The following is a 57184-nucleotide window of genomic DNA, read 5'->3' on the forward strand; positions in this document are numbered from 1 at the left end:
GCACAAGTGCTGCTGACCCACGCCGATCTGCGTGATCGTGAACGCTATTTAAGTATTCGCGACACCCTGTCGACGCTGCTCGACCACGGTATTCTGCCGATTGTGAACGAAAACGATACCGTCACCACCGACAAGCTGAAAGTCGGCGACAACGACAATCTGTCAGCCATGGTTGCGGCGGCGGTCGATGCCCGCAGCTTAGTTATCTGCTCTGATATTGATGGCTTATTTGATAGCAATCCGCATCTGAATGCTGATGCCAAGCTGATCCCTGAAGTGACCCAAATCGATGCCAGTATTTATGCCATGGCTGGCGGTAGCCACAGTGATGTGGGCACCGGCGGGATGATCACTAAGATACAGGCGGCCGAAAAAGCAGTATCCCACGGCATCGATACCTACATAGTCAACGGCTTTAAAGAAGCCAGTTTTAACGAGCTGCTGCGCGGTAAAAACCCCGGCACCCTGTTCCGTGGCTCTGCCAGCCCAATGTTAGAACGGCTGCATTGGTTTACCCACACAGTACGCGCCGAAGGCGAAGTCGTGGTGGCTTCCGAAGATGCGGTTCGCAGCGCTGAAGATTGCGTCAACATCAGTAGCAGTGAAGTGCTCGAAGTAAAAGGCACCTTTGCCGAAGGTGACACCATTGTGCTGTGCAGCGACGATGGCAAACGTCTGGCCAAAGCCCGCAGTAACTACAGCAGCCGTTTATTGAAATTTATCGCCAAGCAGGACGATTCGAAGCTGATCGACAGCTTTACTCACGACCGCGGCTTAGTTGCGGCGCAAGATATCGCTCTGCTGTCCCCCGATGCTCAACCGCTGGAGGAAAAATCATGAGTTTAATTACCGAATTAGCTAAAAATGCTCACAGTGCTGCCCGTACGTTAGCCGCGCTCGATACTGAGCAGAAAAACCAAGTTTTGATGGCAATGAGTGCCGCACTGCGGGCCAATATCGACAGTATTCTCACTACCAACGCAATCGATTTACAGCAAGCCCGCGATGCAGGTTTAGCTGCAGCGATGATTGACCGCCTCACCCTCACGCCAGAGCGTATTGAGGCAATGGCGCAAGGGATTGATACCATTGTGGAACTGGACGATCCTGTCGGTAAGCGCCGCGAATTATGTGTCCGCCCCAACGGCATCAAGGTCAGTAAGTTAAGCGTACCGCTTGGGGTAGTGTGTATGATTTATGAAGCTCGCCCCAACGTCACCGCTGATGCAGGTGCGCTCTGTTTTAAAGCTGGCAATGCGGTGATCCTGCGTGGGGGTAAGGAAGCGCTCGGCAGTAGCTTGGCAATTGCTGAAGTACTGCAAAATGTATTGCAGCTGTTCAATCTGCCCAAGGCGCTAATCACTGTGGTGCCCGACCCTGATCGCGCATTAATGCTGGAACTGCTGCAACAACGTGACTACATAGATCTGGTGATTCCCCGCGGCGGAGAAGGCTTGATTAATTTTGTCAGCGACAACAGCAAAATTCCTGTCATTCAGCACTTTAAAGGGGTTTGTCATCTGTATGTGGATAAAGCTGCGGATGTCGAAAAAGCGTTATACCTGCTGCTGAACGGCAAAACCCAACGCACCGGCGTATGTAATGCACTGGAAGGCTTATTGGTGCATAAAGATATCGCCAGCACTTGGTTGCCGATTGCTGCGCAAGCCTTGGCCGATAAAGGTGTGCAGATCAATGCTGACCAACGCAGTGCGGCCTACTTTGACAATGCCAATCTGCTCGCTGACGACCAATTCGGCCAAGAGTATCTGCGCCTTGAAATTGCAGTCAAAATGGTGGATTCACTGGATGATGCCATGGCGCATATTGCTCAGTTTGGCAGTCACCATACCGAAGTGATCTGCACTGAAGATATTCAAGCCGCCACGCGCTTTCAGCGTGAAGTTGATGCCTCCGTGGTGATGGCCAATGCCTCTTCTCGTTTTAGCGATGGCGGCGAACTCGGCCTTGGAGCAGAGATTGGCATCGCCACCACCAAACTGCATGCCTATGGCCCGATGGGACTTGAATCGTTGACCACAGAGAAATATCTGGTGAACGGCCACGGCCAAGTGCGTAACTAACCCGCGCTGGCTTACCTATTGCTGCGGCATTCGGGCTAACCGTTTGCTGCAGCGAACCCAGTGTTGTGATCCTTGCGCGATCTGCCGCATGGTAAATTAGCGCAAACACGGTAGAATATGCGCCATTCATTCTGTGAAAGGCCGCTACTGTGACGCTGCTTGCTCTGCATACTTGTTGCGCTGCTCCCTCTGCGAACCTCGTTGCTGCCTGCTCACATTTGCCAGCTTCGCATTTATACCAAAACTCCCATAGCGACCGCTGGCTAACTCTCAACCCTACAAAGTCTGAGGAATACTCGTCATGAGTCTTGCTGATTCCGTTCTGGCAGTGAACAACGATCTGCCAATCCGCACCGACAAACCTGTGCACAGCGGTAAAGTCCGCAGCGTTTACTGGCTCACCGAAGCCGACAGCGCCCGTTTGATTGCCGAGCGCGGTTATGATGTGCCTGCCGATACGCCGCTGGCCATCATGGTGATCAGCGACCGTATTTCGGCTTTTGACTGCATCTTCCACGGTGAAGAAGGCTTGCAAGGCATCCCAGGTAAAGGCGCTGCGCTGAACGCCATCAGCAACCATTGGTTCCAACTGTTTAAAGACAATGGTCTAGCCGATAGCCATATTCTCGAGATCCCACATCCGTTTGTATGGATTGTGCAAAAAGCGCGTCCAATCAAAGTGGAAGCGATTATCCGCTCTTATATCACCGGTTCAATGTGGCGTGCTTACGCCAAGGGCGAACGTGAATTCTGTGGCATCACCCTGCCAGAAGGTTTGCAGAAAGATCAAAAGCTGCCTGAGCTGCTGATCACCCCATCTACCAAGGGTATTTTGACAGGTATTCCGGGTGTACCTGAGCAAGATGATGTCAACATCAGCCGTGCCGATTTAGAAGCCAACTGGCAAGCATTTGGCTTTGAAAAGCCAGAAGATATCGACCTGTACGAGAAGCTGCTGAAAGAAGGCTTTGGCGTGATTTCCAAAGCGCTGGCAGATATTGACCAAGTGTTTGTGGATACCAAATTTGAGTTTGGTTATGTCACCGATCGCAACGGTAACTCTAAGCTGATTTACATGGATGAAGTGGGCACACCGGATTCATCCCGTATTTGGGACGGCGCCGCCTATCGTGAAGGCAAGATCGTGGAGAATTCAAAAGAAGGCTTCCGTCAGTTCCTGCTGAACTTCTTCCCTGAGCCAGATATCATGCTAGATAAAAACCGCATGCCTGAGCGTGAAGCGTTAGCGCGTGATACCGCACTGCCACTGAGCGCGATGATGGACGTATCAAAGACCTATACCGGCGTGGCCGAGAAAGTCACTGGCCGTAAGATTGAGCTGTCGGCCAATCCTAAAGCGGAAATCGTCGATATCCTCAAAAACCAATATGGGTTAGTGGATTAAGCGTTAGCGCTACAAAATACTCATCAATGAAAGGCACTGACAGGTGCCTTTGTTATATCTGCCTCGGCACAACTGCCGTTATCCAACTGGGTAAATTCAGGGGTCAACATTAACCACGCCCTAGGCGGTGTACCGAGGCGATAATACGCAGCGCTCAGGGTGCCACTGGCGGGCATATAGGGCAGCGGTAGCCGCTCAAGATCGGAAAATACCGTCGCGGCTTGGGTCATCTGTTGCATCACACTGCAGCCTTGATCGACGGTGCGACTTTTGAGGCTGATAATCCGTTGCCGTTTATCAAAAATCACCTCGATTGCGCCTTCATCCATGATGAAGTTGGCATTAGCGACACCGCATAACGCATATTGGAGCGGCTTAGAGATGACTAACTGCCCCGCGGCTTGCGCTTCTTGCAGTGTCATATCCAGATGTAATGGCCCCATGCCGATTTGCTCATCCAACTGCCACAACAACTCGATTCGGCTGCAGTTTGGCACTTCGGCGGTGCTGGTTGGCGTATTAGTCGGTGAAGCGGCGGCGGGGATGGTATCAGGCGTGAGAGGTGCGAGATCACCTTGGAGGTTAGCAGCCTGCGGCTGAGTGCTATGGGCAGCGCCAATCATTAACAGTGCAAACAGCGGCAACGCCGCCAGCCAATGACTTTTCATCCAACCTCCGAAAACAAAACGGGCAGTACTTAATGATACTGCCCGTTTTACTATTTCGCCGCCAATCTCTTTACATTCAGTCACTCAGCGTGCTGTTTTGAGGTAATTAGCCGGCGCGAGAGGCGATTAAAGCGCTTTCATCCAGGCACTTTCTGGCAACAGATACAGCCCATTTTCATGGATCGCACCCTCACCCACAATGTGGCCAATACCTGAAGCCATCACTGCTAAGGTCACATCAAACGCATTCAAGCTATCACCATACCCAGCGGTGAGGTTAAACATAGAACCATCAGCTAACAGGTACAGGGTTTTGTCGCCCAATTGGTAAGCATCCACGTATGGCATTGGCAAGCTATGGCTGGCGTTAGCTTTTAAGTAAGGCACATCAATCTCTTGCGACACATGACCAACGTTAAGAATAAACGCGCCATCTTTCATGTTATCCAGATGCTGCGCACTCAACACGCCGTATGCGCCGGTAGCCGTGGCAATCACGTCCGCATGTTTTACCGCTTCAGCCAAATCGACCACAGGCCAGCCATCATATTTGGCTTGCAATGCACGGGCAGGGTTTAGCTCGGCAATTTCCACTTGGCCGCCATAAGCTTTGGCCGATGCCGCAACCCCTTGGCCCACTAAACCATAGCCAATCACGATCACTTTTTTCTCGTGCAGGGTCAGGTGAGTAGTTTGGAAGAAGGTGTGCCATGCGGTCAGCCCCACCATATGACGGTTATGCAACCCCTCTTTAACTGGCAGATCGTCCCAGTTAAAGATCGGATAACGAGGCTCAACGCCGCCCAAACGGTTGATACCTGAGCCAGTCGCTTCCAAGCCGGCAATGATGTTCGGCCCAGTTTCACTCTGATGTAAACGGGTGGTCAAATCCGCGCCCATTTCGCACAGATGGGTAGGATTCCACGCCAACGCTTTATCGAAGGAGTCAGACCAATCCGCATCGCTCATATCACGCCATGCGTGCGCTTTAGCGCCCTTTTCCACCAAATAAGCCACCACATCATCTTGCACAGTTGTTGGGTTGCAGGTGGTTAAAAACACCTCGGCGCCTTTATCAAGTATGCCAGCCACCAGCGGTGCCATTTTTAAATCGAGGTGCATATTGCAGGCAAGTTTAATGCCGGTGAGATCTGGCAGCGCAGCAACTGCAGCGCGAGTACGTGGCATATGCAGAGTGGCCCAAGCCAACTCAGCGGCGAAATCTTGATACATAGATCAGGCTCCAACAACTTTAAAGGCGGCTATTCTACCGATTTTAGATAGCAAGTTAAGCGCAGAATCGCCTTGGCAACTATTGAAACCCGATCCCATTAGCCCATTGTCACAAATCCGGCTTGCTGGCGAATACGGCCTAACCATTTTTGAATTGCAGGATAAGCTGATAGCGAAAATCCGCCTTCCTCTGCCACATGAGTATAGGCAAACAAGCTGATGTCGGCGGTGGTCAACTGCTCCCCTACTAAATAAGGAGTTTGACTGAGTTGTTGCTCCATCACCTGCAAGGCTTTATTGCCGCCGGCTTGCTTAGCTTGGTACTCAGCGCGGCGCTCCTCTGGCAATCCCAGATACTTGGCAATAAACCGAGCGACCGCGACATAGGGCTCATGACTGTATTGCTCGAAGAACTGCCACTGCTGAACTTTGGCCAATTCAAAGCGATCCAGCGGTAACAGCGCAGTGCCTGCCGCAAGATAATTAATGATGGCATTGGACTCAGACAGGGTTTGGCCGCTCGGTAACACCAACAAAGGGATTTTGCCATTAGGGTTTTTCGCTAAGAAATCTGCAGTACGGGTGTCTCCCGCCAGAATATCCACCTCGACCCAATCATAATCAAACCCAAGCAAGCCACAGACTAACTGGATTTTGTAACAGTTGCCTGATTGGCGATCGCCATAAATTGTCCATTGCGCCATCTCATCACTCCCACAAATACGGCGAATTACCGTTAAACGCATCATGGTGTGGTTTACGCTGCTAGGCAAGCAAATCCTAATATGAAGTCACTGAGTAATCTGTCAGCCAAAGCGCTTTCATTTTCAGCGGTTAACTCGCTAAGATGCAGCACAGAGACAATGACAACGATTAACTATTTCAACGCTAAAGGTGGTAAAGATGGAACGTGCTTTTGATGCCATGGTAGCGGGCGCCCCCTACTGCATTAACGACCCAGAATTAGTAGAAATCCGCTATCAAACCCGCGATAGAGTGGACGCTTTTAATGCCCTCAGTGCCCGCCAAGTGGCAGAGAAGACCAAGCTGATTCAGCAAATTTTTGCCGAAGTGGGCGACGATGTGCATATCGAAAAGCCGATGCGGATTGATTACGGCTGTAATACCAAACTTGGCAGCCATGTGTTTATCAATTTTAATCTGACCGTGCTTGACCCCGGCTGTGTAACCATTGGCAACCATGTGTTTATTGGGCCGAATGTCTGCTTCTATACCGCGCTGCATCCAATGGATATTGCTGAACGTGACAGCCACACCGGCACCACCTTGCCCATAACCATTGGCGATCATGTGTGGATTGCTGGCGATGTAAAAATTCTGCCAGGGGTCAGCATAGGTGATGGTGCGGTGGTTGGCGCTGGCAGTGTGGTCACCAAAGATGTGCCCGCAGGCATGTTAGCGGCGGGTAATCCAGCAAAAGTTATCCGCAAAGCGGAATAAGCTTTCGTCCGATTTTAGTTATGCAAAGGGCAAACATGATGTTTGCCCTTTTGCTGCCGCGAGCCCCAAGTTGCCACGTGCGAAACTGCACAAAGTCGTGAGCGCCTTAGTTGTGTGCTGCCGCTTCAAATACCATTTCAACCAGATAGTCAGGATCAGCTAATGCCGCTTGTACGCATACGCGACTCGGCGCACAACCTGCGGGAAACCAGTTATCCCAAATCTCATTCAATACCGCTGCATTGGCAAAATCGGTGATATAGATGGTTACTGCCAACACATGGCGCCGATCACTGCCCACCAGCGCCAGCTTTTGCTCAGCTTGCGCCATAATCGCACTCACCTGCGCGTGCATGTCGCCTAACGGTTCACACTCAGGTACCTCTACAAAACGAGCAACCCCGTTATAAACAGTCACATCTGACCAACGGGTAGTCGGGTTTATACGTTGAATTGACATCATTACTCCGAGTCGGGTGTTTTATTGCGGCTCACTATAGCAAATCTCACGCTGGGCACTGGCGCAATTTGCTGCATGCGCCACTTGGTTAAATTGTCATACAAATATCGATTACTGCTTGACCCTAGCTGCGCGCTCGGGGCAGTATGCCTGCTAGTTTTTGTTTGTGAAGGAAACCTATGGCTGCTGAACTCTTTATCTTACGCCACGGCCAAACTGTGTTTAATGCGGAACGTCGGTTACAGGGGCAATGCAACTCACCGCTGACCCCGTTAGGCGAACGCCAAGCCTACGCCATGGGGCGCGCCATCGCTCAACAGCTGGGGCACAATGTGCAAGATTGGCAAATTGTCAGCAGTCCATTAGGGCGCACCCGCCAAACCAGCGCGTTAGTGTGTCACGGTATGGGGCTTGCTGCGGCGCAAGTAAAATACGATGCGCGGGTGCAAGAGGTTGGCTTAGGCGATTGGGAACATGGCCAGATTGAACAACTGCTGCAGCAATATCCGCAATTCAAAACCCGTAACGATTGGTATTTAGATGCGCCCAACGGCGAACGTTTGCCACAAGTACAAGCACGTTTAGCACAGTGGTTAGCGGAACTAGGCGAGCAAAAAACGATTGTGGTGAGTCACGGCCTCACCGGCATGATTTTGCGAGCGATGTTGCTGCAACTCAGCTATGAACAGATCTGGCTGCAGGAGCGCCCGCAAGATGCGCTGTTTCATTATCGCAATGGCGACTTAAGCAAAATCGCTGTTGATCCAGCGGATCTTCAACCCACTATCTCTGTTGCAGGAGTGTTGGCCAATGGCTGATAAGACTGAAACAGGACTGTTCGGGATAGGATAAGCGTAACTCGTCGCCAATTTATCGCTTGTTAGGCTTATGCTACCAAGGCAATAACAATTGGCGACGTCAGTCTATTCAACTGATTTCGTGGTTCAGTAAACCCACCAAGCCCGATATCTTGCTTGTCCAAGTATCGAGATCTTGTTGCAGTTTTTGGTTCTGCTCACTCAGTTGCTGATTGTTTGCTTTCTCTTCTTCGAGTTCCATTTTCAGCAGTTCGATGTGCTCGAGTGCTGACTGAATTTTTTGTTCCAGTTGGGACAGTAATTCAAGGCTCATGGGGAGTCCTCCTGGGGTTATCACGGGGCTGCGATTCTAGCAGCCTGTGGACATCACCGATAGCGGGCAATTTTTGACTGCTGCTTTTATCACCTCGATATCCGTTAAAAACAACCACTGTTTTTTGCTAAATGGCGCGTTGTTGCACTTTGTTGCCAAAATATTGTTTGCCTGTTCTGTCAAACAGCTTAAATGCTATTGACTTTCAATCGTACGATTCCTAGTCTGCTTAGACGATAATTAGGGTTGTACACAATGGAAATCAAGTATTGTTTAAAACCTGCCGCAGAACGCCGTCAAGAGCAGTTCCGTCCGGAGGGTAATGTAGGTTTTGGCCGGTTACGTACTGACCATATGTTTTTAATGGATTATTACGATGGTGAATGGCGCGATCCACGCATTGTGCCTTACGGCCCATTCGAATTGGCACCCGGTGCAATGGCATTGCACTATGGTCAGTCCATTTTCGAAGGTGCTAAAGCCTTCATGCACGACGACGGCGAAATTTATTCATTCCGCATTAACAAAAATGCTGAGCGTTTAAATCGTTCTGCTGACATTCTTTGCATTCCCAATATTCCTGAAGCGGATCAACAGCAAGCGATTCAAGCGCTGCTGGATGTGGATCGTTTATGGTTCCCAATGCAAGATGGCGCGTGTCTGTATATTCGCCCATTCATTTTCGCGACCGAAGATCGCCTGTCAGTGAGTCCATCCACTCGCTACACCTTCTGTGTGGTGGTGAGTCCAAGTGGTGCTTACTACGGCAAAGATTTAAGTGCGATCCGCTTGCTTATCAGCAAAAAATATCACCGTGCAGTGCCAGGCGGTACTGGCGCCTCTAAAGCGTCGGGTAACTATGCTGCGTCATTGCGTGCTGGCCGTGCAGCCGCTGAAGCGGGTGCTTCACAAGTATTGTATTTGGATTCAACCAATACCTACTTGGAAGAAGCCGGAGCTATGAACCACTTCCATATTTTGAAAGATGGCACTGTGGTTATCCCTGAATTCACTGACACCATTTTGCGCTCAATCACCTCGCAATCGATCATCGAATTAGCACCAACCTTGGGCTGCGATGTTCGCCAAGAAACCATCAAACTGGATGATTTCATTGCTGATATCGAAGCGGGTGAGATTGTTGAAGCTGGTGGTTTTGGTACCGCAGCAGTGGTATCACCTGTGGGCTCTTACATTTTTGAAGACGGCCGCGTGGTGACAGTGGCCGATGGCCAAGTCGGTGAAAACGTTAAACGTATTTACGACGTCTACACCGCAATTCAAAAAGGTCATCACCCAGCGCCTGCGGGCTGGTTGCAGCAAGTACCGCATTTAGAAAAGTAAGCGGTGTAACAAACAGCATCTTTTCAGCGACAAATGGAAAAACGCGGCAACTGCCGCGTTTTTTATGTGCTGGTTTTCGCGTGAATTTATTGTGCTCGCAGTAAAGCTAAGCAATCTGTTGCCGCCAGCGGCTTACTTAACAGGAAGCCCTGCACCTGATCGCAATCTTGCGAAGCCAAGTAATGAAGCTGCTCTTCATACTCAACCCCTTCAGCCACCACCAACAGCTCCAAACTGTGGGCTAAGGCAATAATGGCGCTGGTGATCGCCGCATCGTCAGGATCGGTCGATATATCCCGCACAAACTCACGGTCAATCTTCAGTGTATTGATCGGAAAACGTTTCAAATACGCCAAGCTCGAGTAGCCCGTGCCAAAATCATCGACCGCCAAACTTAAACCCAATTCCGCCAAACGATTAAGAATCGCGATCGATTGTCGCGGATGTTTCATCACCGCCGACTCAGTTAATTCAATTTCGAGCAATTGTGCCGGTAACTGATACTGGGCCAGCGTCTGCTCAATCTCATCAATAATCGCCAGTTGCAGCTGCCGTGCAGAAAGATTAATCGCAATCGGCACTAACCGTTGACCAGCCTCACGCCACTCGGCCAACTGCTGACACACTCGCTGCAGTATCCAAGAGCCAACCGCAGTGATCAGCCCTGTTTCCTCCGCAACCGGAATAAATTCACTCGGTGACACTAACCCCAGCTCTTCACTTTGCCAACGCAGCAATGCCTCAAAGCCAATGATCTCGCCGGACGACACTTGGTATTTCGGTTGGTAGACCAGATACAACTCATCTTTGCTCACCGCCTGTTTTAAGCCGGTTTCCAACTGCAGTTGCCGCACGGCGGAAACGTTAAGATGGGCAGTGTAGAACTGGAAGTTATTGCGCCCAAGCGACTTGGCGTAATACATCGCGGTGTCGGCATATTTCAACAGCTCTTGGGCATCAATGGCATCATCGGGGGAAAGGCTAATCCCTATGGAGGTGGTGATATCCAGTGTGGTTTGTTGTAGCTCAAACGGCTGATCCAGCACATTAATAATTTTTTCGGCAATCACAGTCGCCGCTTTGGCTTTGACGATTCCCTCAAGAATGATGGTGAACTCATCACCACCGATCCGCGCCACGGTATCACTGGCGCGAATAACACCTGAGAGGCGTTTTGCCACTGCTTTCAGCAGCTCATCGCCTACCTGATGCCCTTTAGAATCATTGATATTTTTGAATCGGTCTAAGTCCAAAAACAGTAGCGCGACTTTCGTTTCATTGCGCTTGGCTTTTTCCAAGGCGTGCCACAAACGATCATGGAATAGCGCACGGTTTGGCAGACCGGTTAAGGTGTCATAGTTGGCCAATAGCCGCAGATCTTCTTCTGCTTTTTTGCGGTCAGAGATATCACTAAACACCATCACCAGATGGCTCGCCTCGCCCTGACCATTGAGCACCTGATTGACCTCCAACCACACCAATATCGTGGTTTGGTCGGCGTGACGCAGTAAAATTTCACCTGCCCAGTGACTATCGCGGATTAATTCATTTTCGATTTTGCGGTAATCAATAGCACGGTAAAGTCCCCGCGTGAGCGCCAAACAATAACGCCCTTCAATCTCAACATCGGTATAACCTGTGATCCGGCTAAAGGCGGGGTTCACCGAAATCACCCGATAATCTAAATCACAGATGACCACCGCTTCATTCAAGCTTTCTAACACTTGATACGATAATTTCAGCTCATCTTCTTGCAGTTTACGCACGTTGATATTGGTGTAGGTCCCCGCCATGCGTATTGGCACATTAAACTTATCGCGCGCCGATATTTTGCCGCGCTCCACCGCCCACTCCCACTCTCCATCAGGCGAAATCACTCGATATTCGGCCTCATAATACGGCGTTTTATCGGCTAGATAATCGGTCAACGCCTGCTGAACTTGGGCACGATCCTCGGGATGAATCATCGATAAATACACTTTTCTTTCGATGGTATCTAATAACTCATCATCTTGATTAAGCTGGGTAATGGTGAGCTTATCCGTCAGAAGATGCCAATCCCACAAGCGGTAACCGGAGCCCCACAAGGCCAGCTTAAACCGTTCATTAGAATCACTGATTTGTTGTTGAATCCGCCGCTCTTTTTGCCATTTATGACTCACTGAACGGGTCAGTTGAACAATCAACAGCAAGATGAGAAATGCGTAAAAACCAAACGCTTCGGTGGTCCGGTAAAAGGGCGCGCGGATCAGAATACTGGCCAAGCGCTGCTGACTATAATCGACACTGCCATCCAACCTATGCCGTACCAACAACTGGTATTGGCCAGCGGGCAACGCGGTATAGTTAATCTCATTCATCTTCTCGTAGGGGTGCCAGTTGCTGTCTAACCCTTGCAGCATAAAGCTGTACTGGTGATGCCCCGGATAGCTGAAATCAATCGGGGAGACTTTAAAACTCAACAGCTCGGTACTGTAGGGTAAGTCAATAGAGATAAGATCATTAAAGCGATAAAAATCAACCACGCGGTCGCCTATACGATAGCTCGACAGCGCCACTTCATCATCGATACGTTGATTGGGAATATCATTCGGATTAAAACTGTTTAACCCACGAATGCCGCCAAACCAGATGGTGCCATCCGCATCTTGCCAGGTCACCCCGCCATTAAATTCCGGCGATTGGATCCCTTCATTTTCGTTAAAGGTTACCACTTGGTTACTGACGATATTGAGCCGACTGATGCCAGCATTACTGGAAAACCAGAGATTGCCCTTAATATCCGCCTGCAATGCATAGATGGTATTAATCGGCAGTCCATACTCAGCGGTGATATTACGCAGTTCACCGTTGGCCAATACCGCTAAACCACCATGAGTGGCAAACCAGATTTTGCCATTGGCTTGCTCCAACACATCCCGCACGATGGGGTGACCGAGCTGCTTGGCAGAAAAATACCGAATCTCGCCATCTTCGGCAATCAGGTAAGTGCCCTCCATGGTCATCACCCACAAACCACTTTGGGTATGCCGCAGATTAAGGATCAATTGATGCAGTTGTGACGCAGTTTCGCCGGGCACGATCGGCAAAGGAACCTCGCGGCAATCACCGCTGGCAATATCGTAGCGATAGAGGCTACTGCCGACTGCTAACCAAGCAATATCATTCGGGCTGATATAGAGACTGCGGATTTGTGCACGCTCAAAAGGTAACTCGATAAAGTCGAGTTGATCTGGCAAGCTGAGCCGCGCTAAGCCTTTGCTGGTCGCCCACCATAATCGCTGCTGGCTATCTTCTTCGATATCCCATACTCGCAGTGATGCTGGCGATTCCGACGGCGGCAATACGCTGGCAATCACGCCATTGATCGAGTGAAACTGCCCTTGCGGATCGATACGATAGGCACCGGCATCATTGGTACCAACATAGATATCGCCATTACTCGCCCTTATTACCGCGCGCACATTGTTGTTACGCAGCAGCCCATCCGGTTCGCTGTCATTAAAAATATGGCGAAAGTACTGGCGGTCGACGTTGATGCGGTTTAGCCCAGCATGGCGACTACCGACCCACAAATTACCCTGTTTATCATAAAGTAAACGCAGCACATCATTATCACTGATGCCATCTGCCGTGTAAGGGGAGTAACGGATTACTTCACTTTGGCTGACAGGTGTTTGCCCTAATAAATGCACCAACCCGGTATTATTACCCCCCAACCAAACGCCACCCGCGTTATCAAACGCAAGATCGCTAATAGCCTTACGGCTATCTGCAAGCTGATAGATCAGGCGTGGCGCGGCATCTAAAGTGGAATAGCGCCAAAGATTAGCACCAATGGCAACCCACAGTGCATTATCCGGTGCCCGCTTTATTACTGTTGCAGATTGACCGTTATGCGGTAATTGAAATGGACGCGCTTCGCCATCTTGATAAAGATACAGCCCATGCTCTGCGGTACGGATTAATAGATGCTCTGAATCTAATGCAATCAGTTGTTCAAGTTTGGGCGAACTAAGCTTACTGATCGCCACTGAATGCAGCTTGCGTTGGCTTGGCTCATAGACATACAAACCGCGATTGGTGGCAAGCCACAATTGGTCGTCGAGCAGCGCTAAATCTTGCACGTTCAACTGTGTCACCCCGACCGGTAGCTCGATGTGTTCAAACTTGCCACTGGTCAAATCCAGCTTATCAAGCCCGGTGGTAAACGTGCCGATCCACAAGGTATCACCTTGCTGCAGCAGCGAGCGGATAAAGCTGTCACTGAGCGAATTGGGGTTGTCACGTTCGTGCAGAAACAGGCTGAAGTCGGTGCCATTGTAGAGGTGCAGCCCGTCTTGGGTTCCAATCCACAACATGCCGCTGTTGCTTTCCAGCAGTGAATAGATGGTGTTTTGATTTAACCCATCAAGGCTATCAATATGCTGAAAACGATACTGCGACTTTGGTGCAGCCTCGGCCGGCATTGCACTCAACACTAGACAAAGCAGCAGAATCAACACGTCCAATATGCGCAACAACGTACTTCCGTAACTCTTTAGAAATGTGTGTGTAACATAGCGTATAACAATTGCCGTTGGTATGACTAACTGAATTTAAGACGAAAAAAAGGCCTTGCCGGAAGGGGGGAAAGCAAGGCCTTTTGGCTTGGAACTCGGTTTACCTTAGAAGCTGTTTTCTGGGATGCGTACCCAGCCTTCCATCAATACGCGAGCACTCCGGCTCATCACCACTTGGCTGACTTGCCACTGACCGTCTACTTGCCGCGCACTGGCACCCACTTTGAGCGTGCCAGAGGGATGACCAAAACAGATCTGCTCACGTTCACCGCCACCGGCAGCAAGATTCACTAATGTGCCAGGGACTGCAGCGGCCGTTGCAATCGCCACTGCGGCGGTACCCATCATGGCGTGATGCAGTTTACCCATCGAGAGTGCACGAACGCACAGATCGATATCGGCGGTTGTAATCAATTTTCCGCTTGATGAATTGTATTCTGTACTTGGGGCTACAAAGGCGATTTTCGGGGTATGCTGCCGTGCGCCAATTTCATCCAGTTGCTTGATGAGGCCCATTTTCAATGCACCGTAAGCACGCAACTGTTCAAAGCGACTCAACGCCGCAGCATCGCTGTTAATGTCATCCTGTAACTCGGTGCCTTGATAACCAATATCAGCGGCATTGACGAAGATGGTAGGAATACCAGCGTTGATCAGAGTTGCCTTGAGTTTGCCGCTGGCGACCAAGGAGGTCGGCACCTCTAGTTGATCCACTAAATTGCCAGTCGGGAACATGCTGCCGCCATCGCTATCATCGGCAGGGTCAACAAAAGTGATCTGCACTTCTGCCGCTGGGAACGTCACCCCATCAAGCTCAAAGTCACCGCATTCGACCACTTCGCCATCTACCATCGGCACTTGCGCCAGAATGGTTTTGTGAATGTTCGCTTGCCAGATACGCACGGTACAGATGCCGTTATTTGGCACTCGCTCAGGGTCAACTAAACCTTTACTGATGGCAAACGCCCCCACCGCCGCAGTGAGATTGCCGCAGTTGCCACTCCAGTCGACAAAGGCTTTATCAATAGCCACCTGACCAAACAGGTAATCAACATCGTGATCAACTTGACTGCTGCGACTGAGGATGACGGTTTTGCTGGTACTCGAAGTCGCACCGCCCATACCATCGGTGTGCTTACCGTAAGGGTCTGGACTGCCAATCACCCGCAGCAGCAACGCATCACGGGCTGCACCCGCTTGCTGTGCCACTTCAGGCAGATCCTCAAGGGCAAAAAACACCCCTTTGCTGGTACCGCCACGCATATAGGTGGCGGGAATTTTCACTTGGCGAGTGACCATCAGTTTTGCTCCTCAAGAAACTCTTGGGCAAAACGTTGCAACACACCACCCGCTTGATAGATTGTCACCTCTTCGGCGGTATCGAGACGACACAGCACCGGTACATCAAGGCTTGAACCGTCTTGACGATGGATCAGCAGCGTCAGTGTGGCGCCAGGTGTCGGTTCGCCCATCACATCAAAGGTTTCCGTGCCATCAATGCCGAGAGTAATGCGGTCGGTGCCCGCCATAAATTGCAACGGCAACACGCCCATGCCCACCAGATTGGTGCGATGGATCCGCTCAAATCCTTCAGCGACAATGGTTTCTACCCCGGCCAGACGCACCCCTTTGGCGGCCCAGTCACGGCTTGAGCCTTGACCATAATCTTTACCAGCGATGATGCACAAAGGCTGACGGCGCTGCATGTAGGTTTCAATCCCTTCCCACATCCGCACTTGCTTACCCTCTGGTTCAAGCCGCGTCAGCGAACCTTGAATCACCTTACCTTGTTCATCACGTACCATTTCGTTGAACAATTTGGGGTTGGCTAAGGTGGCGCGTTGTGCAGTTAAGTGGTCACCGCGGTGAGTGGCGTAAGAGTTAAAATCCTCTTCCGGCAAGCCCATTTTGGCCAAGTATTCACCAGCGGCACTGCTGGCCATAATCGCGTTAGATGGTGACAAGTGATCGGTGGTGATGTTGTCACCCAACACGGCCAACGGGCGCATCCCTTTAAGGGTACGTTCGGCCGCTAAGGCGCCTTCCCAGTAAGGTGGGCGGCGAATATAGGTACTCATTGGCCGCCAATCATAAAGTGGGCTGATCTTCTCGCCGTAGTCGACTTTGAGATCAAACATCGGCTCGTACACCTGATGGAACTGCTCGGGTTTCACCGAACTTTTAATCAGGGCATCAATTTCTGCATCGTCTGGCCAGATATCTTTCAGGTAAACCGCGTTACCTTCGCTATCTGTGCCCAGCGGATCTTTTTCAATATCAAACCGAATCGAACCAGCAATGGCATAGGCCACCACTAACGGTGGCGATGCTAAAAACGCCTGTTTGGCGTAAGGGTGAATGCGGCCATCAAAGTTGCGGTTGCCTGACAACACTGCAGTGGCGTACAGGTCGCGATCAACAATCTCTTGTTGGATTTTTGGGTCTAGTGCGCCACTCATCCCGTTACAAGTAGTACAGGCGAATGCCACCACGCCAAAGCCGAGCGTTTCCAAACTTGGCAGTAGGTTTGCTGCTTCCAGATACAGTTTGACCGTTTTTGAGCCTGGGGCTAATGAGGTTTTGACCCACGGCTTGCGGCTTAGGCCTTTGGCCACCGCATTGCGCGCCAACAAGCCGGCGGCAATCACGTTGCGCGGGTTACTGGTGTTGGTACAGCTGGTTATGGCCGCGATAATCACCGCGCCATCGGGCATTAAATCACCCTCTTGCTGATAAGCAGCACTGATGCCTTTTTCAGCCAAGGTGCTGGTTGCCACCCGTTTATGCGGGTTAGAAGGGCCAGCGATATTGCGCACCACAGAGGAAAGATCAAACGTCAGTTTGCGCTCATAGTGGGCTTGGGTGAGCGTGTCGCTCCAAAGTCCAGCGGCTTTCGCATAGGTTTCCACCAACTGCACTTGCTGTTCAGCACGGCCCGTCAGTCGCAGATAATCTAGCGTTTGCTGGTCGATATAGAACAGCGCCGCGGTTGCGCCATATTCAGGGGTCATGTTGGAGATAGTTGCGCGATCACCTAAGGTCAGATGCGCCGCACCTTCGCCAAAGAATTCAAGATAAGCAGACACCACCCGTTGCTCGCGCAAAAATTCCGTCAGCGCCAACACAATATCGGTCGCGGTAATGCCAGGCGCAGGTTTGCCAGTGAGTTCTACCCCGACAATATCGGGCAGACGCATCCATGAAGCGCGGCCAAGCATGACGCTTTCGGCTTCCAAGCCGCCAACACCGACCGCAATCACCCCGAGGGCATCCACATGCGGGGTGTGGCTGTCCGTACCCACTAAGGTATCGGCAAAGGCCACGCCATTACGGGCGTGCACCACAGGCGACATCCGCTCAAGGTTAATTTGGTGCATGATGCCGTTCCCCGGCGGGATCACATCCACGTTATCAAACGCCTTTTTACACCAGTTGATAAAATGGAATCGGTCTTCGTTACGGCGATCTTCAATGGCGCGATTTTTTTCAAACGCATCCGCCTCAAAGCCCGCATGCTCCACCGCCAACGAGTGATCCACGATCAATTGAGTGGGTACCACAGGATTCACTTTCGAGGGGTCGCCGCCCTTTTCGGCAATGGCATCACGCAGACCAGCTAAGTCAACTAATGCGGTTTGGCCCAGAATATCGTGGCACACCACCCGAGCGGGAAACCACGGAAAATCCAGATCGCGCTTACGCTCAATCAACTGGCTCAAATAACTGGTTAACTGCGCAGGGTCGGCTTTTCGCACTAGATTCTCGGCATGTACCCGAGAGGTATAAGGCAGCGCATCCCACGCACCGGCTTGAATTGCATTGACGGCCGCAGCGGCATCAAAATAATCCAGCCCTGTGCCTGCTAGTGCTTCTCGATAGCTTTTGTTCATAATCCTTGCACTCAACTTGTAGAAGCGGCCGTAGCCGCTTCATGATGGCTCGTTGGCGTGATTTACACGTCTTCCATATAGCGCGCTTAACGCTGGCTGATTGGGGTGACTTGGCGCAGCTCTTCACCGACATAGTCCGCACTTGGGCGAATAATGCGATTGTTGGCGCGTTGTTCCATCACGTGTGCCGCCCAGCCGGTCAGGCGGGAGCAGACGAAGATTGGGGTAAACAGCTTGGTAGGAATACCCATGTAGTGATAAGCGCTGGCGTGGAAGAAGTCCGCGTTACAGAACAGCTTTTTCTCTTGCCACATCAAGGCTTCACAGGCAACAGACACGCGATACAAACGATCATCACCATACTCACCCGCCAGTTTCTCTGACCAAGATTTGATGATGGCGTTACGAGGATCTGACTCGCGATAGATCGCATGGCCAAAGCCCATGATCTTATCTTTACGTTCCAGTTTGCCCAACAACACTTCACGGGCATGGTCTTCAGAACGCATATCTTGGATCAACTCCATGGCTGCTTCGTTAGCACCGCCGTGCAATGGGCCACGCAACGAACCAATAGCGCCAGTGATACAGGAGAACATGTCTGACAAGGTTGATGCACACACCCGCGCAGTAAAGGTTGAGGCATTGAACTCATGCTCTGCATAAAGGATTAGCGATACGCTCATCACCTTGGCGTGCAATGGCGATGGTGCCTTGCCGTGCAGCAGATGCAGGAAGTGTGCGCCGATTTCATCATCGTCAGTTTCGGTGTCGATGCGCACGCCATCATGGCTGAAGCGATACCAGTAGCAGATGATAGATGGGAACGCTGCTAACAAACGATCCGCTACATGTGACTGTTCACTAAAATCGTTTTCTGGCTCAAGGTTACCCAGCATAGAGCAGCCGGTACGCATTACATCCATAGGGTGAGCGCTGGCCGGGATCCGCTCTAGCACCTCTTTCAATGCTTGCGGCAAACCACGCATGGCTTTGAGTTGAGTTTTGTAGCTGGCGAGCTCGGCTTCTGTGGGCAGTTCGCCGTGAAGAATCAGGTAAGCAACCTCTTCAAAGCTGGTATTTTCAGCAAGATCTTTAACATCGTAGCCACGATATGTAAGGCCTGAACCTGATTTTCCTACAGTACTCAGTGCGGTTTCCCCAGCACTCTGGCCACGCAAACCTGCGCCACCTAATTTCTTGTCAGTCATGACTGCGTCCCTCTTTCCGTTAACGCTTTTGGTATCGCGACCTCGGTCGCTATCGGTTATTAGCAGCGATGTCTCCCCCCATGGAGCACACCGCTGTACGGCATTGGGTCAAGCCACTACATGAGCAAATTGCTCGATTTGACCTGCGTGAAAACTATTTAAATAGTTGATCTAACTTATCTTCGTAGTTGTGGTAGCCAAGAAACTCATACAATTCAGCACGGGTTTGCATGGTGTCGACCACATTACGCTGATGTCCATCTTGCAGCAGCGCCTGCATCACTTTCAGTGCGGCCTTGTTAGCGGCTCTGAAGGTGCTGAGTGGATAGAGGATCATCTCGACACCCACTTCGGCAAGTTGCTCTTTGTTGAACAATTCGGTTTGGCCAAACTCGGTCATGTTGGCGAGAATTGGCGCTTTGACCACTTCTTTAAAGTGGCGGTATTGATCGAGTTCGGTCAGCGCTTCGGCAAAAATCATATCTGCGCCTGCTTCGATATATTTGGCGGCGCGTTCAATGCCGGCTTCCAGCCCTTCGACAGCCACAGCGTCGGTACGCGCCATAATGACGAAGTTGTCATCTTGGCGAGCGTCAACGGCGGCCTTGATGCGATCCACCATCTCTTCGGTGCTGACCACAGCTTTGTTTGGGCGGTGTCCACAGCGCTTTTGCGACACTTGGTCTTCCATATGCACCGCCGCAACGCCAGCCTTTTCAAACTCTTTGATAGTACGCGCGATGTTAAATGCCCCACCCCAGCCGGTATCGATATCCACCAACAGCGGCAGATCAACCGCCGAAGTGATACGGCTGGCATCAATCAACACATCATTCATTGAGGTCATGCCAAGGTCAGGCAAGCCATAAGAAGCGTTGGCCACACCAGCACCTGACAAATACAGCGCCTGCACACCTGCTTGCTCGGCCATTAATGCAAAATACGCATTGGTGGTGCCCACAATCTGCAGCGGTGGGTTCGCATCCAACGCTTGGCGGAATCTTAATCCGGCACTCTTTTTCATCTTCTAGCTCCTTGAGTTAGCTCAGTTCACCGCACTTTGCTGTGCCGTTAACTGTTGCAGTCGCTGCTGAGTATTTTGGCGACCCTGTTCAATGTGGCGGCGCATCAACAGCCCCGCGAGTTCTGCATCACCGGCAGCAATCGCTTCGACAATGCGGCGATGTTCAGCAATCGCACGTACTGGGCGAGAGCTGCTGGTGCATTGGTAGCGATACATCCGCAACAGGTGATATAAGCCGCCAATCAAGGTTTCTTGCAGATGGCGGTTACCACTGGCTTGAATAATTTGGTAGTGAAAGTCGACATCACCGTCTTGCTGAAAATAACTATCGCCACGGGCAAGATCGGCCTCTTGCTTCTCTAACAAGGCCCACAGTTGTTCGAGCTGCTGTTCAGAGATCCGTTTCGCGGCAAGCTCGCAGGCCATCCCCTCTAGGGTGCTGCGCAGCTCATACAGATCGTTGAGTTCTTCTACTGTGAGGGTGGCGACACGGGCGCCCACATGCGGGATCCGCACCACTAGACGTTGCCGCTCCAGCTGTTGCAGTGCTTCGCGGGTTGGGCCGCGGCTAATGCCATATTTTTCGGCAAGAGCTTGCTCATTGATTTTGCTGCCTGGACGCAGCTCACCCCGAATGATGCTTTCTTGGATCTGCACCAAAATTTGTTCAACCAAGGTTTGGTTCTTGTCTGAACTTGGGTTTTCAATGGGCGTTTTTAATGACTGCATTCGACGTTTAAATAGTGGATTGTTGACAATGTCGCTCACAATATGAGCATAAGTGATCATTGTCAACAATCTGCAGACCTAGACGTAAGTCTATAAAACCGTATCAAATAAGGTTAATACTTTGATTATTAATCATTATTATTATTTTAATGATGCTTTTATTTAATACAATGCTTTAGCTAACTCTAAAGTTATTGTCGACAATATTATGATGATAAAGACCCGAGCCTTTAATCTGAGTAGAATCGGCGCATAAGCATTTTATGCGGCAGGAATTTAAGGATAGACCATGAGTCGAGGCAAGGTATTGGTAAGTGCATGTTTACTGGGCTCAGCGGTACGGTATGACGGCAGGGATAACCTCATCGCACACCCGCTGCTACAGCAATTGCAGACACAGCAACGGCTCGTCAGTTTCTGTCCTGAATGCGCTGGCGGTCTTAGTACACCGCGAGCACCCGCGGAGCAGCAAGGCAACCGGGTTGTCACGGTCGCGGGCAAGGATGTCACCGCGAAATTTGAATTAGGGGCGGACTTAGCGGTGCAAACAGCGCAACGGCAACAGGTGGTGATGGCGGTTTTGAAAGCCAAAAGCCCCTCTTGCGGAGTGGGCCAAATTTACGACGGCAGCTTTTCAAAAACCTTGGTCAATGGTGATGGTGTAATGGCTGCACGGTTGCAGGCGGCGGGCATTTCGACGTTTTCGGAATTACAGCTAACAGAGGCCAGCGCATGGCTGGCCAACTATGACGCGATAGACGCTTGATGATACTGCTGAGTCAGTTGTCTTGGCGTTAGAATTCGGGCTCGGCGTTAACGCTTTGGTTCTGCTTTAACGCTTTGGCTCAGCCAGAATGGCATCTATCTGAGCATCTTTCTCTTCCCAGATCTGATTTAACCAGCGTTGGAACTCAACCCGATACTCTGGCTCGCTGAAGTACCTGTCTGCATCCACTTCGGGTACTGGCAACGCGTTCACACGAATCACGATGCGTCGCACTTTACCGTGCATCACGCTACTCAGAATGTCGGCAGGCGCGTCTGGATAGACCACGGTGACGTTTAACAGCGCATCAAACTGTTCACCCATTGCCGACAGCGTAAAGGCAATCCCGCCCGCCTTCGGCTTTAACAGATGTTTGTACGGCGAATTCTGCCGTTTGCGCTTCTGCTCGGTGAAACGACTGCCTTCGACATAGTTAATAATCGAAGTGGGCAAGTCTTTAAACTTCTCACACGAACGCCGAGTGGTTTCTAAATCTTTACCACGCAGTTTGGGGTTCTTTTTCAGTTTTTCTGGGCTGGTACGATTCATAAATGGCATATCCAGCGCCCAACAGCCCAAGCCCATAAATGGCACGTATAGCAGCTCTTTTTTTAAAAAGAACTTCAGCATCGGAATGTTATTACGGAAAATGTAGGTATGCGCCGCGATATCAAAACCACTGAGATGGTTACTGATAAGCAAATACCAACCATCTTTTTTAAGTAAGTCGAGGCCTTCAACATCCCACTCGACTTTAGCAATCAGGCGCAGAATCGCGCCGTTGCATGTGGCCCACGCCCACATAAAACTGTTCATCACGCGGGTGACGTTGACACGCCAACCTTTCAGCGGGACCAACAGCTTGACCAAACCACCAAGAAACACCAAGGTGCTCCACAGCGCCGTGTTTACAATCAATAACAAGGTACTGATAAAAAACAGCACAGATCCCGGAAGAAAATGCAGCATTACGCTTTCTCCTGTGATGCAGTGTGTTGAAGCTGTTCAAGCACGTCGTCTTTGTGCTGCCAGATCTGGTTTAATTTTTCTTGGAATTGCTGCTTGAATTCACGGTCGTTCATGTAGTCGCCGCGCATCTCTTGGCTGATCTCACTCAGCTCAACCGCCACGTAAACATCTTTGACATTGCCACTGATGTAATCCCAAAAGGTGGGGATTTTTTCAGGATAGTAGATCGACACGTTTAGCAGCTTGTGGATTTGATCGCCCATTGCCGATAGCGCAAACGCCATGCCGCCTGCTTTCGGGCGCAGCAGATGTTTATAAGGGGAATTTTGCTTGGCATGCTTCGCTGTTAAAAAGCGTGTGCCTTCAACAAAGTTCATTACACTCACTGGGTTATGCTTAAATTTGGCGCAGGCCTTACGGGTGATCTCAATATCTTTGCCCTTGAGCTTTGGATTCTTTTTCAGCTGCGCGGTGGTGTAGCGGCGCATAAATGGAAAATCCAACGCCCACCAAGCTAAACCCAGCACCGGCACATAAATTAACTGCTGTTTCAAAAAGAATTTTAAAAATGGCACGCGACCATTGAGCAGACGCTGCAACATCAAGATATCGACCCAGCTTTGGTGGTTGGCGATCACCATGTACCACTCTTTGGTCGACAATTCTGGCATCGCTTCGATGTGCAGTTTTACTGGGTGAAAAATCTTTTCAATCAGCCCATTAGTGCTAATCCAACCGCTAGCACACTTATCGAGAATTGCACTAATCACACGTTGCAACGGCTTAATAGGGATCAGTTTGACCACACTACCTAACAATATAGGAATCGCCCAAAGCAGGGTGTTGATGACGTAACCCAGAAACGCCAAAGAACCACGGATAAGTGCCAACTGATAAGCTCCAAAATCGAGGGGGAATTTAAAGAGCGCATATGTTAACCGCTGTTGCCCTTTGGCTCAATCGCTGAGCACAGCTTGTACGACCTGTTCGGCAATCTTAGCCACAAACAAAAACTCCCCGGGGTAACCGAGGAGCTTCATTCATTTCAATCAGCGGTCAGCGCGATTAGAAGTGATATTTAACGATTGCTGAGTAGGTGCTTTGGTTGATGCCATCAACACCATACTTGTTCTTCCAGTAATCGTACTCAATACCCACCATCAGCTTGTTCTTCTGAGCTTCACCGAAGATCACCGCACCCAAGTCATATTTGATCTGTGGGTTGAAGTGAATGTTGTTTGAGTAGTTGTCTTCGTCTGATGCGAATACCCAGTCAATGAAACCGTCGATCACCAGGTTGCTGCTGCCCACTGGAATATCGATACGGTAACACGGAGTGAACTGCCAGCCAGTGCTGTTGTTGTTGTTCGCGTTACGACGATAGGTGTTCAATTGCAGGTATGAGAAGTATGGAACGTTCACGTCCACACCTACACCGTACAAGAATGTTTCTACTGAACCTTCACCGTGTTCCATAGTGAACGCCAGTGATACGTCAGAGATGATACCCGCCGCAACTTTAGTGCCGAGGATTTTGCTCGCGCTGAAGCGTGGTGAGATTTCACCGTAGCTAGTGTTTGATTGCGCAGCGCCATCATTGTTGAAATGGATAAAATCGTGGAATGCGAACCAGTCGCCGTATTTCCAACCGCCAGCTGATTCAACAGTCACCGTCGTTTGTTCATCAGGATCGAGCTTATAGTCGCTACCGTAAAGTACAGTCACGCTGGTGTCAGTCCACTGTACTAAATCTTCACTATAGGCCTGAGGTGCTGCTGCAAGTAGCGCCAGACATAAACAGGTTTTTTTCATCACTTTTCCCTTGGTAGAGTCAGAAGCAAAAATGGGTTTAACCGGTTTTTACGACGTCCCTTTAATTCAGTCTGTGACCAAGTCCTATGGGCGAATTTTAATAATTGTCACCGGGTAAAAATCCCGAGCACTATAGGGAAAAATATCGCGATACTCAAAGATTTTTTACGAAATCATACAAATTTACACATTCAAATATAACCAATTGAATTTAAATGACATTATTTTTAAAATCTGCTGTTTTTTACAGCAATCCACACTTCGGTCATCAGAAAAGATTAAGAATTTGTGATCTGCCCTTTAGTTCACAGTCGCTCAAGCGCGATTTGCGCAAGATTTATCCAGTCAGATTTCAGCCAATCTTGACATAATATGTCGCATTATTAAAAAACTGTTGTTATAGTGCTTTCATGGTGACGGGATGTGAAGGGGGAACAATGTCGTCAAATCCATCGTTTTACTGGCTGGTCATTGGTGTATTAATGATGCTGGCTGAGCTGATCATTCCGGGTGGCATTGTGGTTTTTCTTGGCCTCTCCAGCGTGATTGTCGCCGCAGCGTTATGGCTCAGTTTGATCAGCGGCCTGCCGCAAGCTTTTACCTTGTGGTTCATTTTATCCATCGTGCTTTTACTAGCCTTTCGCCAACTGACGCAAAAGTTGGTGGGCGGTGATTCGCATGTGGACAACACCGATGAAGAACTCGATATCTATAACCAAGTCGCGATGGTGAAAGAAGCCATCGGCCCAGGTGAACATTTAGGGCGTGTCAGCTTCCAAGGCGCGGATTGGCCAGCCTTAGGTGACGGCAGTGAGATTGCTGCGGGAAGCAAGGTACGAGTTGTGTGTCGTGAGAATATTGCGCTAGTGGTGGAACCACTGGCTGACTTTGACTGAGATTGCAGGGAGATCGCAATGTTAGCTTTTACTATCCTGTTTTTACTGGTGATGTTTGTCCTTTACAAACTGATGTTGATCGTACCCATGCGCGAAGTTCACGTGATTGAACGCTTGGGCAAATTCCGTACGGTGCTGGCACCAGGATTTCACTTCTTAATCCCATTTTTTGACCGAGTGGCCTATCGCCATGACACCCGTGAGCAAGTGCTCGACGTGCCACCGCAGAGTTGTATTTCAAAGGACAACATTCAATTAGAAGTTGATGGCTTAGTGTATTTACGTGTCATGGACGGCAAGCTAGCCAGTTATGGTATCGAGGATTATCGGCTGGCTGCAGTGAACTTGGCGCAAACCACCATGCGCTCCGAAATTGGTAAGTTAACCCTTAGTGAAACTTTTTCCGAGCGGGAACGCTTGAATGAAGCGATTGTGCGCGAAATCGATAAAGCGTCCGATCCTTGGGGGATCAAAATGCTGCGTTACGAAATCAAAAACATCACCCCTTCGCGGCATGTCATCCACACTTTAGAAAAACAGATGGAAGCTGAACGGCGTAAACGGGCAGAAATCACCCTCGCCAGCGCTGAAAAGGAAGCCACCATCAATATGTCGCAAGGTGAGCGCCAAGAAGCCATTAATATTTCAGAAGGTCACAAGCAGAAGCGGATTAATGAAGCAAAAGGTACGGCACAGGAGATTGCGATTGTTGCCAATGCGCAAGCTGAAGCGATGGCGATGGTTGCTAAGGCGATTGCGGTACAGGGCGGTAACGATGCAATGAATATGCAGTTAAAAGAGCAATTTATCGAACAACTTGGCCTGATTATCAAGCGTTCAGATGTCGCGGTAGTACCAGCAGAACTGGCCAAAATGGAAGGCTTTTTTGAAGGTATGGAGCAAGTCGCCGGCAGTGTTAATGCCAGCAAAGGAGTGAAAGCATGAACAACCTCAATACAGATTTAATTGTACTCGCCATTTGGGCGGTCATCTTTTTGGTGTTCATCGTGAATCTGTTTCGTTCGATTCGACTGGTGCCGACCAAGTCTGCCTACATCGTCGAACGACTCGGCAAATATCACTCCACCTTGGACGCGGGGTTTCATGCGCTAATCCCCTTTGTTGATAATGTGGCGTATATCCACGATCTCAAAGAGGAAACGATAGATGTGCCGCCACAGGAGTGTTTCTCCAGTGACGAAGTCAATGTCGAAGTTGATGGGGTTATCTATATCTCGGTGATGGACCCTGTCAAAGCCAGTTATGGTGTAACCGATTACCGTTATGCGGCCATTCAGTTGGCGCAAACCACCACCCGCTCGGTGATTGGTACCTTGGAGCTAGACCGCACCTTTGAAGAACGCGATCTTATCAGTGCTAAAGTGGTCGAAGTGCTCGACCAAGCAGGCGCCAGCTGGGGCATCCGCGTGCACCGTTATGAGATTAAAAACATCGCGCCACCAGAAACCGTGAAAAATGCGATGGAGATGCAGGTCAACGCTGAGCGTGAGCGCCGAGCGCTGTTAGCCAAAAGTGAAGGTGATAAACAAAGCCGAATTAATCGCTCTGAAGGGGTGAAACAGGAGATGATTAACGTCTCTGAGGGTGAGATGCAGCGGCGGATTAACGAAGCCGAAGGTAAAGCGGAAGAGATCTTAGCCATTGCCCACGCCACAGCCGAATCGATAGAAAAGCTCGCCGCAGTAATCAGTGCTCCAGGCGGCGAAAATGCCCTGCGGATGCAACTGGGTGAACAATTTCTCGCCAAGCTTGGCGAACTGGGTAAAGCCGGCAACCGCATCATTGTGCCCGCCAATGTCATCGATTTTGAACAATGGATGACCACCGTTGGGCTGCAGGAAAAAACCAGCAAGGCTTAAACGCTGAGTTTATTCGCCGACAGACACGAAAAAGCCGCTATTGATTAGCGGCTTTTTGCTGTCACGATGATGTTACTCAACTATTATTTTGAGCGCTTCATCGCATTGAAGAATTCATCGTTAGTCTTGGTCATGGCCAGCTTATCGATCAAGAATTCCATCGCGCTCACCTCATCCATTGGATTGAGGATCTTACGCAGGATCCACATTTTCTGCAGTTCGTCAGGTGACGTCAGTTTCTCTTCACGACGGGTACCAGAACGGTTGAAGTCGATCGCAGGGAAGATACGTTTTTCAGCGGCTTTACGCGACAGGTGTAACTCTTGGTTACCTGTACCTTTAAACTCTTCGTAAATCACTTCGTCCATCTTCGAGCCAGTATCAATCAACGCAGTAGCGATAATGGTCAAGCTACCACCGTTTTCAATGTTACGTGCAGCACCGAAGAAACGCTTAGGACGATGCAGAGCATTCGCATCAACACCACCAGTCAACACTTTACCTGATGAAGGAACAACAGTGTTGTAGGCGCGTGCCAGACGAGTGATCGAGTCGAGCAGGATCACCACGTCTTTTTTGTGTTCAACCAAACGCTTGGCTTTTTCAATCACCATTTCAGCCACTTGAACGTGACGGCTGGCGGGTTCATCGAAGGTAGAGGCAATCACTTCACCTTGAACCAAACGTTGCATCTCGGTCACTTCTTCAGGACGTTCATCGATCAGCAACACCATCAGCGTAACTTCTGGATTGTTATAACTGATCGATTGCGCGATGTTTTGCAGCAGCATGGTTTTACCCGCTTTTGGCGGCGCGACAATCAAACCACGTTGGCCCTTACCGATAGGTGAGCACAAATCCAAAATACGTGCGGTGATATCTTCTGTTGAACCATTACCGCGTTCCATACGCAGACGTTCTTCTGCATGCAACGGCGTTAAGTTTTCAAACAAAATCTTGGTGCGTGAGTTTTCCGGCTTGTCGAAGTTAACTTCAGACACTTTCAACAGTGCGAAATAACGTTCACCCTCTTTTGGCGGACGAATTTTGCCAAAAATGGTGTCACCAGTGCGCATGTTAAAGCGACGGATCTGGCTAGGCGATACATAGATATCGTCTGGACCGGCAAGGTATGAGCCGTCTGCACTACGCAAGAAACCGAAACCGTCCTGCAGAATCTCCAGTACACCACCGCCAAAGATATCTTCACCACTTTTTGAGTGGGCTTTTAGAATGGCGAAAATGATGTCTTGTTTACGAGCGCGCGCCATGTTTTCAATGTTCATGGCTTCGGCAAGTGCGACTAAGTCAGCAATCGACTTGTTTTTTAATTCACTTAAATTCATTTCTGGTGGGTCTTGTTTTAGCGAAAAAGCTCACGCGGTCAACCACTCAATATAGCGACACGAAGAAGGATGATTGAACTGCGAAGAAGTGGGTTTAGATAGAATCTGCTTATTACGTTAGCACTGAAACGAAAAAGCGTCCAGAAAAATAGCCCCCAAGGCACGCTTTTTCGCAGATTGCGTGCCGAGGGTCACTCAATCGATTAGATTTGAGCGTCGATAAACTCTTTCAGTTGAGTTTTAGACAGTGCGCCAACTTTAGTGGCTGCCAGCTCGCCGTTCTTGAACAGCAGCAGCGTAGGAATACCACGAATACCGTATTTCGCTGGTGTTGCGTTGTTTTGGTCAACGTTCACTTTAGCAACGGTCAACTTGCCTTCATATTCAGCCGCAACATCATCTAGGATTGGCGCGATCATTTTACAAGGGCCACACCATTCTGCCCAGAAATCTACCAGCACAGGTGTTTCTGCTTTCAGCACATCGCTCTCAAAGCTGTCATCGCTTACATAGATAATTTTATCACTCATGATATTCTCCATTTGGTGCCTTTACTGGTATGTAATCGGCTTAACCTATATATTGGGCCACAAAACAGCGTTTCAAGTCGCCATTTTCCCTTGTGGCTATTTCAAACTATCGAGTATCTTATTGCAACCCTAACTGCTATGCTTCCGCTATGAGCGAAACACATTTATCCCAACAGAAATTTGCCGACTTGCCGTTGCAGCCTACCGTGCTGGCAGCGTTGCAAGAGAACGGCTTCGAACATTGTACTCCTATTCAAGCGCTATCTCTGCCTGTGCTGCTGCAAGGCAAAGACATTGCCGGACAAGCACAAACGGGCACTGGTAAAACATTGGCGTTTTTGGTGGCGACTTTCAACCACCTGCTAACCGCCGCTGCGCCTGAAGGACGCCAACTCAATCAACCGCGTGCCATCATTATGGCACCGACTCGCGAACTCGCGATTCAGATTGCAAAAGATGGCAACTTACTGGCGAAACATACTGGTCTTAAACTGGGTATTGTTTACGGCGGTGAAGGGTACGAATCTCAACGTAAAGTGCTTGATCAAGGGGTTGATATCCTAGTCGGCACCACTGGCCGCATTATCGATTACGTCCGTCAGGGCGTGATTAACCTTAGCGCGATTCAAGCGGTGGTGTTAGATGAAGCAGATCGTATGTTTGATCTGGGCTTTATCAAAGATATCCGCTTCCTGTTCCGCCGCATGCCAGACGCCAAAGACCGCCTCAACATGCTGTTCTCGGCAACGCTGTCGATGAAAGTGCAAGAGCTGGCGTACGATCACATGAACGACCCAGTCAAAGTTGAAATCGCGCCAGAAGAAAAAACTTCCCGCAACATCAAAGAAGAACTGTTCTATCCATCAATGGAAGATAAGGTTCTGCTATTGCTGAGCCTGATTGAAGAAGATTGGCCAGATAAAGCCATCGTATTTGCCAATACCAAACACCAGTGTGAAAACTTGTGGGGTTGGATGGAAGGTGACGGTCATCGTGTTGGCCTGTTGACTGGCGATGTACCGCAAAAGAAACGTCTAAAAATTCTTGAGCAATTCACCAAAGGTGAACTCGATATTTTGGTCGCGACCGATGTTGCGGCGCGTGGTCTGCATATTGCTGACGTATCACATGTGTATAACTTCGACTTGCCAGATGACTGCGAAGATTATGTGCATCGTATTGGCCGTACCGGCCGTGCAGGACAAAAAGGCGTGTCCGTCAGTTTTGCTTGTGAAGAATACGCACTTAACTTGCCAGCCATTGAAACTTACATTCAGCACCATATTCCAGTGTCTTCATATGACCGCGATGCGCTGCTGAGTGATGTGCCTGCGCCAGTAAAAATTCATCGTCGCCGAGCGCCTACCGGGACTAAACGCGAAGGTGGCAACAATCGTACCAGTCGTCCACGCCGTACCAACGATCGCAATCGCAGGAACTAGGCCATCTTGAAGTCGTACGCTGCCATTACGCTGGGGTCCAATAGCTTCAACATGTTGGTTGCCGAAACTGTCGGTAACCAACCGCAAGTTATCGCCAAGTACAAGCGTAAAGTCCGTCTAGCAGAAGGCATTGGCAGCGATGGTCGTTTAAGTGAAGACGCAATGCAGCGTGGTATTGATTGCTTGGCGATGTTTGCATCGATGCTGCAACAACATCATATTGATAGCGATGCTGTGGCAGTGATCGCCACTGCTACGCTGCGTTCTATCAGTAATGCTGACGAGTTTAACGCCCGTGCCTTGCCCGTATTGGGACACCCGATTGAGATTATCTGCGGTATGCGCGAGGCGGAATTCATCTATCAAGGCATGATAGCCACCACGCCATCGGATGACCGCCGTTTGGTGATTGATATTGGTGGCGCCAGCACTGAGTTCATTATCGGTGATGGTGAGCAAGTTTTGTTTAAAACCAGCCTACCTTTTGGTTCAGTCACCTTTAATGGCGTTTTCTTTGCCGAAGCACCGATTCAACCGCTGGATTTTGATGATGCAGCAGCAAAGGTCGCTGATGTGTTGGCGCAACACCGCGAGCAGATGCTAAATCTGGGTTGGAATGCCGTGGTAGGAGCGTCTGGCGCGGTACAATCTGTGGTTGAAGTGCTCCAACATCGCCGCGTATCGGAAACCATTACCCTTGAAGTACTGAACCGTCTTAAAGATGAAATTCTTGCAGAGACTTCACTGGCGTTACCGAACATCAGCGGGCTGTCGGCAGAGCGCGCACCGACCTTTGCCGCAGGCGTATCAATTCTGCTGGCGTTATTTACTCAACTGCAGATTAAGCAACTCAATCTTTCCGGTGGTGCGCTGCGTGAAGGTGTATTACTCATGCTGCAGCAACGATTAGCCAGCAAGAAGTAATAACAAACGCTCGTCACAGCAAACGTCATAAAAAAGGCTCCGATGGAGCCTTTTCTGTTCGCAAAATAGCAACTTAGTTGCTGAAGATTTTCGCCAAGTCTTTTTCCAACGACTCTGTTGGACGTTCAACAATACGACCAATCTCTTTACCATCTTGGATCACCATGAAGGTCGGAATACGTTTAAAATCGTATTGAGCAGCTAAACCTTCAGGATCTTGCTTCTTACGGTCAACCCCAATAAATTTCACTTGGATATTTGGGTTATTTACCGCTTCCATAATGCGAATAAAACGTGGAGTTTCACGGTGACAATCTGGGCACCAAGTACCAATGATCACCACAATCTCAGTAGGTGTAGTCACCGCTTTAATTGGCGCAATCGCCGCGGTATCTACTTGATAATCTTTATAACCGCTCATAAACGGCGGCAATTCAGTCACGAGCTTATGACCTTCCACAACACCGGTCAAAATCACTTCCTGCGTTTCTTGCTTACACGTTGCCATAAACCCTTCTTGCTTCTCTTCAAAACCGCAACCGGGATCTGCGATGCTGTGACCAGCAAAAAACAATGCGGAGGTTGCCAGTAATGCTCTTATATTCTTATGCATTTTACTTCCTTAACAGCTGTGACTCTAGTCCAGTTCGATTGAATCATTGATGTCAGTGGTTGAGAAGCAGACAAGTTTGCGGCTGTTACAGGGATCACTAAAGTTTTATCTCAAACTAGATCAGCAGCTTGATTAACCAGTAAGTTGTTTCAATATTGTTATCTATTTGATGTTAACTCAATGGGTTATCTGTTGATACCTGATGTGCCCATACCCGATTTCGTCCAGCACCTTTGGCTTGATAGAGCGCTTTATCTGCCTCACTCAGCAGACGCTTGATGTGATCGTCAGACGCGACAATGGCTGCACTGACGCCAATACTGACGGTGAGCGGTACTCTGGCGTTATCCCAGGTTATCTCGAGCTGGGCGATGGTTTCGCGTAACATCTCCGCTAACACCAGCGCCCCTTCAGCATCGGTATTCGGCAAAATAATGGCGAACTCTTCCCCACCAAACCGACAGACCAAGTCGCTGGGACGTTTCAGGTTTTCTCTTAAATTAAACGCTACCTGTTTGAGGATGTCATCGCCCGCAAGGTGACCGTAGGTATCATTAATCACTTTGAAGTGGTCGATGTCCAACATCATCAATGCTAATGGCGTTTGTTGACGACGGCTGATGCGCCCTTCAGCCTGCAAACGTTTTTCAAAACTGGCGCGATTACGCACACCAGTTAGACTATCCACTTGTGCTTGTTCAATCAGTTTCTGGTTTGCTTCGTTCAGTTCACGTAGGGTAAATTCCAGCTCCAGTGTTCGCTCTTGCACCATGCGCTCTAAGCGTTCATTGGTTGCGGCTTCCATTTGCAGCGCGTCTTCACGCACTTTCCGGATACGTTCCGCTTGTTCAAGCGCCTCTTGCTGAATGCGAGTTTTAGCTTTGCGCTCGTCGTTATAGCGGATCACTAACACAATCGCCTTGAGTACAATCTCAATGGTCAAACCGATCATAATCGGCGTTTGTGGATTCACCGGCAGCGCAATAAATCCAATATATTGAAAACACGTTAGCAGCGAACCAATAATGATGCCCAGCGACGAGAACGCATAAAGCTGCGCCAACTTATTACCACTGATCGCCTGCATGACGGTCATCACCGCCAGCGTCAAACAGATCAACACCGCGACAATCAGCTCAATGATCAGCGCAACGTGCTGACTAAAGCCAAAAGAGACCACCGCGAGCAGCAAGCAAAACGCCGTTAACGCCCGGCAAATCCGCAACATAGGAACGCTAAAATACTTCAGTAACAGGGTTTTTTCAGTAAACAGTGCGCCGAACGCGACCACTAATGGAATAACGACTGTGAGAACCTTCTGCTGCCAAAGCGGATAATTGGGCCACAAATATTGAAATCCAGTGCCGTTGATACAACTCACCAGTAATGCCATAAACAGCACATAACCAGCGTAGTAACCGTAGGTGTAGGAGCCAGTGATCAATGCCATACACAATGAAAACAAGCCGATGGCGCACAAAATCCCTAACTGAAAGCCTTTAATTATTTCCCGACTCTGCTCACGCTTGAGCAGCTCTGTGGACGACCACAGATGGAGCGGTAAATAACTACTGCCTTCGGTTGACAAGGCGAGCCAAAACTCATGCTGTTCGCCCTGCTGCATCTCAAATGGCACCAGAAAATTGGCATGGGCTTGCGGGCGTTTACTGAACGGTAAGGTGTCGCCGAGTACTAATTGCTGAACCAGTTCACCGTTGACAGTGTGGTATAGCCGCACCTGATCAACATTGGGATTCGCCAGCTCTAAAAAACGATCGGTTTTACCGCTTCCCGCTTGGGTGAGTTTGACATACAACCAGCGGCCCTTTGCGCCGAGTTGCAATTGGAGTTGATCTTGTTGTGGCTGCCACTGCTGCGAGCTCAGCGCTTGAACCGCCTTTAAACTCATATTTGACGCTTGGTCGGTGACCAACACATAAGGCGTCAAATCGATATCTACGCTTTTACCGTTGGAGACTTCAAAGGCGTTAGCAAACTGCGAAAACAGCATTAATCCAAACAGTAATAGATATCGACGCCAAGCCACTGATATTACTCCAATCCGAAAAACTTCAGGCTATTGGCATAGCAATGCGCGGCAAGCACATCTACTGGCTGACCACGAAGATGCGCAACATAGTGGGCGATATGCGGGAGATACTTAGGTTCATTCTTGCTAGATTTAGGCTTGGGCTTAAGATTACGCGGCAACAGATAAGGGCTATCGGTTTCCAGCAGCAATCGATCATCTGGGATGACAGTGACGGCTTCCGCGAGCGCCTGACCACGACGCTCATCGCACACCCAGCCAGTAACGCCCAAATGAAGGTCTAATGCCAAGTACGCCTCAGCTTGAGCAATATCGCCGGTAAAACAGTGCAATAAGGCGGCGGGTAACTCAGCACGGAATTCTGACAAAATCGCCATAAACTCAAGGTGGGCATCGCGCTCATGCATCAACACAGGGCGCTGTAACTCGACCGCGAGCGCTAACTGTTCAGCAAAGGCTCGGCGTTGCTCTGCTGGAGTCGAATAATTGCGGTTAAAATCGAGGCCACACTCGCCCACAGCAACCACCACTTTGCCCTGGCACATCTCACGCAAGCGGTCGGCACTATCGGACTGCCAACTGCTGGCGTGATGAGGATGCACCCCTGCCGTGGTATAGAGTTGTGTTGGGTATTGTTGGCAGATTGCAATGCAACGGGCACTTTCATCTAACTCACTGCCAATCAGAATCAGCGGACTAACACCTACGGCGACAGCATCCGCAATGACCTGCTCGGCATTGGATTCTAGGGCGCTACCAACCAGATTGACTGCGATATCAATGTATTGATTCACTGTTGACGTTGCACCCTGATAGAGCGATTTCTTCCCTCAGCCTGAAGCAAGAATGAGCCTAGTGCAGCCTTTTTAATGGTCACTTTGTCACCCGCTTCTAAACGATAACGACGCTGCTCGACTTGCTTCCACACCTGACCATTTTCGAAGGTGATAATTAGCTCTCCGCGCACTGATTCGCGGATTGAAGCGATGGTCAAATTTATTTCTTCAGGCGATTTGATTACCTCAACAGGCTTAGCGCCAAAGCGGTCTATCGCTGCTGCGGTTGGTTCTTTAGAGGAGGTAGAAGAAACCACAGGCTCTACGTCCGATTGAGCTACGTCTGCCTGTGATTTCTCAACATGCTGTTGTAGAGACACACTTAAATCGTCATAACAAGCTAAGCGTTGTTGCGCGTTTTCGACCTTGGCACAGTCAAGTACGGCCTGTTCCACAGACGCTAAAGTAGAAAAACTCACACCTGCCGCCGCTACGGCGATCAAAAAATAGCGCATCTCAAACATCCTTTATCAACAATGTCGTTATTTTAATATGACGTGAGATGATGGACTAAGGCTGCTCTGCTTCCTCTGAATCATCCTCATCATCAGCCGGCTTGTAAAGCTTGGCTGCTAACAAACCGCCCTCAAAGAGTAACAGCATTGGTACGGCAAGCATAGTTTGTGACAGTACGTCTGGCGGTGTCAGCAACATGCCCACAACAAACGCGCCGACCACAATGTAAGGACGCTTTTCTTTCAAATCTTCAGGGGTTGTGACGCCAGCCCAACACAGCAACACCACTGCAATCGGGATTTCAAACGCCAAACCGAAGGCAAAGAACAGCTTCAAGATAAAGTTGAGATAACTGCTGATGTCAGTCGCAACTTGCACACCTTCCGGCGCTACGTTAGCAAAGAAGCCAAACACCACGGGAAACACCACGTAGTAGGCAAACACAATGCCGAGATAAAACAGCAAAGTGCTACTGATCAGCAGCGGGAAAACCAAACGTTTTTCATGCTTGTACAAACCGGGCGCAACAAACGCCCAGATTTGATAAAGCACATGCGGGATGGCAATAAAGAGTGACAGCACCATCGTCAGCTTAAAGGGCGCGAAAAATGGTGCGCCAACATCGGTGGCAATCATGGTGCCGCTTTCTGGCATTGCCTGCAGCAATGGTACGGCCATGTAGTGATAGATATCTTTTGCCCAATAAACGAGGCAAACAAACACCAACAAAACGCTGGCGATAGCTCTGAGCAGGCGGTTACGCAGCTCCAGCAAATGGCTGATTAACGGCAGCTGTTGCGACATGTATTACTCGCTTTATTTATCTTTACCAGCTTCAGAAGCGCTAAGGTTGCTGTCACTTGCAGGAGCACTTTCAGGTGTCGACGAAGTGCTATCAAGTTTCGGCGGATTTTTAGAAAATGGCGACGATGATTCAATATCGTATGGACGATTGACCGCCTGCGCTGCTTCTTTCAGCTGATCGAGAGAATCCTGCAATTCTGGAGACAAATCGCCTAACCCTTTTTGCTCAGCCTTTTTTAAATTGGCTTGCAGCTCTTCAAGTTTCAGCTCTTGCTCTAGCTCATCTTTAACCGAATTGGCCATCCGCTTCATAGTGCGGATCCAACCGGAAACCGTGCGGACTGCGATCGGCAGACGTTCGGGGCCGAGAACAACCAGCCCCAGAATTCCGATCAACAGTAATTCGGAAAAACCGATACCGTCGAACATAGTGGATTACGCCTGTTCTTTTTCCTTAGACTCTGGTTTTTTCTCTGCTTCAGCGCTGGTGCTCTTCGCTACAGAATCTTTGTCTTCAAGAGACTTTTGCTCTTCATCAGACATGGCTTTCTTAAAGCCTTTAACTGCACCGCCGAGGTCGCCACCCAGTGAACGCAATTTCTTGGTTCCGAATAGCAGCACAACGATTAAAGCGATGATAAGAAGTTGCCAAATACTGATACCACCCATGCAGGTTTCCTCTCGACTTAATGATCGGCTCTATTATGAACCTTTGATTAGTAAATAACGAATTAAAATTTTCTGATTTTTGGTCTAGATCGCCATCCTAACAACCAAAAAATAACGCCAGCTATTATGCAGGCAGGAGCGAGCCAAAGTGTACCGTCCTGAGCAAATATTATCGTGCCGCAGATCACCAATACTGCAGATGTGATCAGCAGATAATTGCTAGTATGTGAGCGCTGTTGATGTCTGAGGTATTTATCCAGCAACTGCTGTTGGGAACCGAGTAGGTTACGTCCCAGTTTCAAGTTGTCGTAAATCAGCTCTGGCAGATCTGGCAGTTTGTCGCCCCAATAGGGCAGATGCTTTTTAGCTTTGTTGAACATCGCTTTCGGGCCCACTTGCTGCGACATCCAATCTTCGAGGAACGGCTTAGCGGTTTGCCACAAATCGAGTTGTGGATACAACTGCCGCCCTAAGCCCTCAATGTAGAGTAAAGTTTTTTCCAACAACACTAACTGTGGCTGCACTATGATGTGGAAACTACGTGCCGTGCGGAATAGCTCTAACAGCACATGACCAAAAGAGATTTGGTTCAACGGCTTGTTGAACATCGGCTCGCACACCACTTTTACCGCCTGCTCAAAGGCCTGCATGTCGGTATCGGGAGAAACCCAACCTGACTCAACATACAACTGTGCAATCCGATGATAATCACGATTAAAAAACGCTAAGAAATTTTCTGCCAGATAACGGGTATCGGTGTCGCTAAGAGTACCCATAATGCCACAATCGAGGCCAATATAGGTCGGATCGTCTGGATGTTCTCGCGAGACAAAAATATTGCCAGGATGCATGTCGGCATGAAAAAAGTTGTCGCGAAACACTTGGGTGAAAAACAGCTGCACGCCTTTTTCAGCCAGCAATTTGAGATTCGTGCCTTGCGCTTTCAATGCGGCGATATCAGAGACGGGAATTCCCTCAATACGTTCCATCACCATTAGCCGCGGATAACACAATTCCTCATACACATAAGGCACATAGAGCGCGTTGGAATCGAGAAAATTATTGCGCAGCTTGATGGTATTCAGCGCCTCGAGCTTAAGGTTTAATTCACCTAAGATGGTGGTGCGATAGTCATCAACCACTTCAGCAGGGCGCAAACGGTTGCCTGAGCCTAACAGCGTTTCTAGCAACCTTGAAGTTTGTTGCATCAATTGCAAATCCGCGAGGATCTGTTTTTCAACGTTAGGACGCAGCACTTTCAAGACTACTTTTTTGCCATTGGATTTAAGCTTGGCAGTATGCACTTGTGAGATCGACGCTGACGCCAACGGCTTATCGTCGAACTCATCGAAAATTGATTCAATAGGTGCCTTTAATTCGGCCTCAATGGCTTGCCGCGCTAATTGAGAGTCAAACGGCGGCACTCTGTCTTGCAGCATCGCGAGCTCATAAGCCCACTCATCACTTAACAGATCGCGTCGAGTTGAGAGCATCTGACCAAATTTAATATAAACCGGCCCTAACTCCTGCATTGCCAGTTTAAGACGCTCACCACTAGGACGCTGTTTGTGGCGATTACGAAGCCAAAACAAACTGCGGCGCCATAAGCGGAAATACCAAGGAGTGAGTTTTTTAGGAAGCAGCTCGTCGAGCCCATAATGGAGAAAAATGGCAACAACCTGATAGGCTCTCTTGAAGCTACTGGCGAAACTCATACGCTATTGGTGTCCTTCAATTTGGCGATACGCTGTTCGAGCAGATCTACCGCACTCACAAGATCATCAATTCTGTCGCAATGACGAATAAATTCAAGCTTATGGGGTGCGACGCGGTACTCTTCAGTTGCCAATTGGCCAAGGTGTGACCAAGTTTTTAGTCCAATCGACTTTAACTCGTCCACTGCGCGTACCGTATGACTGGTGAGCCAATAGGCGGGGGCGTCTCCAATATAACGAGACAAAGGCTCGACCACATCAGGATTTATTAGCTGCAAAAACTGACTAAACTGCTGCAACAGGGCTAAGTCGCCCTCAATCGCTAACTTGTCTTGCTTAATCAGTTCAGTAAGGCTTTCACCCTCATGCAGTTTGAGCAGTTGAGTCGCATCAGCTTTAACTCGTACATCGACCGTTGCCGGATAGTGACTCATCACTTGGATTTGCTCACTAAACAGCAGGTAGAGTGGCCACGAAAGCTGTCTTAACTCAAAACAAAATACTTTGCCAGACAGAGGCTTGAGCTTGCTGGCATCGATGTGGGATAACGCAATCGCTTTAGCAAGCGCAGTTTCAATGGCGCCACAACACACTAAGCGCCATTGCTGGGCTGGACTAAATTGCATTTCAGAACTTGTAGCCACGGTGCAATGCCACGATTCCATCGGTCATGTTGATGTAGTCAACCTGCTCTAAACCGGCTTGTTCCATCATGCCTTTCAGCGTTTCTTGATCTGGATGCATACGGATTGATTCCGCCAGATACTCATAGCTATCTGCATCATGCGCAATCACTTTGCCGATCATTGGCAGCATCTTAAAGCTATACAGATCGTAGGCTTTATTCATGATCGCATGCTTTGGCTTAGAAAATTCCAATACCAACAGCTTGCCACCTGGCTTCAATACCCGCTGCATTGAATGCAATGCAGCATCTTTGTTCGTCACGTTACGCAAACCAAAAGCGATGGTGATGATGTCAAAGGTGTTATCAGGAAACGGCAGATTTTCTGCGTTAGCTTGAACATAGTTGACGTTGTTAACGATGCCTTTATCGCGCAATTTGCTACGGCCAACTTTCAACATGGAATCGTTGATATCGGCCAACACCACTTCGCCAGTGTCACCCACAATGCGTGAGAACTTAGCCGTTAAATCGCCAGTACCACCGGCCAAATCTAACACCTTCATGCCTGGGCGAGCGCCAGCGCATTCAATGGTGAAGCGTTTCCAGAGTCGATGGATACCAAACGACAATACATCGTTCATGATGTCGTAGCGCGTGGCAACTGAGTGGAACACACCTGCGACCATATCCGCTTTTTTATCAGCATCGACCGTTTTATAACCAAAATGGGTACTTGTGGATGAGTCTTCAGACATTCGTGAATTCCTATGAACAACTATAATTGCGTGAAAGTGTATGCGTTGGCACGCCTGTGCCAAATCCCTTTTACTTAAGGCTGTGATCATGCCGTAAAAATTCGGGATATCGCCGCCGATCAGGTCGAGCATTAGACCATAATCTGGGCGCGCTGAATAGCGCTTGATGGTAATCATACGATAAACCCGCCACAGCGGTTCACCCTGAAACCTCGCGTTACACAGCAATAACAAAAAAGCCGACACAATGCCGGCTTCTTGGACTAAATCTGAATGTTATTCAATATCTAGCGGTTCTGGCGACAGGATAATACCGGTATTGTCGGCGTAGATATGATCACCGGGGATAAAGGTCACGCCACCGAAGTTAACCGGGATATCCACTTCACCGATTGCATTGGCATCGGCTCCAACAGGAATCGAGGCTAAGGCTTGAATACCGATGTCAGCATCTTCCAAGGCATCCACTTCTCGCACGCTACCGTACACCACAATGCCTTCCCAGTTGTTCTTCACGGCGAGTTCAGCCACCGACGCGTCAATCAAAGCGCGACGTAATGAGCCGCCACCATCAACCAGCAGCACCTTGCCCTCACCATCCTCCTGCAACACATCGAGGATGAGACCGTTATCTTCAAAACATTTAATGGTACAAATCGCACCACCAAAGGAACTGCAGCCACCATAGTTACTGAACATTGGTTCTACTACATCCACAACATCCAGGTACATATCGCACAGCTCTGAAGTGTTGTATTCCATCATCATACTCCTGTTTTTTCAGTCCGGCCTTGTTTGACAAGGTTCTGCACAACTTGGTCATCAAGTATATAAGGGATTCTTTAAAAGGAAAGCGCCATTGCTCACGTAAGCTACCGCGCCGCATACACTTTAGCCAAATTTCTCCACCGTGTTATCGCAGAAATCACCCCATTCGCGCCTGGTTAGCCCTGCTGAATCTCACGGCTTTCTGCTAGTATATGCCCCTTGCTACATCCTTTCTCTTTTTTTGTGGTATTTATCCAAGGCATTTGCGGTTATGGAAGCGTTAAATAGCGTTGAGCTGGTTGGCTACAGCGCATCAATTATGGTCGCCATCTCCTTGATGATGAAAAATATCATCTGGCTTCGCTGGTTAAATTTGGGTGGTTGTCTGTTGTTTGTACTATACGGTGCCGCCATTAGCGCATGGCCAGTTGCGGTCATGAATGGCTTAGTCGGCGTAATAAATCTGTTCCATCTGCTGCGGTTATATCGGGTCAAATTCCGTAATGATAGTGAGCTCGATGTAACAAAAATGTAGAGCTAGTGTCACCCTTGCGTCATGGCGAACTTTTAATCTATCCGCCATATGACGAGAAGGAGTGCCCACTATGCTTTTACAACTCGCAGATTGGGATCGCCGCGGATTCTGCCAACTGCTCTATTTAGGCCGTAAATATCGGCTGCAACCGCTGGCGTTAACATTATCGGCCTCAGGCAATGGCCCGCTGTATCTCTATGTGTCGGTAGTTCTGCTATTGCTGCGCGACGATGGCCAACACTTCTTCAACCTGATGCTCGCCGCATTCTTAGTGGAATTGCCACTTTACTTACTGCTGAAAAACACCATTCGCCGCACGCGCCCCTGCCACTGCTTGCCTGCGGGGGTGGTCACCCATTTTGAACCTTCTGATCGCTTCAGCTTACCGTCAGGCCACACCGCCGCAGCCTTTGTGTTCGCGACAGGGGTTATAATGGTTTACCCGCTATTCACCATTCCCGTGCTGCTCTGGGCGTTATTGGTAGGCAGCTCGCGAGTGATGTTAGGCGTGCACTACCCAACCGATATTCTCGCTGGCATGCTGCTAGGAAGCAGTGCCACTTACTATGCCGCTTATTGTTTACAAGGATAAGTAATGCGAATTCTTTATGGCGTCCAAGGGACTGGAAATGGCCATCTCAGTCGCGCGCGCGTGATGGCCAAAGCGTTAGCCGAACATCATGTTGAGGTCGATTATCTGTTTAGTGGCCGCGCTGCCGATAAATACTTTGATATGGCCACCTTTGGTGACTTTCGGACGCTGCCGGGGCTGTCATTTGTTACCCGTAATGGCCGAGTCAATATCGCCGCAACGGTCAAAGAGAACTCACTTATTGGCTTGTGGAAAGATATTCGCCAGCTCGATCTAAGTGATTATGATTTGGTGCTTAACGATTTCGAGCCAATATCAGCTTGGGCTGCAAAGCGCCAAGGCGTCAAATGTATCAGCATTAGCCACCAAGCTGCCCTGCGTTATCCAGTACCCAAAGTGGGCAACAGCTGGTTTAACGATTGGCTACTCGAAAATTTCGCCCCAGCAGACCTTGCTCTCGGTTGCCATTGGCACCACTTTGGTTATCCAATTTTGCCGCCGTTTGTGGAGGTTGATAATCAGGAAAAACTGCATGCCGATGAGATTTTAGTGTATCTGCCATTTGAATCCCCTAAAGCCATCGCCCAACTGCTCACACCGTTCAGCCAGTATCAATTTCATGTCTATCATGCTGCGCCTGTGCCGCATAAATTGCCAGCGCATATTCATTGGCATGGTTTTAATCGTGATGGCTTTAAACGCGCGATGGGACGTTGTAGTGGTGTGATTGGCAATGCTGGCTTTGAACTGGCCAGTGAAGCGATGACGCTGGGCAAAAAGCTATTGGTTAAACCCTTAATGGGACAATTTGAACAGCTGTCAAATGTGGCCGCGTTAGAGTTATTGGCAGCCGCCGACCATATGCACTACCTCGATAGTGAAGCGCTAAAGCGCTGGCTGAAGCGCAGTAATCCACAACCGATCCACTATCCCGATGTTGGCGATATGTTGGTACGCTGGATTTTGGCGAAAGATTGGCGTGACCCACAAGCATTGTGCCAAGCGCTGTGGCAAAAAGTGGTGTTGCCTGATAGTTGGACATCCAAACGCGATAACTACGCACTGGGCGAAGCGATTAAGCGTTCGCCCGCGCGCTAAACTAACTTGGATTAGTTATAGCTGATATTCATCGAAATCAGCGGTTCGCGGGAACCTTTTTCGGCTCGCAACCGTGCCAGATATTGGGTCCACAGTTCTTGCTGATGTTCGCAATAGTTATACAGCAGATCCCACGAAAACAGACCGCTGTCGTGGCCATCATCAAACACCAATTTCACCGCGTAGTTCCCCACGGGCTCAATCGCATTGATGTTGACGTTCTTTTTATGGGTGACCAATTTCGGGTTACCATGGCCTTGAACTTCAGCCGACGGCGAGTTGACCCGCAAAAACTCGCAGCTCAATTGATGGGTTTTCCCATCTTCAAAGGTAATTTCTAGCAAACGCGATTTTCGTTTAAGTTTAAGGCTGGTGACGGTATGGCTACTCATGACAGATTTCCAATGCTCACTTGTCTGAGCATTATGATCGCTTGTTCACTACAAAAAGAAAACCCTTAAGCGCAAACCTCACCGCAACAGCAATAGCGAACGCGACTGAGTTAAGCCGTGAAACCAATGCGAGAAATTTATTGGGATAATAATGCAGAACCGTGGGACAGGGGGATAATCGAGGCGCGGACCACAAAACCACGCCTAAATAGTGCACAACATTTTACAGCGAGCGATAAAAACGGCTTAGGAAAGTTGCTGTTTAGCTTGTGCATCCAGCATTCGGTTTAGCTCTTGAACGGCTGACTTCACCTGAGGCTGGCTAGCTCTTCCGGGCAATAGAAATCGCCCTTTTTCAAACTCTAATCTCCCTAAATCTTTGACCCATATTGCTCCTTTTATAAAAATTCTCGCATGTTTAGCGATTAATTTAGGGGCATACACCGGAAAGACGCGCATTTGAACCCTCCGAAACGCAATGAATTCGAACAGTTTGACAAAGTATAGCTGAGGTTAGTTTCCTACCGGTGAACAGATTTTTATTGGTGGCCTAGAGGAATAGACTAACCGACTAATTCACAAAGAAATATTTTATATTGCCAATTTTTTGACGCGGTGTTAGATTAACGGCGTTACTCAGGGTAAAAACTGAGCCGTTGGCTCTAAATCCGTACGACCATCAGGAAGTACGGTTTTTTTTGCTCAAAAAAAAGAGCGATAAGGAAATCGCTCTTTTTCTCTCTCAAACCGCCGGATTACGGCAATTTGTTAAGAAAGCCAACCAACTCGATCATTTCTTCAAATGATTTCAATGACTCATTTTTAATCAGATACTTATCATTGATGATGATAGCTGGTACGCCTTGAATACCTGAGTTTTCAGTGGCACGACGCATAGAATCAACCATGCTATTCACCACGAACGAGCCTGCAGTGGCCTCAAATTTCTTCGCATCAACACCATTCTCCACGTAGAACTGTTTCACTTCTTCCATGGATTGAAAACGGCGATGTTTATCGTGGATCTCAGCAAAAATCAACGGTTCCAGTTTCTCTGTTACGCCTAACGCTTCCGAGATAGCAAACGCACGGCTCATTACTTTGCCCATTTCGCGGCCAATAAACTCAACGTGGTTTTGCTTAAACTCCATGCCTGCTGGCAGGTTTGCCTTCAACTGAGGAATATATTTTTTTGAAAATACAAAGCAATGTGGACAGTAGTATGAGAAAAACTCGGTCGCGTTTTGCTTCACACTTGCGGGAGCACTGCTAATTACCGTGTAATTCACACCTTCTCTAAATTCCGAGGCATTTGCAGCCAATGGCAACAACAACAGGGCTGCCAACATCCAAAGTTTTCTCATTAGATTTCCTTTAAAAACACATTTTGTTTGTCACATTGGGCCATAAAATAACGTTCAATTAGAGCCTAATGCAACCGCCAAGTTCCATTAAATCAGTATCCTTTTGCTGACTTAATAGGGAATTAAACTCAGTGGTGGCTGCTCAAGCATGGCAAGTTGCTCCGTAAAACTCTGGCATTGTTGCTGCCAATACTGATTCTCTGCCACCCAAGGGAAATGCCGAGGAAAGGCCGGATCATCCCAGCGACGACATAACCAAGCGTTATAATGCAACATCCGCAAACCGCGCAGTAATTCCACCAGCTTAAGCTCTGCTGGATGAAAATCGCAGAACTCTTGATAGCCCTCTACCAGTTCAGCCAACTGCGCTTGCTGCTGCTCGCGTGAGCCTGACAGCATCATCCACAAATCCTGAATCGCTGGGCCATTGCAGGCATCATCCAGATCCACAAAACCTGGGCCAGCTGGCGTCCACAAAATATTGCCGATATGCAGATCGCCATGTAAGCGCATGTTCGATGGCGTCAATTGCTGCCAACGAGTTGCAATCGCCCGCTGCAGTTCCGTGGCACAGCAGAGGAGTTTGTCGTGCCAAGCGGCGGGGATAATGTTTGTTTGCTGCAATACTGCGATCGAATCGCTGCCGAAAGTCGTTGGGTTGAGGCTACGGCGGTGTTGAAAACGGCTATTGCGCGCATATTGATGCATCCGTCCAATAAACTGTCCAACTTCAAACAGTTGCTCGAGATTATCCACCTCAAAAGTGCGGCCACCAATCGACGGGAACAGGGTAAACAGATAGCCCTGATATTCATGCAACGTGGCTCCATCGATGCATACCGGCGCTGCAATTGGGAATTCTTGCTGCTGCAACTCAAGCGCAAATTGATGTTCCTCTAGCAGCTGCTCACGGCTCCAACGCTCGGGACGATAGAACTTCACAACATAGCGGTTACCGCGATCACAACGAAATTGATACACCCTATTTTCATAACTGTTGAGCGCAGTTAAGCCGGTTTCTGGGTAGACGGCTAACGATTCAATCGCACTGAGGATCAGATCTGGGGTTAACCCAGCAAAGTGGAATGCAGAGTTGTTCATAATTGACTACTCAGCAAGGATTGCAGATATTCCAACACCTCAACATCCGCAACGTTATCGCTATTCAACCAACAGCAACGACTATAAAGTTCGAAATTGAGCCATAAGCGGGTGCCTTCAAATTCCACCAACCACTGATGACGATCAGCGCCCCAAGATTTCTCAAGTACCCGCAAGTCAAGCGCCTGCACTAAAGCGCCTGCCAGCGAATCAAATGCATCAAAATCGATATCCGCTGACATCGACAAACTGACGTTGTGGCGATCCAGCGTCACATCGTTAATCACCGCCAAAGCAGAACTGTTCATGCTTTCATCCATTAACTGCTACACGACATAATTAACCCTTCGCCCCATTGTGGCGGTCGATCGGCATAATGAGCCAGCGCAGGTTGTTCGTCAAAAGGGTTTTTTAATAACTGATGCAAGGTTTGCAGGCCGCTCAGATCCCCTGCTAATGCTTGTTCAGTGGCTTGCTGCGCTTGATAGTTACGCAAAATGTATTTGGGGTTGGCTAAACGGCGTGCCTGCTGCCAAGCATCCAACTCACTCACCTTGCTTACTCGCTGCTGATACTGTTGCCACCAGCCATCAAACTTGACCACATCAACAAATTCATCACGCAACGCCGCGCTATTCCCATCAGGGGAGACATGGGCAAACTGGCGCAGCGTATTGGTGTAATCCAATTTTTGCTGTTCCAGCAATTGGGTAAACTCACCAATAAGTTGCAGATCTTGCTGCTGCTCCGCTTCCGTTTGCTCAGCGGGCACAGCAAAGCCCAAGCGAGCGCCCATCAATTGCAGATAATGCTGCACTAAGGTCGGTTGATACTGGCGCAGTGCCGCCAGCAGATCGTCAGAGCTAATGATCGGTGTCAGTGCTTGTGCTAAACACTGTAAATTCCACAAACCAATTCCCGGCTGCTGACTAAACGCATAGCGGCCTTCAGGATCGGAATGGTTACAGATGAAGTCTTCTTGATAGGTATCTAAAAAGGAGAATGGCCCGAAGTCAAAACTGTCGCCGAGAATCGACATATTGTCCGTGTTCATCACCCCATGAGCAAAGCCAAACACCTGCCATTTGGCAATCAAACGCGCAGTGCTGGCGACCACTTCAGCAAACCATGCCTTATAACCGGCGTTATCGCAGCTAAATTGTGGGAAATGCTGCTGAATCACAAAATCAGCTAAGCGCTGTACTTTCTCGCTGCGATGTTCATCGCCGTAATAAAAATATTCAAAGTGACCAAAGCGAATATGGCTTCTGGCGAGGCGCACAGTAATTGCGCCTTTTTCTAAGGTCTCGCGCCACACTGGCAAGTCAGAACCAATCACAGCTAACGCACGGGTCGTGGGAATATTTAATGCGGCCAAGGCTTCGGAGATCAAAAACTCACGCACCGCAGAGCGGGTCACGGCACGGCCATCGCCATGACGCGAAAACGGGGTCGGGCCTGCACCTTTAAGCGCGACATCCCAACTGCCTTGCGCGCCAACGGCTTCTCCCAGAATGATGGAGCGACCATCCCCCAGTCGCGGAGAATAGCCGCCGAACTGATGGCCACTGTAGACTTGGGCGTAGTATTGCGCTTGCGGCAGACGCTGATTGCCAGAGAATACTTGCAGCCAATGGTCATTGGGCTGGTCGATACCAACCAGCTTTGCTGCCTCGTCGCTCCATAATAGCCAGTGTGGCGCGGGCAATGGTGTGGGCATCACCTGTTGGTAGTAGCCAGTGAGTTGTTCGAAAAAATCCTGTTTTAACTTCATTATTGCTCAGGCGTAAAAGTGTGCCATTGATCACACTCTACCACATCATGCTCACCAAGCTTGCATTGAAAACCACACTGATAAACAGTGGACGTGCCACTGAGGTATTCCATCCCCTTAGCCTTTTGCTGACACTGCTCCAGCGATTGGTAATAACCGCTTATTGCCTGATATTGCCCAGTCGCCGGCAAGGTCTGTTGGCCTTGATAGTAAAACAGCGTCCAGCTTGGTGCTGGCGTACAGGCCACAGCGCACAAGCATGTAATCGCGACAGTTGCGAATGTCCAAAAGCGCATATTGACTCCTGAGAACAAAAAAGTGCCCCTTCGACAAACAAAAGTGAGCGGCTCGAAAAAACAAAAGGTGGCCTACTGTAAACAACACGTAGGGCCACCTTTTTTAAGTATATCGATATTGTTAGCCGTTGGCTTTATCGCGCGCCTTTTCAATACGCTCAATGCGCCCCGCAAAACCGCTAACAGTACCATCCTGCAAGCCAAACGCCATTGCGCTTTGGCACAAACTAATCCCTTGGGCAAAATCGCCATTATCGGCACACAAGGTAGACAGCTGCATAAAACCTACGCCTTTGAGCTCAGCTTTCGGATCGCGTTCCAGTTGCTGTTCACGGTAACTCGCAAATGCGGCTTGATACTGACTCGCCAATTGCGCGCCAAGTTGCAAATAGGGCGCGTTCTTGCGTTGCTTGTAGCACTCAGCTATCACAGCCAATAAGCCATCATGTTGTGCTATGGGAGTAGTCGCAGTGTGCCAACGTTCTACCGCCTTTTGTAATGCAGCATTACCCCAACTGACATCAAGTGCCGGATGCTGTGCAACACTGGCTTTGGGCTCTGGCTCTGGCTCTGGCTCTGGCTCTGGCTCTGGCTCTGGCTCTGGCTCTGGCTCTGGCTCTGGCTCTGGCTCTGGCTCTGGCTCTGGCTCTGGCTCTGGCTCTGGCTCTGGCTCTGGCTCTGGCTCTGGCTCTGGCTCTGGCTCTGGCTCTGGCTCTGGCTCTGGCTCTGGCAGCTCAGCCTGCGCGCTAAACTGCGCGTCATCAAGTGCGGTTTCAGCTTTCTTAGCGGGGGTTGGAGCGGATTGGTAAAAATTTGGCTTTTCTTGTTCCGCCGCTTTTTTAGTGCGGAAAAACAGGAAGATGCCCACGACAACCAACAGCACCAGCAAAATATAGGGGATCATGAAGTGATTCCTTCGATTGGCTCAATAATTTAATGCGTCTATTTATTGCTCTTTTTTAGAGCAATATCTTTGCTGAATCAAGGTGTTAATCCGGCAAATTCAGCAAAAGTCGCAGTAATAAACCATCGACTGTCACACTTTTTAGATTTCAGCTTACTGATACACTCAAACCTTTATGCACTTAAAGGACGAGTGAAGATGCAAAAAATATTGATGGTGGCACATGCCAGCCCCTATGGCTCAGAAAAAATGTTCAATGCATTGCGTATTGCGATTGCCTTAAAAGAGTTGGCCGAGGAGCCGGTTGAACTCAAACTATTTCTGATGTCTGATGCGGTATTCAGTGCAGTGAAAGGCCAGAAAACACCTGATTTAAGCTATAACCTCGCGCAGATGCTCGACATTCTATTAGCGCAACAAGTGCCCGTTAAACTGTGTAAAACCTGCGTTGAAGCGCGCGGCGTTACCCAAGCGATGCTGATTGAAGGTGCTGAAATTGGCACCCTTGGCGACTTAACTCAGTGGACACTCGCCGCCGATAAAGTGATGCATCTTTGATTCGCATCCATACCTTTATCCTGATTGCGCATAAAAGTATTATTTTGTGCGCATCTTCTAAAAAGCGCTGCAATCCCGATGCGCTTCTGCGGCCATTCGCTACACTGAGCCTAACAGCACACGCTAATTTAGGCCGTAATATGTCCCTGTTAACTGACCAACTTGCCGTTGAACTGCGCACTATTGAAGTAATGATGCAGATCTACTGTCGTGCGCATCACCAAGGGCAAAATGGCTTGTGTCAGGCATGCGCTGAATTGTTGGCGTATGCCGAAACTCGGCTCGATCGCTGCCCATATGGGCAACTAAAGCCCGCCTGTCGGCACTGCCCTATCCACTGCTATAAAGCTGAACCCAAAGCGCAAGTGCAAGCGATTATGCGCTACAGCGGCCCTCGCATGCTGCTGCGCCACCCAATCTTGGCGTTACGGCATCTTTGTAAAGAGCGCCAACCATTTCCTGAAAAACCACCCGCAAATATGGCCAATCGTTACCTGAGACAACAACAGAACAACAGCAAATAGCGGTTGAGTAAGGCGCAAAGGCGAACCTTATCCGCTCGCAAATTGTGGCTTGAGATCCCTCAAAATCACGGCCATAAACTGAATCAGCCCTGACAGTCTGGGCAAAATCGCGCCGAATCGCGGCTTTTTCAGTGCTAATGACTAGGAATTTACATCGCTCACGGTAAGCTAATCACGTCGGCACTCAAGATGAGCAACAACAATGGAGGTGCACATGACATTATTAAAGAAGTTCAGCATTGCCTTAGTGACAATGGTCGCCAGCGTATTAATGGCGACTAGCGCTGTAGCAGACGATAGCTATGGTGCAACCTTGGCTGAATTCCAAAAAGCCACTGAAACCCATCATTTTTTTGATACTGCTTATGGCTATGCAGTATTCCCTACCGTCGGTAAAGGCGGTATCGGCATTGGCGCCGCCTACGGAAAAGGCCGAGTCTATCGCGGTGGCGTGTATACCGGCAATTCCACCTTGACCCAGCTATCCATTGGCTTCCAGCTCGGTGGTCAGGCCTACAGTGAGATCATCTTCTTCAAAGATGCTAAAGCCTATAACGACTTCACCAGCGGCAGCTTTGAGTTTGGTGCACAAGCTTCAGCAGTGGCGATAAATTTGGGCGCCAACGCACAGGCGGGAACAACGGGCAACTCCGCAGCAGCTGGACAGCACGGTGGCAGTCAAACGGCCAGAGCAGCTTATATCAACGGCATGGCTGTATTTACCGCAGCCAAAGGCGGTTTAATGTTTGAAGCGGCGTTAGCAGGACAATCCTTTACCTTTGACCAACGCTAACCTCTAATGAAATCTGCGGGAGGAGACTGGCACGCAACCGTCACTCCCGTTGTTAATCACCAGCCGATAATACTGCGGCTACGCTCACCCAGCTTATGTTTTATCCACAATGCCACTAGTACACTGCCACCCAGTTGAATTCCAAATATCAGCGTTGAATACAGTATTGAGGTCAATGCCGATCCTGGGGCTAACTTAAAGTGAATGAAATACGACACATCGCCAATCGCAAGCGAAAACAGCGGATGTAGAAAGAAGATGGCAAAACTCATATCAGCTAAGCGAGTTAACCACAGCTGTTCGCCTTGTTGCGCCAACCATTCACAGCCTTGGAGCACCAATACGCATAGCGCAACTTTCTGTAAAAATTGCCAATCAAAGCCGTTATTAAACTCCCAAAAATTTTTATGGTAGTTACCTAGATGTCCCTCAACATAGGTTTGCATCACCAATGTCAGTAGCAACAGCCCCCAAGACAACCAGCCGATCTGCTGTTTATAGCGTGCCAGCACTGTGTCATCTTGCGAATAACAGATCCCAAGTAAATAAAACGGTGAGAAATAGAGTGCCGACTGCAACACGTTCACGTTGCCAATGGGCCGCTGTACGATCAACGCCAGCACTGAAACAATGAGCAGCCAGAACCAGCGGGCACTCGCCGTTAATCTGATATAGGCAAGAAACAACGGCGATAACACAAAGATCAGCAAAATAAACGGGATATACCAGTGCGGATAAAGCACATAGCCGTTACGCACTGTGTACCACACATCCAATGGCAGTTGCTGCACACTGTGGTGCTCGACCCACAACCAATGTGGCACTAAGGCCAGCAACCCCACCGCCGATACTAGCAAAAATGGCCATAACACATTGTCTATTTTGTTGCTCATAAAACGGCGGAATTCAAAGCGGCTATAAAACACCCGATGAAAAAAATAGCCCGAAATAAACACAAACAAGGCGGTACCACCGCGAATGAGATTCTCTAAAAATGCAGGAAACCCCTCTTCAGAGTTGTAGATGCTGTGTCCGGCCACAATCAACATAATGGCAACGCCGCGCATGTAGACAAACTCAAGTTGTTTTTGACGCATTACAACTCCAATAACACTATGGAAAATCAGGGAAATTAAGCAAACGACAGCGCAGGAACTACGCTCTGAGGCTGGAATAAACGCCTAGATAATAACCTGTTTTAGCGCCAACACAATAGCCACAAATGAAAATGTTATTATCCTTTTAATTCATTATGTTACATTGTTAAAACTTAGTAATTACTGGCAAAACCCAACGTCTTTTCAGCACAACTCGACTCAGGCCGCAAACAGGCTTAATCTGCTTTTATTACCAGAGTCGTTGTTGCCGTTATTGCAACGCCAAAACGGAAGCTATTTGTGATGCACGCTCGCCCTGTATACAAAACTGATGCCGCCAAACTGTCAGATTACTTCACTCGAAACCAGTCGCATTTTCAACGCTGGGATCCACTGCGCCCAGTAAATTTCCACAGTGTGGCCAATTGGCAACAAAGATTGAACCATCTCTATACTGAACCACGTACTGAGTATTGGTTTGCACTAGCAGACGCGGAGAAAATTATTGCCCATTGTGCGTTAAGCAATGTGGTACAAGGGCCGTTTCAGGCGTGCTACATGGGCTATGGCATCGACGCCGACTACCAAGGTCGCGGTTTAATGCCAAACTTATGTCAAACCGCATTGGCCTTTGGGTTTCAGCGTTTATCACTGCACAGAGTGATGGCGAACTATATGCCTCACAACCTGCGTTCTGGCGCGCTACTGGCAAGGCTCGGCTTTGAAAAAGAAGGGCTCGCAAAAGAGTATTTATGTATTAATGGGGAATGGCAGGACCATGTGTTGACCTCGCTGTTAGCACGTCACTTTAATGCCCCACGTTGATTTACCGAGGAAGCTTATGATTCAAGTGCACCATTTAGAGCAGTCACGATCGTTTCGCATAATCTGGCTATTAGAAGAGCTAGGGCTGGAATATGAGGTAGTGACTTACCGTCGCGATCCAACAACCTATGGCGCACCCGCCGCGTTAACCCGCATTCATCCGCTCGGCAAATCCCCAGTGATCACCGATGGCAACATCACCGTGGCCGAGTCCGCTGCGATTATTGAATATCTGCTAGATAACTACGACCTCGAAGGCAAGTTCAGACCAAAAGCTGGACAAGCGCTGTTGGATTATCGCTACTGGATGCACTTTGCTGAAGGTTCGTTGATGCCATTGTTAGTGATGCGCTTAGTGCTGGGGAAAGTTAAGCAACGGCCGATGCCATTTTTCGCCAAACCGATTGCACGTAAGCTGGTTGATAGCATCGACAGCGCCTTTATCACCCCACGTTTGCTACCGCAGTTAGCCCTGATTAACACTTGGCTTGAAACCCATTCATGGTTTGCCGGGGATACCCTCAGTGGTGCTGATTTTCAGATGGAATTGGCACTACGCTTTGCCGTATCAACTACCGATATCACGGCTTTACCCCATATCGCCGCTTATCTCCAAAAAACGGCCGCCCGCCCAGCGCATCAAATTGCCGCGGAAAAAGCGCAATAGTAAGTAGTCACTTACAACGCACTACTCAATATCGGACAATGACTAACGTAATTAAGACATACTTATCAAAAAACGCCACATTGTCCGATTTTCAATACAGGTTGTCCGATTTGATACTTCACGCCAAAGCATAGGCTCTTTAGTTTATCTCCATAGACAGCAACATCTTAGGTGGTGACACGAGCGAGATGGCTCGCGCTACTAGTTTTACTCAGGATGTTGCCCTGTCCGATTATCATCAAAGGTGAATCGCCAAGGAGATACTGATGTTGGAGTTTGCTAACAAGTCCGCTGCAGACTTTAGCGCTGCGAGCATGGCTCACGACACTGCCGCATCGTCAATGCCAACCCACCTAGTCAGCGCAACTGCCCCTGGTTCAGAGGTTACGCTCGCTGCAACGGCAAGCACAGAACCCGCTGAAGCAGAGCTATGGCAGGTTGATGAATTGCAATTCAAAGATAATCAATCATTGTTTGATTGGTTATTTATTCTGACCATCTATTTCACCATCAGTTTGTTGGTGAGCTATCTGTTGTACCACATCGCAGCAATATCACACCTTGACTCATTTGAGACTAAATTAACCTTCTCCAGCTTGCTGTTGATCATGCAATTACTGCTGACCCATGTGGTATGGCGCGCTGGCAGTAAGGTGATCCAACAAACCCATTGGGCGCCTATATTCGCGTTGCTGTTGGTAACGATAGGTGTCGGAGCTTTGGGTCAATGCTGCTTGCTGTGGGGGTAAGGAAACCATGACAGAACAACTTTCACGTCTCCGTGGCACAGGATTACAGGTACCGACTAAGTCCGAATCACCTAAAAAGCCTCTCAACAGCCCGTTGGATTTAGCCAATCCACAGCTGCAACATATTTCGACGCGCAACAGCCTGAGTAACTTTGAATACATCAAACAACTGCTCGGCGAAGAAAGTGCACTGAAGTTGTTTGACGGTATTTTGCAAAATCCCGACTCACAGCTGTACCGTTGCTATCAAGGTAAACCGCTCGACCTTAACTTTTTCTGCTCACCCGACTATTGGTATTGCAACGAGATCAACTTGCGCATTTTTGCCAATGCGGCGGCGCTTGGGGTCGATTTGGAACAGATGGGCTACCACACGGTGCAGATGTCATTACAACAGCGCCAACAAACCATTTTGGGGCTAATTCATCTGCTAGGCGTTGAAAAGATTTTTAAACAAGCGCAAAAGGTCAATGCGCTCTACAACCGCACCAAAAGTGTAGAGATTTACTCCGTGTCCAAAACTGGTGTGATGGGGCAACTGCAATATCATCCCGGACTGCAGCATTCACTCCATGTCACCACCTACAATATTGGCTGTTATCGCGGCGTACTCGAATATTTGGGCTATCAGGAAGTAAAAGTGGAGTTGCTAGAAGAACACTTTGCGACTGATACCCAACCCGGCTCAACCATGCTGGGATTTTCTTGGAAGCCAATGAGCCTGAAACAACGGCTCGCCATGTTGCTCGGTAACCTGATGTGCCCAAGACTATTCACCCAATACCTCAGTTCAAGTCAGTGTTTGCGCCGCTACCATCAACCGGTGGTGGATGCACATCAGTACTATCAACAACGCACCCAAAACTTGATCACCGAGTTAGAGCAGCAATACGGCCAGCGACTGTCGCTAAAACAACTGGAAATTGAACGTTTAAATGATGTGGTTACCGAACAGCAAGCCGTACTAACCCGTTTGCAAGATCCGTTTGCGCTGCGGGCGGAAAAGTGGCTGGAACAAAATGGCTGCAAGATGGGGGTTTCAGCCACCGATTTTGCTGCCGATTTTTGTATGTCTGAGCGCACACTCAACCGCAAACTCGGTGACAGCTTAGGCGCGCCAGCGAAAACCCTGATTAATCGCTATAAGCTTAATAAATCCAGACATTTGCTCGAACAAGGGGTACCCATTATTCACACCGCCGAAGCCTGTGGATTTAGCAGCCCAAGCTACTTTACTCAAGCGTTTAAGAAGCAGTTCGGCTATACCCCGTCGGAGTGCAAAGCCAGTTAAGCTGAGGACTTTTGCCCCATTCTTTGCCGAAATGCCGATGGGGTTTGTTGATAATGTTCTTTGAATACCTTATTGAAGTGCGACGCAGTGGCGTAGCCGCAGCGATCGGCAATCAATGAGATAGGCAAACTGCTCGTTTCGAGTAACTGTTTCGCATGCCGCATCCGCCTTAAGGTGATGATTTGGCTGAGAGAACTTTGATAACGATGCACACAATAACGGTTTAACTGACGACTACTCAGATGCACCGCATTAGCCAGGTATTCAACGGAGAGCATATCGGAGTTACCTTTGGCAATGCCGTCGTCAATCAGCGTCAGTACCTGTTGCAACACCCCATCCGATTTAGATTGCAGCGCTACGTTTAAGCTATCCTCGTCTTCAGTTTGTTCCTGCTGCAGCTGCGCACGGGCAAAATCGGCACAATGGCGCATGGTATTGAGCAAGTTGCGGCATTTGCTGAGCAATAACGGCGGCGCAATCGGTTTCACCATATAGTCGTTTGCTTCTGCCATCATCCCTGCCATTTTGTTACTTTCATCTGCCCATGCGGAGAGCAGCAACATCGGAATATGCGCAAATCGAGCATCGCTCTTGAGCTGTTTAGTCAGATCAATCCCGTTTAAACGCGGCATCTGCACATCACTGATAATCAGATCTGGCATATTCTGCTGTAACCAACTTAATGCATCACACCCGTCAACCGCCGTCGCCACCTCAAATTCACTGCGCAGTATCGCTGCCAACTGGCGCCGTAATTCAGCGTCATCTTCGACCAATAACAGCAGCGCTGGCTGTTGATGTTCAACCGCAATAGCCAGCGGTTCTGCCACCGCTTCTGTGACTGTTATAGGCAGGCTGGCGGTAAAGCTCACGGCATCTGGCTCTATATTCAGCACAATCTCACCACCAAGCTGTTGACAGAGGTCTTTAACGATATGCAGCCCTAACCCAGAGCCAACTTGTTCTGAATTATCGCGAAAACGTCGTTCAAAAATCTTGCTACTGGCGGCAGCGCTAATCGTCGTGCCGTGGTTCATCACCGTCAGCTTGGCAGTCTGCTCCTCATAGACTAACGCCACATCAATCTTGGCACCGATTGGGCTGTACTTGATCGCATTTGACAGCAAGTTAGACACAATCAGCTCAAAGCTTTGCTTCTGCCAAAAACCATGACGATTGTAATCATCACCAGCTAGAGTGAGCTGCTGTTGCTTATCTTCCGCCAAGCGTCGGTACGTACTGACGATAGACTGCAAGGTATCGAACACAGGCACATAACTGCTGGGGCTATCACCACGGGAATGCGCACCGATTTGCAGTAATTGGTCGATAAATTGATTGAGTCGTTGTCCTGCCCGCTCCGCTTCATCGCTAAGCTGCGCCAACTTGCCCGTCACTTGTTGTTTAATCTGGTAGATGGGCAGCAGCATCAAGCTGAGTGGTGTACGCAACTCATGACTGAGGTATTCCAGCATCCGTTGCTGCTCAGCTAAGGCATCGTGCAGCTCCACGTTGGCATCAGCTAATTGCCGTGTCTTTTGCATCACCAGCTTGTTCAGT

Annotated in this window: 59 protein-coding genes (2 of these 59 only partly in view); 22 read left to right on the forward strand and 37 right to left on the reverse strand. The window is 49.2% G+C overall.

What is annotated here, in order from left to right:
• The 3 genes from proB to JYB87_RS16745 all read left to right on the forward strand — a co-directional run.
• A protein-coding gene (gene proB / locus JYB87_RS16735) for a glutamate 5-kinase (protein WP_207354577.1) crosses the window boundary here: on the forward strand, positions 1 to 840 show its 3' portion. It extends 309 nt beyond the left edge of the window; 840 of the gene's 1149 nt are visible here — the last part of the coding sequence; its start codon lies beyond the left edge, outside the window; its stop codon occupies positions 838 to 840.
• A complete protein-coding gene (locus JYB87_RS16740) occupies positions 837 to 2084 on the forward strand; it encodes a glutamate-5-semialdehyde dehydrogenase (RefSeq protein WP_207354578.1) in 1248 nt (415 codons plus the stop codon). Before proB ends, JYB87_RS16740 begins: the two co-directional genes overlap by 4 nt.
• 301 nt (positions 2085 to 2385) lie before the next feature.
• Entirely contained in the window at positions 2386 to 3489 is a 1104-nt protein-coding gene (locus tag JYB87_RS16745) for a phosphoribosylaminoimidazolesuccinocarboxamide synthase (protein ID WP_207354579.1), read from the forward strand.
• Positions 3490 to 3512: 23 nt separating this feature from the next.
• Here JYB87_RS16745 and JYB87_RS16750 read toward each other — a convergent pair whose 3' ends face one another.
• The 3 genes from JYB87_RS16750 to JYB87_RS16760 form a co-directional block, all read right to left on the reverse strand.
• Positions 3513 to 4157, reverse strand: a complete 645-nt coding sequence (locus tag JYB87_RS16750) for a hypothetical protein (protein WP_207354580.1) — start codon at positions 4155 to 4157, stop codon at positions 3513 to 3515.
• A 126-nt stretch (positions 4158 to 4283) separates the two neighbouring features.
• Positions 4284 to 5390 (reverse strand): adenosylhomocysteinase, encoded by a 1107-nt coding sequence (locus tag JYB87_RS16755; RefSeq protein ID WP_207354581.1) that lies wholly within the window; start codon positions 5388 to 5390, stop codon positions 4284 to 4286.
• Positions 5391 to 5488: 98 nt separating this feature from the next.
• A complete protein-coding gene (locus JYB87_RS16760; RefSeq protein ID WP_207356751.1) occupies positions 5489 to 6094 on the reverse strand; it encodes a glutathione S-transferase family protein in 606 nt (201 codons plus the stop codon).
• Between the two features lie 199 nt (positions 6095 to 6293).
• On the opposite strand from JYB87_RS16760, the gene JYB87_RS16765 reads away from it, so the two are divergent.
• Entirely contained in the window at positions 6294 to 6851 is a 558-nt protein-coding gene (locus JYB87_RS16765) for a sugar O-acetyltransferase (RefSeq protein WP_207354582.1), read from the forward strand.
• A 106-nt stretch (positions 6852 to 6957) separates the two neighbouring features.
• Here JYB87_RS16765 and JYB87_RS16770 read toward each other — a convergent pair whose 3' ends face one another.
• Entirely contained in the window at positions 6958 to 7311 is a 354-nt protein-coding gene (locus tag JYB87_RS16770; protein WP_207354583.1) for a RidA family protein, read from the reverse strand.
• A 179-nt stretch (positions 7312 to 7490) separates the two neighbouring features.
• Between JYB87_RS16770 and JYB87_RS16775 the strand changes: the two genes are divergently transcribed.
• A complete protein-coding gene (locus tag JYB87_RS16775) occupies positions 7491 to 8129 on the forward strand; it encodes a histidine phosphatase family protein (RefSeq protein WP_207354584.1) in 639 nt (212 codons plus the stop codon).
• 109 nt (positions 8130 to 8238) lie between these two features.
• On the opposite strand, the gene JYB87_RS16780 is transcribed toward JYB87_RS16775, so the two are convergent.
• A complete protein-coding gene (locus JYB87_RS16780; protein WP_207354585.1) occupies positions 8239 to 8442 on the reverse strand; it encodes a cell division protein ZapB in 204 nt (67 codons plus the stop codon).
• A gap of 255 nt (positions 8443 to 8697) precedes the next feature.
• On the opposite strand from JYB87_RS16780, the gene JYB87_RS16785 reads away from it, so the two are divergent.
• Positions 8698 to 9786 (forward strand): branched-chain amino acid aminotransferase, encoded by a 1089-nt coding sequence (locus JYB87_RS16785; RefSeq protein WP_207354586.1) that lies wholly within the window; start codon positions 8698 to 8700, stop codon positions 9784 to 9786.
• 86 nt (positions 9787 to 9872) lie between these two features.
• Here the strand turns inward: JYB87_RS16785 and JYB87_RS16790 are convergent, their stop codons facing one another.
• From JYB87_RS16790 to JYB87_RS16815, 6 genes are all read right to left on the reverse strand, one after another.
• Entirely contained in the window at positions 9873 to 14309 is a 4437-nt protein-coding gene (locus JYB87_RS16790; RefSeq protein ID WP_207354587.1) for an EAL domain-containing protein, read from the reverse strand.
• 144 nt (positions 14310 to 14453) lie between these two features.
• Entirely contained in the window at positions 14454 to 15647 is a 1194-nt protein-coding gene (prpF, locus tag JYB87_RS16795) for a 2-methylaconitate cis-trans isomerase PrpF (protein WP_207354588.1), read from the reverse strand.
• Positions 15647 to 18238 (reverse strand): Fe/S-dependent 2-methylisocitrate dehydratase AcnD, encoded by a 2592-nt coding sequence (gene acnD, locus JYB87_RS16800; RefSeq protein WP_207354589.1) that lies wholly within the window; start codon positions 18236 to 18238, stop codon positions 15647 to 15649. Before acnD ends, prpF begins: the two co-directional genes overlap by 1 nt.
• Positions 18239 to 18324: 86 nt before the next feature.
• Positions 18325 to 19449 (reverse strand): bifunctional 2-methylcitrate synthase/citrate synthase, encoded by a 1125-nt coding sequence (gene prpC, locus JYB87_RS16805; protein WP_207354590.1) that lies wholly within the window; start codon positions 19447 to 19449, stop codon positions 18325 to 18327.
• A gap of 154 nt (positions 19450 to 19603) precedes the next feature.
• A complete protein-coding gene (gene prpB / locus JYB87_RS16810; RefSeq protein ID WP_207354591.1) occupies positions 19604 to 20473 on the reverse strand; it encodes a methylisocitrate lyase in 870 nt (289 codons plus the stop codon).
• 21 nt (positions 20474 to 20494) lie between these two features.
• Entirely contained in the window at positions 20495 to 21202 is a 708-nt protein-coding gene (locus JYB87_RS16815; RefSeq protein ID WP_207356752.1) for a GntR family transcriptional regulator, read from the reverse strand.
• Between the two features lie 289 nt (positions 21203 to 21491).
• Here JYB87_RS16815 and JYB87_RS16820 point away from each other — a divergent pair, with 289 nt between their 5' ends.
• Complete coding sequence (locus tag JYB87_RS16820) at positions 21492 to 21968, forward strand: DUF523 domain-containing protein (protein WP_207354592.1); 477 nt, start codon at positions 21492 to 21494, stop codon at positions 21966 to 21968.
• 66 nt (positions 21969 to 22034) lie between these two features.
• Here JYB87_RS16820 and JYB87_RS16825 read toward each other — a convergent pair whose 3' ends face one another.
• From JYB87_RS16825 to JYB87_RS16835, 3 genes are all read right to left on the reverse strand, one after another.
• Positions 22035 to 22937: an acyltransferase gene (locus tag JYB87_RS16825; RefSeq protein WP_207354593.1), complete on the reverse strand. Its 903-nt coding sequence runs from the start codon at positions 22935 to 22937 to the stop codon at positions 22035 to 22037.
• Positions 22937 to 23827: an acyltransferase gene (locus JYB87_RS16830; RefSeq protein ID WP_207354594.1), complete on the reverse strand. Its 891-nt coding sequence runs from the start codon at positions 23825 to 23827 to the stop codon at positions 22937 to 22939. Before JYB87_RS16830 ends, JYB87_RS16825 begins: the two co-directional genes overlap by 1 nt.
• A gap of 175 nt (positions 23828 to 24002) precedes the next feature.
• Positions 24003 to 24749, reverse strand: a complete 747-nt coding sequence (locus JYB87_RS16835) for an outer membrane protein OmpK (protein WP_207354595.1) — start codon at positions 24747 to 24749, stop codon at positions 24003 to 24005.
• 437 nt (positions 24750 to 25186) lie between these two features.
• Between JYB87_RS16835 and JYB87_RS16840 the strand changes: the two genes are divergently transcribed.
• From JYB87_RS16840 to JYB87_RS16850, 3 genes are read left to right on the forward strand one after another with little or no spacing between them, the layout of a single operon-like run.
• Positions 25187 to 25645, forward strand: coding sequence for an NfeD family protein (locus tag JYB87_RS16840; protein WP_207354596.1), 459 nt, complete (start codon positions 25187 to 25189; stop codon positions 25643 to 25645).
• 18 nt (positions 25646 to 25663) lie between these two features.
• On the forward strand, positions 25664 to 26590 hold the full coding sequence (locus tag JYB87_RS16845; RefSeq protein ID WP_207354597.1) for an SPFH domain-containing protein: 927 nt from the start codon (positions 25664 to 25666) through the stop codon (positions 26588 to 26590).
• Complete coding sequence (locus tag JYB87_RS16850) at positions 26587 to 27525, forward strand: SPFH domain-containing protein (protein WP_207354598.1); 939 nt, start codon at positions 26587 to 26589, stop codon at positions 27523 to 27525. The genes JYB87_RS16845 and JYB87_RS16850 overlap by 4 nt, the downstream gene beginning before the upstream one ends.
• Before the next feature lie 83 nt (positions 27526 to 27608).
• On the opposite strand, the gene rho is transcribed toward JYB87_RS16850, so the two are convergent.
• Together rho and trxA are read right to left on the reverse strand one after the other, a co-directional pair.
• The gene (gene rho / locus JYB87_RS16855; protein WP_207354599.1) at positions 27609 to 28871 is read right to left on the reverse strand and encodes a transcription termination factor Rho; all 1263 of its coding nucleotides are present in this window, start codon (positions 28869 to 28871) and stop codon (positions 27609 to 27611) included.
• A 203-nt stretch (positions 28872 to 29074) separates the two neighbouring features.
• On the reverse strand, positions 29075 to 29401 hold the full coding sequence (gene trxA, locus JYB87_RS16860) for a thioredoxin TrxA (RefSeq protein ID WP_207354600.1): 327 nt from the start codon (positions 29399 to 29401) through the stop codon (positions 29075 to 29077).
• A 149-nt stretch (positions 29402 to 29550) separates the two neighbouring features.
• Between trxA and rhlB the strand changes: the two genes are divergently transcribed.
• Together rhlB and JYB87_RS16870 are read left to right on the forward strand one after the other, a co-directional pair.
• Entirely contained in the window at positions 29551 to 30843 is a 1293-nt protein-coding gene (gene rhlB / locus JYB87_RS16865; protein WP_207354601.1) for an ATP-dependent RNA helicase RhlB, read from the forward strand.
• A gap of 51 nt (positions 30844 to 30894) precedes the next feature.
• Positions 30895 to 31767, forward strand: coding sequence for a Ppx/GppA phosphatase family protein (locus JYB87_RS16870; RefSeq protein ID WP_207356753.1), 873 nt, complete (start codon positions 30895 to 30897; stop codon positions 31765 to 31767).
• A 73-nt stretch (positions 31768 to 31840) separates the two neighbouring features.
• Here JYB87_RS16870 and JYB87_RS16875 read toward each other — a convergent pair whose 3' ends face one another.
• The 11 genes from JYB87_RS16875 to rraA form a co-directional block, all read right to left on the reverse strand.
• On the reverse strand, positions 31841 to 32380 hold the full coding sequence (locus JYB87_RS16875; RefSeq protein WP_207354602.1) for a thioredoxin family protein: 540 nt from the start codon (positions 32378 to 32380) through the stop codon (positions 31841 to 31843).
• Between the two features lie 172 nt (positions 32381 to 32552).
• Positions 32553 to 34427 (reverse strand): sensor domain-containing diguanylate cyclase, encoded by a 1875-nt coding sequence (locus tag JYB87_RS16880; protein ID WP_228729897.1) that lies wholly within the window; start codon positions 34425 to 34427, stop codon positions 32553 to 32555.
• Between the two features lie 5 nt (positions 34428 to 34432).
• Positions 34433 to 35224, reverse strand: a complete 792-nt coding sequence (locus JYB87_RS16885; RefSeq protein WP_207354603.1) for a TatD family hydrolase — start codon at positions 35222 to 35224, stop codon at positions 34433 to 34435.
• Complete coding sequence (locus JYB87_RS16890; RefSeq protein WP_207354604.1) at positions 35221 to 35721, reverse strand: hypothetical protein; 501 nt, start codon at positions 35719 to 35721, stop codon at positions 35221 to 35223. The genes JYB87_RS16885 and JYB87_RS16890 overlap by 4 nt, the downstream gene beginning before the upstream one ends.
• 55 nt (positions 35722 to 35776) lie before the next feature.
• The gene (gene tatC, locus JYB87_RS16895) at positions 35777 to 36526 is read right to left on the reverse strand and encodes a twin-arginine translocase subunit TatC (RefSeq protein ID WP_207354605.1); all 750 of its coding nucleotides are present in this window, start codon (positions 36524 to 36526) and stop codon (positions 35777 to 35779) included.
• 12 nt (positions 36527 to 36538) lie between these two features.
• Complete coding sequence (gene tatB, locus JYB87_RS16900; protein ID WP_207354606.1) at positions 36539 to 36955, reverse strand: Sec-independent protein translocase protein TatB; 417 nt, start codon at positions 36953 to 36955, stop codon at positions 36539 to 36541.
• 6 nt (positions 36956 to 36961) lie between these two features.
• The gene (tatA, locus tag JYB87_RS16905; RefSeq protein ID WP_207354607.1) at positions 36962 to 37195 is read right to left on the reverse strand and encodes a Sec-independent protein translocase subunit TatA; all 234 of its coding nucleotides are present in this window, start codon (positions 37193 to 37195) and stop codon (positions 36962 to 36964) included.
• A gap of 62 nt (positions 37196 to 37257) precedes the next feature.
• Positions 37258 to 38910, reverse strand: a complete 1653-nt coding sequence (gene ubiB, locus JYB87_RS16910) for a ubiquinone biosynthesis regulatory protein kinase UbiB (RefSeq protein WP_207354608.1) — start codon at positions 38908 to 38910, stop codon at positions 37258 to 37260.
• Positions 38907 to 39536, reverse strand: coding sequence for a ubiquinone biosynthesis accessory factor UbiJ (locus JYB87_RS16915; RefSeq protein WP_207356755.1), 630 nt, complete (start codon positions 39534 to 39536; stop codon positions 38907 to 38909). The genes ubiB and JYB87_RS16915 overlap by 4 nt, the downstream gene beginning before the upstream one ends.
• A 1-nt stretch (position 39537) precedes the next feature.
• Positions 39538 to 40293 (reverse strand): bifunctional demethylmenaquinone methyltransferase/2-methoxy-6-polyprenyl-1,4-benzoquinol methylase UbiE, encoded by a 756-nt coding sequence (gene ubiE, locus JYB87_RS16920; protein ID WP_207354609.1) that lies wholly within the window; start codon positions 40291 to 40293, stop codon positions 39538 to 39540.
• 276 nt (positions 40294 to 40569) lie between these two features.
• A complete protein-coding gene (gene rraA, locus JYB87_RS16925; RefSeq protein ID WP_207354610.1) occupies positions 40570 to 41055 on the reverse strand; it encodes a ribonuclease E activity regulator RraA in 486 nt (161 codons plus the stop codon).
• Positions 41056 to 41332: 277 nt separating this feature from the next.
• Here rraA and JYB87_RS16930 point away from each other — a divergent pair, with 277 nt between their 5' ends.
• From JYB87_RS16930 to JYB87_RS16940, 3 genes are all read left to right on the forward strand, one after another.
• On the forward strand, positions 41333 to 41596 hold the full coding sequence (locus JYB87_RS16930; RefSeq protein WP_207354611.1) for a YgjV family protein: 264 nt from the start codon (positions 41333 to 41335) through the stop codon (positions 41594 to 41596).
• 70 nt (positions 41597 to 41666) lie between these two features.
• Positions 41667 to 42188 (forward strand): phosphatase PAP2 family protein, encoded by a 522-nt coding sequence (locus JYB87_RS16935; RefSeq protein WP_207354612.1) that lies wholly within the window; start codon positions 41667 to 41669, stop codon positions 42186 to 42188.
• 3 nt (positions 42189 to 42191) lie between these two features.
• Positions 42192 to 43286, forward strand: coding sequence for an MJ1255/VC2487 family glycosyltransferase (locus JYB87_RS16940; protein ID WP_207354613.1), 1095 nt, complete (start codon positions 42192 to 42194; stop codon positions 43284 to 43286).
• Positions 43287 to 43297: 11 nt separating this feature from the next.
• On the opposite strand, the gene JYB87_RS16945 is transcribed toward JYB87_RS16940, so the two are convergent.
• The 8 genes from JYB87_RS16945 to JYB87_RS16980 all read right to left on the reverse strand — a co-directional run bounded on the left by JYB87_RS16945 (position 43298) and on the right by JYB87_RS16980 (position 49117).
• The gene (locus JYB87_RS16945) at positions 43298 to 43678 is read right to left on the reverse strand and encodes a gamma-butyrobetaine hydroxylase-like domain-containing protein (RefSeq protein ID WP_207354614.1); all 381 of its coding nucleotides are present in this window, start codon (positions 43676 to 43678) and stop codon (positions 43298 to 43300) included.
• Between the two features lie 246 nt (positions 43679 to 43924).
• The gene (locus tag JYB87_RS16950; RefSeq protein ID WP_207354615.1) at positions 43925 to 44137 is read right to left on the reverse strand and encodes a DUF1107 domain-containing protein; all 213 of its coding nucleotides are present in this window, start codon (positions 44135 to 44137) and stop codon (positions 43925 to 43927) included.
• 296 nt (positions 44138 to 44433) lie between these two features.
• Positions 44434 to 45042 carry a thiol:disulfide interchange protein DsbA/DsbL gene (locus JYB87_RS16955; protein ID WP_207354616.1) on the reverse strand — a complete coding sequence of 203 codons (609 nt, stop codon included), beginning with the start codon at positions 45040 to 45042 and terminating at the stop codon, positions 44434 to 44436.
• Positions 45043 to 45153: 111 nt separating this feature from the next.
• Positions 45154 to 46143, reverse strand: a complete 990-nt coding sequence (locus tag JYB87_RS16960) for a serine/threonine protein kinase (protein WP_207354617.1) — start codon at positions 46141 to 46143, stop codon at positions 45154 to 45156.
• The gene (locus tag JYB87_RS16965) at positions 46140 to 46451 is read right to left on the reverse strand and encodes a DUF3630 family protein (RefSeq protein WP_228729899.1); all 312 of its coding nucleotides are present in this window, start codon (positions 46449 to 46451) and stop codon (positions 46140 to 46142) included. The genes JYB87_RS16960 and JYB87_RS16965 overlap by 4 nt, the downstream gene beginning before the upstream one ends.
• 11 nt (positions 46452 to 46462) lie before the next feature.
• Entirely contained in the window at positions 46463 to 47917 is a 1455-nt protein-coding gene (locus tag JYB87_RS16970) for a protein adenylyltransferase SelO (protein ID WP_207354619.1), read from the reverse strand.
• A complete protein-coding gene (locus JYB87_RS16975) occupies positions 47917 to 48213 on the reverse strand; it encodes a hypothetical protein (protein ID WP_207354620.1) in 297 nt (98 codons plus the stop codon). Before JYB87_RS16975 ends, JYB87_RS16970 begins: the two co-directional genes overlap by 1 nt.
• Before the next feature lie 121 nt (positions 48214 to 48334).
• Positions 48335 to 49117, reverse strand: a complete 783-nt coding sequence (locus JYB87_RS16980; protein ID WP_228729900.1) for a hypothetical protein — start codon at positions 49115 to 49117, stop codon at positions 48335 to 48337.
• A 198-nt stretch (positions 49118 to 49315) separates the two neighbouring features.
• On the opposite strand from JYB87_RS16980, the gene JYB87_RS16985 reads away from it, so the two are divergent.
• The 3 genes from JYB87_RS16985 to JYB87_RS16995 all read left to right on the forward strand — a co-directional run bounded on the left by JYB87_RS16985 (position 49316) and on the right by JYB87_RS16995 (position 50992).
• A complete protein-coding gene (locus JYB87_RS16985; protein WP_207354621.1) occupies positions 49316 to 49675 on the forward strand; it encodes a DsrE/DsrF/TusD sulfur relay family protein in 360 nt (119 codons plus the stop codon).
• 140 nt (positions 49676 to 49815) lie between these two features.
• Complete coding sequence (locus JYB87_RS16990; protein ID WP_207354622.1) at positions 49816 to 50199, forward strand: nitrous oxide-stimulated promoter family protein; 384 nt, start codon at positions 49816 to 49818, stop codon at positions 50197 to 50199.
• A 271-nt stretch (positions 50200 to 50470) separates the two neighbouring features.
• Positions 50471 to 50992, forward strand: a complete 522-nt coding sequence (locus JYB87_RS16995) for a YSC84-related protein (RefSeq protein WP_407695853.1) — start codon at positions 50471 to 50473, stop codon at positions 50990 to 50992.
• Positions 50993 to 51048: 56 nt separating this feature from the next.
• On the opposite strand, the gene JYB87_RS17000 is transcribed toward JYB87_RS16995, so the two are convergent.
• A complete protein-coding gene (locus tag JYB87_RS17000; RefSeq protein ID WP_207354624.1) occupies positions 51049 to 52089 on the reverse strand; it encodes an acyltransferase family protein in 1041 nt (346 codons plus the stop codon).
• 303 nt (positions 52090 to 52392) lie between these two features.
• Here JYB87_RS17000 and JYB87_RS17005 point away from each other — a divergent pair, with 303 nt between their 5' ends.
• From JYB87_RS17005 to JYB87_RS17020, 4 genes are all read left to right on the forward strand, one after another.
• Complete coding sequence (locus JYB87_RS17005) at positions 52393 to 52914, forward strand: GNAT family N-acetyltransferase (RefSeq protein ID WP_228730024.1); 522 nt, start codon at positions 52393 to 52395, stop codon at positions 52912 to 52914.
• 16 nt (positions 52915 to 52930) lie between these two features.
• Positions 52931 to 53581 (forward strand): glutathione S-transferase, encoded by a 651-nt coding sequence (locus JYB87_RS17010; protein WP_207354626.1) that lies wholly within the window; start codon positions 52931 to 52933, stop codon positions 53579 to 53581.
• 266 nt (positions 53582 to 53847) lie between these two features.
• On the forward strand, positions 53848 to 54330 hold the full coding sequence (locus JYB87_RS17015) for a hypothetical protein (RefSeq protein WP_207354627.1): 483 nt from the start codon (positions 53848 to 53850) through the stop codon (positions 54328 to 54330).
• Between the two features lie 7 nt (positions 54331 to 54337).
• Entirely contained in the window at positions 54338 to 55621 is a 1284-nt protein-coding gene (locus JYB87_RS17020) for a helix-turn-helix domain-containing protein (protein ID WP_207354628.1), read from the forward strand.
• On the opposite strand, the gene JYB87_RS17025 is transcribed toward JYB87_RS17020, so the two are convergent.
• On the reverse strand, positions 55618 to 57184 hold the final stretch of the coding sequence (locus JYB87_RS17025; RefSeq protein ID WP_207354629.1) for a hybrid sensor histidine kinase/response regulator transcription factor. It continues 2447 nt past the right edge of the window; 1567 of the gene's 4014 nt are visible here — the last part of the coding sequence; its start codon lies off the right edge, out of view; the stop codon is at positions 55618 to 55620. The genes JYB87_RS17020 and JYB87_RS17025 overlap by 4 nt on opposite strands.

Source organism: Shewanella avicenniae (assembly GCF_017354945.1).
Classification (GTDB): Bacteria; Pseudomonadota; Gammaproteobacteria; order Enterobacterales; family Shewanellaceae; genus Shewanella; species Shewanella avicenniae.

Coding starts and splice junctions, on each gene's coding strand:
- JYB87_RS16940 (WP_207354613.1), top strand. CDS start 42,192: ATGCGAATTCTTTATGGCGTCCAAGGGACTGGAAATGGCCATCTCAGT.
- JYB87_RS16820 (WP_207354592.1), top strand. CDS start 21,492: ATGAGTCGAGGCAAGGTATTGGTAAGTGCATGTTTACTGGGCTCAGCG.
- JYB87_RS17020 (WP_207354628.1), top strand. CDS start 54,338: ATGACAGAACAACTTTCACGTCTCCGTGGCACAGGATTACAGGTACCG.
- JYB87_RS17005 (WP_228730024.1), top strand. CDS start 52,393: ATGCACGCTCGCCCTGTATACAAAACTGATGCCGCCAAACTGTCAGAT.
- ubiE (WP_207354609.1), bottom strand. CDS start 40,293: ATGTCTGAAGACTCATCCACAAGTACCCATTTTGGTTATAAAACGGTC.
- JYB87_RS16945 (WP_207354614.1), bottom strand. CDS start 43,678: ATGAGTAGCCATACCGTCACCAGCCTTAAACTTAAACGAAAATCGCGT.
- trxA (WP_207354600.1), bottom strand. CDS start 29,401: ATGAGTGATAAAATTATCTATGTAAGCGATGACAGCTTTGAGAGCGAT.
- rraA (WP_207354610.1), bottom strand. CDS start 41,055: ATGGAATACAACACTTCAGAGCTGTGCGATATGTACCTGGATGTTGTG.
- JYB87_RS16975 (WP_207354620.1), bottom strand. CDS start 48,213: ATGCGCTTTTGGACATTCGCAACTGTCGCGATTACATGCTTGTGCGCT.
- JYB87_RS16985 (WP_207354621.1), top strand. CDS start 49,316: ATGCAAAAAATATTGATGGTGGCACATGCCAGCCCCTATGGCTCAGAA.
- JYB87_RS16915 (WP_207356755.1), bottom strand. CDS start 39,536: ATGCAATTTAGTCCAGCCCAGCAATGGCGCTTAGTGTGTTGTGGCGCC.
- tatA (WP_207354607.1), bottom strand. CDS start 37,195: ATGGGTGGTATCAGTATTTGGCAACTTCTTATCATCGCTTTAATCGTT.
- JYB87_RS17010 (WP_207354626.1), top strand. CDS start 52,931: ATGATTCAAGTGCACCATTTAGAGCAGTCACGATCGTTTCGCATAATC.
- JYB87_RS16990 (WP_207354622.1), top strand. CDS start 49,816: ATGTCCCTGTTAACTGACCAACTTGCCGTTGAACTGCGCACTATTGAA.
- JYB87_RS16825 (WP_207354593.1), bottom strand. CDS start 22,937: ATGCTGCATTTTCTTCCGGGATCTGTGCTGTTTTTTATCAGTACCTTG.
- tatC (WP_207354605.1), bottom strand. CDS start 36,526: ATGTCGCAACAGCTGCCGTTAATCAGCCATTTGCTGGAGCTGCGTAAC.
- JYB87_RS17000 (WP_207354624.1), bottom strand. CDS start 52,089: ATGCGTCAAAAACAACTTGAGTTTGTCTACATGCGCGGCGTTGCCATT.
- acnD (WP_207354589.1), bottom strand. CDS start 18,238: ATGAACAAAAGCTATCGAGAAGCACTAGCAGGCACAGGGCTGGATTAT.
- JYB87_RS16850 (WP_207354598.1), top strand. CDS start 26,587: ATGAACAACCTCAATACAGATTTAATTGTACTCGCCATTTGGGCGGTC.
- rho (WP_207354599.1), bottom strand. CDS start 28,871: ATGAATTTAAGTGAATTAAAAAACAAGTCGATTGCTGACTTAGTCGCA.
- JYB87_RS16770 (WP_207354583.1), bottom strand. CDS start 7,311: ATGTCAATTCAACGTATAAACCCGACTACCCGTTGGTCAGATGTGACT.
- JYB87_RS16995 (WP_407695853.1), top strand. CDS start 50,471: ATGGCGACTAGCGCTGTAGCAGACGATAGCTATGGTGCAACCTTGGCT.
- rhlB (WP_207354601.1), top strand. CDS start 29,551: ATGAGCGAAACACATTTATCCCAACAGAAATTTGCCGACTTGCCGTTG.
- JYB87_RS16780 (WP_207354585.1), bottom strand. CDS start 8,442: ATGAGCCTTGAATTACTGTCCCAACTGGAACAAAAAATTCAGTCAGCA.
- JYB87_RS16955 (WP_207354616.1), bottom strand. CDS start 45,042: ATGAGAAAACTTTGGATGTTGGCAGCCCTGTTGTTGTTGCCATTGGCT.
- JYB87_RS16950 (WP_207354615.1), bottom strand. CDS start 44,137: ATGCGCGTCTTTCCGGTGTATGCCCCTAAATTAATCGCTAAACATGCG.
- prpF (WP_207354588.1), bottom strand. CDS start 15,647: ATGGTCACTCGCCAAGTGAAAATTCCCGCCACCTATATGCGTGGCGGT.
- JYB87_RS16930 (WP_207354611.1), top strand. CDS start 41,333: ATGGAAGCGTTAAATAGCGTTGAGCTGGTTGGCTACAGCGCATCAATT.
- JYB87_RS17015 (WP_207354627.1), top strand. CDS start 53,848: ATGTTGGAGTTTGCTAACAAGTCCGCTGCAGACTTTAGCGCTGCGAGC.
- JYB87_RS16755 (WP_207354581.1), bottom strand. CDS start 5,390: ATGTATCAAGATTTCGCCGCTGAGTTGGCTTGGGCCACTCTGCATATG.
- JYB87_RS16965 (WP_228729899.1), bottom strand. CDS start 46,451: ATGAACAGTTCTGCTTTGGCGGTGATTAACGATGTGACGCTGGATCGC.
- JYB87_RS16785 (WP_207354586.1), top strand. CDS start 8,698: ATGGAAATCAAGTATTGTTTAAAACCTGCCGCAGAACGCCGTCAAGAG.
- JYB87_RS16845 (WP_207354597.1), top strand. CDS start 25,664: ATGTTAGCTTTTACTATCCTGTTTTTACTGGTGATGTTTGTCCTTTAC.
- JYB87_RS16835 (WP_207354595.1), bottom strand. CDS start 24,749: ATGAAAAAAACCTGTTTATGTCTGGCGCTACTTGCAGCAGCACCTCAG.
- ubiB (WP_207354608.1), bottom strand. CDS start 38,910: ATGAGTTTCGCCAGTAGCTTCAAGAGAGCCTATCAGGTTGTTGCCATT.
- prpC (WP_207354590.1), bottom strand. CDS start 19,449: ATGACTGACAAGAAATTAGGTGGCGCAGGTTTGCGTGGCCAGAGTGCT.
- JYB87_RS16870 (WP_207356753.1), top strand. CDS start 30,895: ATGTTGGTTGCCGAAACTGTCGGTAACCAACCGCAAGTTATCGCCAAG.
- prpB (WP_207354591.1), bottom strand. CDS start 20,473: ATGAAAAAGAGTGCCGGATTAAGATTCCGCCAAGCGTTGGATGCGAAC.
- JYB87_RS16980 (WP_228729900.1), bottom strand. CDS start 49,117: ATGATCCCCTATATTTTGCTGGTGCTGTTGGTTGTCGTGGGCATCTTC.
- JYB87_RS16815 (WP_207356752.1), bottom strand. CDS start 21,202: ATGCAGTCATTAAAAACGCCCATTGAAAACCCAAGTTCAGACAAGAAC.
- JYB87_RS16960 (WP_207354617.1), bottom strand. CDS start 46,143: ATGAACAACTCTGCATTCCACTTTGCTGGGTTAACCCCAGATCTGATC.
- tatB (WP_207354606.1), bottom strand. CDS start 36,955: ATGTTCGACGGTATCGGTTTTTCCGAATTACTGTTGATCGGAATTCTG.
- JYB87_RS16875 (WP_207354602.1), bottom strand. CDS start 32,380: ATGCATAAGAATATAAGAGCATTACTGGCAACCTCCGCATTGTTTTTT.
- JYB87_RS16775 (WP_207354584.1), top strand. CDS start 7,491: ATGGCTGCTGAACTCTTTATCTTACGCCACGGCCAAACTGTGTTTAAT.
- JYB87_RS16890 (WP_207354604.1), bottom strand. CDS start 35,721: ATGCGCTATTTTTTGATCGCCGTAGCGGCGGCAGGTGTGAGTTTTTCT.
- JYB87_RS16750 (WP_207354580.1), bottom strand. CDS start 4,157: ATGAAAAGTCATTGGCTGGCGGCGTTGCCGCTGTTTGCACTGTTAATG.
- JYB87_RS16740 (WP_207354578.1), top strand. CDS start 837: ATGAGTTTAATTACCGAATTAGCTAAAAATGCTCACAGTGCTGCCCGT.
- JYB87_RS16765 (WP_207354582.1), top strand. CDS start 6,294: ATGGAACGTGCTTTTGATGCCATGGTAGCGGGCGCCCCCTACTGCATT.
- JYB87_RS16745 (WP_207354579.1), top strand. CDS start 2,386: ATGAGTCTTGCTGATTCCGTTCTGGCAGTGAACAACGATCTGCCAATC.
- JYB87_RS16840 (WP_207354596.1), top strand. CDS start 25,187: ATGTCGTCAAATCCATCGTTTTACTGGCTGGTCATTGGTGTATTAATG.
- JYB87_RS16760 (WP_207356751.1), bottom strand. CDS start 6,094: ATGGCGCAATGGACAATTTATGGCGATCGCCAATCAGGCAACTGTTAC.
- JYB87_RS16970 (WP_207354619.1), bottom strand. CDS start 47,917: ATGAAGTTAAAACAGGATTTTTTCGAACAACTCACTGGCTACTACCAA.
- JYB87_RS16935 (WP_207354612.1), top strand. CDS start 41,667: ATGCTTTTACAACTCGCAGATTGGGATCGCCGCGGATTCTGCCAACTG.